This is a genomic window from Deltaproteobacteria bacterium, assembly GCA_020848905.1.
GTDB lineage: Bacteria > Myxococcota_A > Polyangia.
Genome location: JADLHG010000083.1, coordinates 115,066 through 171,913 on the forward strand (window position 1 = coordinate 115,066; position 56,848 = coordinate 171,913).

47 protein-coding genes (2 of these 47 running past the window's edge) are annotated in these 56,848 nt (G+C 71.0%); 16 read left to right on the forward strand and 31 right to left on the reverse strand.

Annotated elements, in window-relative coordinates; all coding sequences use genetic code 11:
• On the forward strand, window positions 1–3,456 hold the 3' portion of the coding sequence (locus tag IT371_31305; GenBank protein MCC6752180.1) for a translocation/assembly module TamB domain-containing protein. 768 nt of this gene lie to the left of the window's left edge; the window shows 3,456 of its 4,224 coding nt (coding positions 769–4,224); its start codon lies beyond the left edge, outside the window; its stop codon occupies window positions 3,454–3,456.
• A 25-nt stretch (window positions 3,457–3,481) separates the two neighbouring features.
• Here IT371_31305 and IT371_31310 read toward each other — a convergent pair whose 3' ends face one another.
• Window positions 3,482–5,092, reverse strand: coding sequence for a DNRLRE domain-containing protein (locus IT371_31310; protein ID MCC6752181.1), 1,611 nt, complete (start codon window positions 5,090–5,092; stop codon window positions 3,482–3,484).
• A 90-nt stretch (window positions 5,093–5,182) separates the two neighbouring features.
• On the opposite strand from IT371_31310, the gene IT371_31315 reads away from it, so the two are divergent.
• Window positions 5,183–6,316 (forward strand): NAD(P)/FAD-dependent oxidoreductase, encoded by a 1,134-nt coding sequence (locus IT371_31315; protein MCC6752182.1) that lies wholly within the window; start codon window positions 5,183–5,185, stop codon window positions 6,314–6,316.
• A 45-nt stretch (window positions 6,317–6,361) separates the two neighbouring features.
• Here the strand turns inward: IT371_31315 and IT371_31320 are convergent, their stop codons facing one another.
• Genes IT371_31320 through IT371_31330 form a run of 3 tightly spaced genes read right to left on the reverse strand, consistent with a single transcriptional unit; the run spans window position 6,362 to window position 11,812 of the window.
• A complete protein-coding gene (locus tag IT371_31320) occupies window positions 6,362–10,006 on the reverse strand; it encodes a HEAT repeat domain-containing protein (protein MCC6752183.1) in 3,645 nt (1,214 codons plus the stop codon).
• Complete coding sequence (locus tag IT371_31325) at window positions 10,006–10,371, reverse strand: response regulator (GenBank protein MCC6752184.1); 366 nt, start codon at window positions 10,369–10,371, stop codon at window positions 10,006–10,008. Before IT371_31325 ends, IT371_31320 begins: the two co-directional genes overlap by 1 nt.
• Before the next feature lie 19 nt (window positions 10,372–10,390).
• On the reverse strand, window positions 10,391–11,812 hold the full coding sequence (locus tag IT371_31330; protein ID MCC6752185.1) for a HAMP domain-containing histidine kinase: 1,422 nt from the start codon (window positions 11,810–11,812) through the stop codon (window positions 10,391–10,393).
• A gap of 151 nt (window positions 11,813–11,963) precedes the next feature.
• Here IT371_31330 and IT371_31335 point away from each other — a divergent pair, with 151 nt between their 5' ends.
• A complete protein-coding gene (locus IT371_31335; GenBank protein MCC6752186.1) occupies window positions 11,964–12,368 on the forward strand; it encodes a response regulator in 405 nt (134 codons plus the stop codon).
• Window positions 12,369–12,400: 32 nt separating this feature from the next.
• On the opposite strand, the gene IT371_31340 is transcribed toward IT371_31335, so the two are convergent.
• Complete coding sequence (locus IT371_31340; GenBank protein MCC6752187.1) at window positions 12,401–13,927, reverse strand: glycosyltransferase family 2 protein; 1,527 nt, start codon at window positions 13,925–13,927, stop codon at window positions 12,401–12,403.
• A gap of 96 nt (window positions 13,928–14,023) precedes the next feature.
• Between IT371_31340 and IT371_31345 the strand changes: the two genes are divergently transcribed.
• The gene (locus tag IT371_31345; GenBank protein MCC6752188.1) at window positions 14,024–14,422 is read left to right on the forward strand and encodes a hypothetical protein; all 399 of its coding nucleotides are present in this window, start codon (window positions 14,024–14,026) and stop codon (window positions 14,420–14,422) included.
• A gap of 12 nt (window positions 14,423–14,434) precedes the next feature.
• Here IT371_31345 and smpB read toward each other — a convergent pair whose 3' ends face one another.
• Both smpB and IT371_31355 read right to left on the reverse strand, forming a co-directional pair.
• Window positions 14,435–14,911 carry an SsrA-binding protein SmpB gene (smpB, locus tag IT371_31350; protein MCC6752189.1) on the reverse strand — a complete coding sequence of 159 codons (477 nt, stop codon included), beginning with the start codon at window positions 14,909–14,911 and terminating at the stop codon, window positions 14,435–14,437.
• Between the two features lie 8 nt (window positions 14,912–14,919).
• On the reverse strand, window positions 14,920–15,651 hold the full coding sequence (locus tag IT371_31355) for a ComF family protein (GenBank protein MCC6752190.1): 732 nt from the start codon (window positions 15,649–15,651) through the stop codon (window positions 14,920–14,922).
• 150 nt (window positions 15,652–15,801) lie between these two features.
• On the opposite strand from IT371_31355, the gene IT371_31360 reads away from it, so the two are divergent.
• The 6 genes from IT371_31360 to IT371_31385 all read left to right on the forward strand — a co-directional run bounded on the left by IT371_31360 (window position 15,802) and on the right by IT371_31385 (window position 21,709).
• A complete protein-coding gene (locus tag IT371_31360) occupies window positions 15,802–16,056 on the forward strand; it encodes a hypothetical protein (GenBank protein ID MCC6752191.1) in 255 nt (84 codons plus the stop codon).
• Entirely contained in the window at window positions 16,053–17,729 is a 1,677-nt protein-coding gene (locus IT371_31365) for a DUF4912 domain-containing protein (protein ID MCC6752192.1), read from the forward strand. Before IT371_31360 ends, IT371_31365 begins: the two co-directional genes overlap by 4 nt.
• Before the next feature lie 35 nt (window positions 17,730–17,764).
• Window positions 17,765–19,441, forward strand: coding sequence for a DUF1957 domain-containing protein (locus IT371_31370; protein ID MCC6752193.1), 1,677 nt, complete (start codon window positions 17,765–17,767; stop codon window positions 19,439–19,441).
• Between the two features lie 20 nt (window positions 19,442–19,461).
• A complete protein-coding gene (locus IT371_31375) occupies window positions 19,462–19,605 on the forward strand; it encodes a hypothetical protein (GenBank protein MCC6752194.1) in 144 nt (47 codons plus the stop codon).
• Between the two features lie 98 nt (window positions 19,606–19,703).
• On the forward strand, window positions 19,704–20,270 hold the full coding sequence (locus tag IT371_31380; protein MCC6752195.1) for a hypothetical protein: 567 nt from the start codon (window positions 19,704–19,706) through the stop codon (window positions 20,268–20,270).
• Between the two features lie 215 nt (window positions 20,271–20,485).
• A complete protein-coding gene (locus IT371_31385; protein ID MCC6752196.1) occupies window positions 20,486–21,709 on the forward strand; it encodes a hypothetical protein in 1,224 nt (407 codons plus the stop codon).
• A gap of 23 nt (window positions 21,710–21,732) precedes the next feature.
• Here IT371_31385 and IT371_31390 read toward each other — a convergent pair whose 3' ends face one another.
• Window positions 21,733–22,740 (reverse strand): hypothetical protein, encoded by a 1,008-nt coding sequence (locus tag IT371_31390; GenBank protein ID MCC6752197.1) that lies wholly within the window; start codon window positions 22,738–22,740, stop codon window positions 21,733–21,735.
• A gap of 89 nt (window positions 22,741–22,829) precedes the next feature.
• Here IT371_31390 and IT371_31395 point away from each other — a divergent pair, with 89 nt between their 5' ends.
• A complete protein-coding gene (locus IT371_31395) occupies window positions 22,830–24,071 on the forward strand; it encodes a hypothetical protein (protein ID MCC6752198.1) in 1,242 nt (413 codons plus the stop codon).
• A 7-nt stretch (window positions 24,072–24,078) separates the two neighbouring features.
• Here IT371_31395 and IT371_31400 read toward each other — a convergent pair whose 3' ends face one another.
• The 6 genes from IT371_31400 to IT371_31425 all read right to left on the reverse strand — a co-directional run bounded on the left by IT371_31400 (window position 24,079) and on the right by IT371_31425 (window position 28,280).
• The gene (locus IT371_31400; protein ID MCC6752199.1) at window positions 24,079–24,834 is read right to left on the reverse strand and encodes a hypothetical protein; all 756 of its coding nucleotides are present in this window, start codon (window positions 24,832–24,834) and stop codon (window positions 24,079–24,081) included.
• A 248-nt stretch (window positions 24,835–25,082) separates the two neighbouring features.
• Window positions 25,083–25,493 carry a biopolymer transporter ExbD gene (locus IT371_31405; protein ID MCC6752200.1) on the reverse strand — a complete coding sequence of 137 codons (411 nt, stop codon included), beginning with the start codon at window positions 25,491–25,493 and terminating at the stop codon, window positions 25,083–25,085.
• 3 nt (window positions 25,494–25,496) lie between these two features.
• Window positions 25,497–25,979, reverse strand: a complete 483-nt coding sequence (locus tag IT371_31410; protein MCC6752201.1) for a biopolymer transporter ExbD — start codon at window positions 25,977–25,979, stop codon at window positions 25,497–25,499.
• Window positions 25,980–26,002: 23 nt separating this feature from the next.
• Window positions 26,003–26,686, reverse strand: coding sequence for a MotA/TolQ/ExbB proton channel family protein (locus IT371_31415; protein MCC6752202.1), 684 nt, complete (start codon window positions 26,684–26,686; stop codon window positions 26,003–26,005).
• Between the two features lie 29 nt (window positions 26,687–26,715).
• Window positions 26,716–27,447, reverse strand: coding sequence for a TonB family protein (locus IT371_31420; GenBank protein MCC6752203.1), 732 nt, complete (start codon window positions 27,445–27,447; stop codon window positions 26,716–26,718).
• Window positions 27,448–27,452: 5 nt separating this feature from the next.
• Complete coding sequence (locus tag IT371_31425) at window positions 27,453–28,280, reverse strand: tetratricopeptide repeat protein (protein MCC6752204.1); 828 nt, start codon at window positions 28,278–28,280, stop codon at window positions 27,453–27,455.
• 117 nt (window positions 28,281–28,397) lie between these two features.
• Here IT371_31425 and IT371_31430 point away from each other — a divergent pair, with 117 nt between their 5' ends.
• Window positions 28,398–31,481, forward strand: a complete 3,084-nt coding sequence (locus tag IT371_31430; GenBank protein MCC6752205.1) for a hypothetical protein — start codon at window positions 28,398–28,400, stop codon at window positions 31,479–31,481.
• Window positions 31,482–31,492: 11 nt separating this feature from the next.
• Here IT371_31430 and IT371_31435 read toward each other — a convergent pair whose 3' ends face one another.
• The 4 genes from IT371_31435 to IT371_31450 form a co-directional block, all read right to left on the reverse strand.
• Complete coding sequence (locus IT371_31435; GenBank protein ID MCC6752206.1) at window positions 31,493–33,022, reverse strand: DUF4080 domain-containing protein; 1,530 nt, start codon at window positions 33,020–33,022, stop codon at window positions 31,493–31,495.
• 21 nt (window positions 33,023–33,043) lie between these two features.
• Window positions 33,044–34,120, reverse strand: a complete 1,077-nt coding sequence (locus tag IT371_31440) for a LamG domain-containing protein (protein ID MCC6752207.1) — start codon at window positions 34,118–34,120, stop codon at window positions 33,044–33,046.
• 22 nt (window positions 34,121–34,142) lie between these two features.
• Window positions 34,143–35,087 (reverse strand): hypothetical protein, encoded by a 945-nt coding sequence (locus tag IT371_31445; protein ID MCC6752208.1) that lies wholly within the window; start codon window positions 35,085–35,087, stop codon window positions 34,143–34,145.
• 68 nt (window positions 35,088–35,155) lie between these two features.
• Window positions 35,156–37,240 carry a thrombospondin type 3 repeat-containing protein gene (locus IT371_31450; GenBank protein MCC6752209.1) on the reverse strand — a complete coding sequence of 695 codons (2,085 nt, stop codon included), beginning with the start codon at window positions 37,238–37,240 and terminating at the stop codon, window positions 35,156–35,158.
• 572 nt (window positions 37,241–37,812) lie between these two features.
• Between IT371_31450 and IT371_31455 the strand changes: the two genes are divergently transcribed.
• The 3 genes from IT371_31455 to IT371_31465 are packed head-to-tail and all read left to right on the forward strand — an operon-like array spanning window position 37,813 to window position 40,903.
• Entirely contained in the window at window positions 37,813–38,592 is a 780-nt protein-coding gene (locus IT371_31455; GenBank protein ID MCC6752210.1) for a hypothetical protein, read from the forward strand.
• 43 nt (window positions 38,593–38,635) lie between these two features.
• Window positions 38,636–39,367, forward strand: a complete 732-nt coding sequence (locus IT371_31460) for an MBL fold metallo-hydrolase (protein MCC6752211.1) — start codon at window positions 38,636–38,638, stop codon at window positions 39,365–39,367.
• Between the two features lie 9 nt (window positions 39,368–39,376).
• The gene (locus tag IT371_31465; GenBank protein MCC6752212.1) at window positions 39,377–40,903 is read left to right on the forward strand and encodes a response regulator; all 1,527 of its coding nucleotides are present in this window, start codon (window positions 39,377–39,379) and stop codon (window positions 40,901–40,903) included.
• Between the two features lie 28 nt (window positions 40,904–40,931).
• Here the strand turns inward: IT371_31465 and IT371_31470 are convergent, their stop codons facing one another.
• The 3 genes from IT371_31470 to IT371_31480 all read right to left on the reverse strand — a co-directional run bounded on the left by IT371_31470 (window position 40,932) and on the right by IT371_31480 (window position 44,762).
• A complete protein-coding gene (locus IT371_31470; GenBank protein ID MCC6752213.1) occupies window positions 40,932–41,921 on the reverse strand; it encodes a hypothetical protein in 990 nt (329 codons plus the stop codon).
• A gap of 155 nt (window positions 41,922–42,076) precedes the next feature.
• A complete protein-coding gene (locus IT371_31475; GenBank protein ID MCC6752214.1) occupies window positions 42,077–42,982 on the reverse strand; it encodes a M23 family metallopeptidase in 906 nt (301 codons plus the stop codon).
• Window positions 42,983–43,016: 34 nt separating this feature from the next.
• Window positions 43,017–44,762 carry a DUF885 domain-containing protein gene (locus IT371_31480; protein MCC6752215.1) on the reverse strand — a complete coding sequence of 582 codons (1,746 nt, stop codon included), beginning with the start codon at window positions 44,760–44,762 and terminating at the stop codon, window positions 43,017–43,019.
• A gap of 204 nt (window positions 44,763–44,966) precedes the next feature.
• Here IT371_31480 and IT371_31485 point away from each other — a divergent pair, with 204 nt between their 5' ends.
• A complete protein-coding gene (locus IT371_31485; GenBank protein MCC6752216.1) occupies window positions 44,967–45,650 on the forward strand; it encodes an FHA domain-containing protein in 684 nt (227 codons plus the stop codon).
• A gap of 46 nt (window positions 45,651–45,696) precedes the next feature.
• On the opposite strand, the gene IT371_31490 is transcribed toward IT371_31485, so the two are convergent.
• From IT371_31490 to IT371_31535, 10 genes are all read right to left on the reverse strand, one after another.
• On the reverse strand, window positions 45,697–46,287 hold the full coding sequence (locus IT371_31490; GenBank protein MCC6752217.1) for a hypothetical protein: 591 nt from the start codon (window positions 46,285–46,287) through the stop codon (window positions 45,697–45,699).
• A 75-nt stretch (window positions 46,288–46,362) separates the two neighbouring features.
• Window positions 46,363–47,619, reverse strand: coding sequence for an ABC transporter permease (locus IT371_31495; GenBank protein MCC6752218.1), 1,257 nt, complete (start codon window positions 47,617–47,619; stop codon window positions 46,363–46,365).
• A 3-nt stretch (window positions 47,620–47,622) separates the two neighbouring features.
• On the reverse strand, window positions 47,623–48,852 hold the full coding sequence (locus IT371_31500; protein MCC6752219.1) for an ABC transporter permease: 1,230 nt from the start codon (window positions 48,850–48,852) through the stop codon (window positions 47,623–47,625).
• A gap of 9 nt (window positions 48,853–48,861) precedes the next feature.
• Complete coding sequence (locus IT371_31505) at window positions 48,862–49,986, reverse strand: efflux RND transporter periplasmic adaptor subunit (GenBank protein MCC6752220.1); 1,125 nt, start codon at window positions 49,984–49,986, stop codon at window positions 48,862–48,864.
• The gene (locus tag IT371_31510) at window positions 49,983–51,419 is read right to left on the reverse strand and encodes a TolC family protein (GenBank protein MCC6752221.1); all 1,437 of its coding nucleotides are present in this window, start codon (window positions 51,417–51,419) and stop codon (window positions 49,983–49,985) included. Before IT371_31510 ends, IT371_31505 begins: the two co-directional genes overlap by 4 nt.
• On the reverse strand, window positions 51,328–52,128 hold the full coding sequence (locus IT371_31515; protein ID MCC6752222.1) for an ABC transporter ATP-binding protein: 801 nt from the start codon (window positions 52,126–52,128) through the stop codon (window positions 51,328–51,330). Before IT371_31515 ends, IT371_31510 begins: the two co-directional genes overlap by 92 nt.
• 490 nt (window positions 52,129–52,618) lie before the next feature.
• Entirely contained in the window at window positions 52,619–53,326 is a 708-nt protein-coding gene (locus IT371_31520; GenBank protein MCC6752223.1) for a hypothetical protein, read from the reverse strand.
• Between the two features lie 417 nt (window positions 53,327–53,743).
• The gene (locus IT371_31525; protein ID MCC6752224.1) at window positions 53,744–54,646 is read right to left on the reverse strand and encodes a hypothetical protein; all 903 of its coding nucleotides are present in this window, start codon (window positions 54,644–54,646) and stop codon (window positions 53,744–53,746) included.
• 120 nt (window positions 54,647–54,766) lie between these two features.
• On the reverse strand, window positions 54,767–56,554 hold the full coding sequence (locus IT371_31530) for a right-handed parallel beta-helix repeat-containing protein (GenBank protein MCC6752225.1): 1,788 nt from the start codon (window positions 56,552–56,554) through the stop codon (window positions 54,767–54,769).
• Window positions 56,555–56,560: 6 nt separating this feature from the next.
• Window positions 56,561–56,848, reverse strand: partial view of a 2-hydroxychromene-2-carboxylate isomerase gene (locus IT371_31535; protein ID MCC6752226.1) — the final stretch only. 372 nt of this gene lie beyond the right edge of the window; the window shows 288 of its 660 coding nt (coding positions 373–660); its start codon lies beyond the right edge, outside the window — the gene reads right to left on this strand; the stop codon is at window positions 56,561–56,563.

Consider the following 56,848-nt stretch of genomic DNA (forward strand, 5'->3'; position numbering starts at 1 on the left):
GGCCTGCTGCGCCTGCCGAAGGGGCGTCCTTGGTCGTACGCCGTGACGACGCGCCTCGAGCGCCTTCATCCCGGGGTGCTGGTGCCGGCCCTGCGGTCGAGCGAGCTGACGGCTGTCCTCACGGCGAAAGGGGAGGGGACGCCGCTCGACCCGAGGGCTCGGGCCTCCGCCGTCCTCGAGGTGGTGCGCGCGAAGCTCGCGGAGTGGGAGGTCTCGACGGGGCGGGTGGACGCGACCCTCGTCGGGGATCGCTGGACCGTGCGCGACGGTGCCCTGACCGTGGCGGGCGTGAAGGTAGGGCTTCGCGGCACCGGCCAGGGTCCGCAGGTGGAGGGGAGCCTGAAGGCGGCGATCGCGCCGGGGAGCGCGCGTCCCGGCCCGCTGGCAGCGCTGCGAGGCCGCTGGCGGCTCGAGGCGGGAGTCAGCGGCCGGCTGCCGGACGGGCTGAAGGGACAGGCGGAGCTCTCGGCGCACGAAGCGTCAGTGGCGGGGCACCGCGTGGGCAGCCTCAGGCTGCGCGCGGAGGTGCGCGGCTCGCGCGACTCCCCGTCCGGCACGCTCCGGGCGGAGGTGCGCGGCCTGCGACCCGCGGGGAGCGAGCTGCGCCTGGATCGCGTGCGGGTAGGCGCCGCAGGAGGATTGACGGGAGGGCGCGTGACGGTCGATGCGGAGGGCCACGACGCCCGAGTGACCGTGAAAGGGAACCTTCAGCGTCGGGGGAGCGCGTGGCACCTCGGGCTGGTGGAGCTGCGCGGGCGGCGCGAGCGGCTGGAGCTGGCGCTCACGCGCCCGGTGGCCCTCGAATGGCGCAAGGGGACCTTGAGCATCCTCAGGCCGTTCGTTCTGCGCGGGCGAGGCGGAGAGCTCGAGCTCGAGGGGCGCTTCACGCCGGGGACCCAGGAGCGCGTGGCCGGGCTGCTCGCCATTGCCCGAGGTCTGCGGCTGCCCAGGCTGGGCGCGGTGACCGGGCAGCTGAAGCTCGAGCTCCTGCGGAGGGCGACCGAGCTGAACCTGAACGTCGCGCTCGGTCGAGGAGCAGGGGGCACCTCGGCCTCCGTGACGGGGCGGCTGCCCTTCGGCTGGCGCAGTGGCTTGCGGCGCGACGTGCCGCTCGCGCTGGACGGTCAGCTCCGGCGGGTGTCGCTCGCGTGGCTGAGCTACCTCGGCGGCCGGCCCGGTTGGATGACGGGCGCCCTCGACGCGCGCGTGCAGCTCTCCGGCACGCTCGAGGCGCCGGCGGCACTGGTGCGCCTGGAGACGGAGCGCGTGGTCGCGGGGCCGTGGGAGCTCGCACGAAGCGGGCTGGAGGTAGAGGGAGATGCGCGAGGCGTGCGCGTGCGGCTCGAGTCTCGCTTGCCGACGGGTGCCGGCGTGCACCTGCGCGGCGCGGCGGGCCTGCCTCTCGCGGCGCTGCTCCGACAGTCGGGGCTCGCGCTGGCGCCTCGGGGACGCGAGCGGCTCCCACCCCTCGAGGCGACGCCGGTCGAGCTCGCGCTGGAGGTGAAGGAGGTCCCCGCGGCGCTGCTCCGGCAGCTCGTTCCCTCCCTCGCGCCTCTCGAGGGGCGCCTCGGTGCGAGCGTGAGCCTTCGGGGGCCCATCTCGGCCTGCGCGCTGGCGCTCCGCGCGCGGCTGGAGGGTGGTCGATGGGACGGCGTCTCTCTCGGGGACTTCGGGCTGCGCGCCGACGGGCAGCTCGGCCCGGCGCGCACGCGGCTCACGGGAGCTGCGTCGTGGAACGGGCGCGAGACGCTCGCCTTCGGCGGGAGCACCGCCACGGGCCTTCTGGGTCTGCGGGCTGCGCTCGCGTCCCGCCGCGCCGCGCTGAACGGGCAGGTCACGGTCACTGACCTCGATCTGGCGCGCCTCGCGGCTGCGCGCCTGCTCCCCGCCGGGGTCCAGGGACGACTCGCGGCGCAGGCCTGGTTCAATGGATCGTGGAGCGCGCCCAGGCTCCAGGCGGCGCTCCGGCTCCGCGATCCGGGCGTGACGCAGGCGCGCCTACGTGAAGTCGAGGCGCACGTGAGGCTCGACGACCGAGGGCTCGCGGTGAAGGCGCGCGCCCTCCAGGGCGCAGGGGGACAGCTCTACCTCGTGGGCCGCCACGCGCTCCGCGCCGGAGCCGCGGTCGATGGCGAGTTGCAGGTGAACCGGATGCAGCTCGCCCCGCTGAAGGCCCTGGTGCCGGAGGTCCAGAGACTTCAGGGAGAGCTCTCGGGCGCGTTGCGCCTGAAGGGTTCGTTCGACCGTCCTCTGCTCTCCGGGGGGCTGACGCTCACCCGGGGAGCCGCCGGGGTTCTGGGTCGCCCCGTCCTCGACGGCATCCAAGCGCAGCTCTCGCTCGTGCCCGGGGAGCTGCGGCTGCTTCGGCTCCGCATCCCGGAGGGGGATCGCAGTCTCGAGGTCACCGCGCGCCTGAAGCTCGCCGGGCTACGGCCCGAACACCTGACGCTGAAGCTCCTGTCGAAGCGCTTCCCTCTGGTCTACGTGGGCGTGCCGAACGCGTCGTTCGAGGGAGCGCTCGAGGGAGCGCTGGCCTTCGGCGAACGCGGGCTCGAGGGGACCGTGCGCTCCCGCGGCGGGCTCATTCGCATGCCCACGCTGCCGGGCGCGCGCCGCGCCCTCCATCGGCTGGGGGACCTGCCCGAGGTGCGCTTCACCGAGGGGCGGCTCCTCGACCGCGGCGGGGTGCTGCTCCCCGTTGCGCGCAGGTCGTCGAGTCCAGCGCTGAGTCTGGCCATCGATGTTCGGGGGCTCGCCATCACGGGGAAGGAGCTCACCGGCCAGCTGGAGACCCGGCTGCGGCTCCGGCACGGCGGCGGCAACCCGTTGCTTCTCGAGGGGGACGCGGCGCTGGTCGATGGCCGCATCACGCTCCTCAAGCGCGCCTACGAGGTGCGCCGGGCTCGCGTGAACTTCGATGGCAGCCCCGAGCTCGACCCGGGTCTGGACGTCCGACTGACGCGGCAGTTCCCCGAGGCTCTGCTGATCCTCGACCTCGGGGGGACGCTCGCCGAGCCGCGGCTCGAGCTCTCGAGCGACCCGGCGGTCTACGATCGAGGACAGCTGATCAGCCTCGTGCTCAGCGGTCAGGCGGGCGGTGCGTCGGGAGCCGCGGGTTCGGGCTCGACCCTGGCCCTGGCGGGGATCCTCATGCAGCTCGCCGTGGGGAATCTCGCCGACCGCATCGTGCCCGGCGTGGCGCCCGACGTGGTGCGCATCGACACGGTCCAGGGGGCGGCCGGGGGCGCGACGGGAGAGCGCACCAAGCTCGAGGTGGGCAAGTACCTCGGAGACCGCGTCTACGTGGGCTACCGGCGGATCATCGGCGCCGTGGAGGGCGAGAACCGCAACGAGGGGCGCCTCGAGCTCCGCTTCCTCAGCCGCTGGGCCTTCGAGGCGGCCTTCGGCGACGCGGCGGTGGGCGGACTCGACCTGTTCTGGACCTACTGGTATTAGAGAGATGGTTCCAGAACCGCCGCTCCTAATTCCCCATCTGCACCGTCAGCGTCGGCCGCCCCTGCGCGTTCCAGTCCCCGGTGTCGGAGGAGACGAAGTACTTGCCGCTGTGGTAGGCGTCGTCGGCGCTGTAGAGCACGAGGCGCAGCGGCTCGCCTCGCTCGTACGCGCGGGCCGCGGCCCAGCTCACGTCCAGGTCCCGCGCCACTCCGGGCCAGCCCGGGAAGGCCGCCAGGACGCCCACCGTGGCTCCGCCGGTGTTGGTCAGGGCGAGGGGGGCGTTGTTCCAGCTCACGCTCCCCTCGATGAAGTCGGCGCTCGAGACGAGCACCTGGATCCAGGAGGGCTTCGCGTCGGCGGGTTGCGCGTTCCCCATCTGGTAGAGCGTGAGCTTGGCCGACGCGACCTTCTTTCCGACGGGCAGGCTGGCCAGCGGGAAGGTGAGATAGACCTTCGAGAAGCAGGGCCAGTCGGCGATGTCCGACTGGTTCTGCACGTTGAGCTCCGTGCTCGCGGCGTAGTTCTTGTCTCCCCACTGGGTGAAGAAGTTCAGGCCCGCCCCGCAGGTGGTGCCGCCGCCCACGGCCGCGTCGACCACGGTCTGGCCGTTGAGCTTGTGCCGCACGGTGATCGGCGCCCCCGACGGCGTGCCGCCGCTGTGCGCGGGCAGGCCGAAGGCCAGCTCTCCCCAGCTCGACGGCGTGGTGTCGGTCGCCGAGGCGTTCGGCCACTTCTGCATGGGGAGCACAGGGCCCGCGGCGGTGTCGCGGTCGTGAAGCGTGACCGCTGCTCGCCAGACCGTGCCCGCCGCCGGCGCAGCGCCGAGACCGAGGCTCGAGAACGGGATGCGCAGGGTGCAGGCCCAGCCGCGGTCGTCGGTGTCGTTGTTCGGCGCGTCGCCGCGCCAGGCGCTGGTCGTGGTGAAGACGACGCTCGCCGCCTTCCACGCCCCGGCGTCTCCGCGGTAGGCCGCTTGATAGCCGGTGCGCGCCTGCCAGTGGTTGAGCTGGCAGACGAAGCGATAGCTCTGCGGGTCGAGGGCGGAGGCGTCACCGGCCTGCGTGCGCAGCAGCACGGTGACGGCGTCCCACTCGGCGAGGTCGGCCGCACCCGGTGTCTCGTCGTACCAGAGGCGCCGGTCGAAGGCCGCGACGTAGAGGTAGAGCTCGGTCGCGTTGTACCCAACGCGGAGGTCGGCATAGTTGGCCTGGCTGTCCACCTTGCCAAACCAGGCGATGGCCGTCTGGTTGAAGACCACCGCCCCGCTGAACTGCGGCAGATGGATGCGCGCCCGGGTGACGGGGGGCACGACGGTGCCCGAGTCGCTTCGCCGCGCGTCTGGAGGGCGCCCGTCTCGTGGAAGGCCGGTGTCGCGCCGTCCGCCGTCCCTTGGCGTCGCGCCGTCTCGACGAGCGCCATCGGTGCGGGGGCCATCCGTGACCGGTGGAGCGCCGTCGCCGCCGGGGAGCGCGCCGTCCCCCGACGCAGGCGCGCCGTCCCCCGGTGCCGAGCCATCCCCGGCTACCGCGCCCCCGTCGGCGCTGAGGGCAGCGTCGGCGCCCGAGCCGGACTCCTTGCAGCCGAGAGAGAGCTGGGCCCCCGCGTAGATCGCGAAGCAGAGCAGGTAGCGTTTCACTCCGCACCTCCAGTCACCCATGGTACATGGGCCGTTGTCAGAGGGCACCCCGCCGAATAGGATGGCCGCGGCGCACGGAGGAGACCTCGCATGAGCTACGGGTCACAGAGCACCACGGTGGAAGCCGACGTGGCGATCGTTGGCGCCGGGCCGAGCGGTACGGCGACGGCGATCCAGCTCGGACAGCTCGGCGTGCAGAACGTCGTGCTGGTGGACCGACACGACTTTCCGCGCGACAAGACCTGCGGTAGCGGCATCTCTCCGAAGGGGATCAAGGCGCTGAAGGCGCTCGGCGTGTGGGAGGCCATCGAGCCCGAGGCCTATCGGGTGAGCGGGCTGCGCCTCGTCACGCCGGGCGACCGCGAGGCGTACCTCTCGGGGGGCGACGCGGCGGCTGCGGTGATCTGCCTGCGGCGCCACTTCGACCATACCCTGCTGAAGCGCGCGCAGGCGCTCGGCACCACCTTCGTGCCCCACGTCTTCGCGACAGAGCTGCTCACCGAGCGGGGGCGCGTGGTCGGCTTTCGTTGCCGCGACGACCGCGTCTTTCGCGCCAGGCACGTGGTGGTCGCCGGCGGCTCGCACTGTACCTTCGGCGTGACCCGGCAGCCCCGGCGCATCATCCAGGCCATCATGGGGTGGTGGGAGAACGTGCCCTTTCGTCCGCATCACGTCGAGATGGTCTTCGACAGGTCGATCGCGCCCTACTACGGGTGGCTCTTCCCCGAGGGGGAGGAGCGCGTGAACATCGGCATCACCTACGAGGACGCCCCCGACCGGCGCCAGCGGGCCCGCGAGCTCTTCCAGCGCTTTCTCGACAAGCACTACGCGGCCCGGCTCCGCCACGCGCGGCAGCTCGGCCCGTGGAAGGGGCACCCCATCATCTACAGCTACGCGATCGAGGAGCTCACCTCCCCGGGGCGCATCGTCGTCGGAGAGGCGGGGCGCATGACTCATCCGGCCACCGCCGAGGGGATCTACCAGGGGATGCGCTCGGGGATGCTCGCCGCCGAGGCGCTGGCCTCGATGCGGCTCGGCGGGGTGACGGAGCCTGCGGCGATGGCGCGCTACGAGCGGGCCTGCCGTCGCGCCTTTCTGGCCTCGTTCTGGGGCGGGGGACTCTTCCGCCGCTTCGTGAAGACGCCGGCCATGGACTGGATCCTGGCCACGGGTCAGCGTCCGGCCGTGCAGGGGATGGCTGCCCGGCTGATGGCCCGCATGTAGACGGCCGCGCGGCGGGACCCGGCCGAACTAGAACCAACGCTCCTTTTACTTCCCGACCACCGAGAAGCGCAGCTTGCGTACCGCGTCCCGCACGCGCTGTTCGGGGTCGCGCAGGAGCCGCTCGAGCGCGGTCTGGATGGCCGGCTGATCCATGTAGCCCGCCACCTCGATCGCAGCCACGCGCACCGCGGGCTCGGGATCGGCGAGGGCCTCCAGGATCGTCTCCATGGGGCGGTGCGGGATGTGACAGAGCGCCTTCAGGGCGGCCACGCGCACGGCGGGGCGGCGGTCGGTGGCGAGCATCTCCTGCGCCAGGAGGAGCGCCGGGTGGTCCGCCGGGAGCCGCGAGAGCTGGGTCTTCACCGCATCCGGCTGCTTGTCGAGGAGCGCAACAAAGCGCGTCGCGGCGTCCACGTCCCGCAGGCGGAGGAGGCTGAGCAGGGCCTCGACGCGGATCTCCTCGTCCGGGTCCTCGACGAGCACCTCGGCGAGCTGCGCCGCGAGCGCGCTCTGGCTGCGGCCGGCGAGCCGCGCCACGCCCATGCGGACGGCGAGGGAGGGGTCGCGCGCCAGGCGGCCCAGGGCCTCCATCACGTCGTGGCCCGGAATCGTGGAGAGCGCGTCCATCACGGCGAGGCGCACAGACTCCGCCGGGTCTCCAATCGAGGCGATGAGGGCCTCCTTGGCGTCGATGGTGCCGAGGCGACCGAGACCGCGGGCGGCGGCGGCCCGCAGCTTGGGCCCGCGCGAGGTGAGCCAGGCCTGCAGGACCCCGCGGGTGCGTGGCTCGCCGAGAGCCCCGAGGACCGTCGCTCCGCCGCAGAGCAGGTCCTCCTCGCGGTAGCCCATCAGCTCGTCGACGAAGGCCATCGCCCGGCCCATGTTGGCGGCGATGAGGGCGTCCACGGCGGCGCGGGAGAGCTCCTCGTTTCCGCCGAGGAGGCAACGCAGGAGCGGCCGATTGTAGGCCGGTTGCCGCGCGCCGAGGAGGCCTCGCGCCGCCTCGATCTGCACCCCGAGAGTGGGGTCCCGCAGCGCGTCCACGAAGATGTCGGTCACGGCGGTGACGTGCGCGTGTCCGACCAGCGCCTGGAGCGCGAGGCGGCGGACCTCGGCGGCGGGGTCCGTGCGCACCGCGTCCATCAGGAGCTCGCGGCGCCCTTCGAGTCCGAGCGACTGGAGGGCCTTCACGGCCATCGCGCGGTCCTCGGCGCTCTGGCTGGTGCGAAGGACCGTCGCGTAGCGATCGGACAGGTCGGTCGGCTGCAACACCTCGCTCTGCCCCTCGGTCGGGGCCTGCAGGTGGAGGTTCTGGCGAAAGCGCTGCTGGACTTCGGGCGGCTCCTTCTGGAGCAGGCGCGTGATCTCCGCCTGCAGGGAGGTGTCGGAGAGGGCCGAGATGGCCATGCGGAAGCCGAGCTCACCTCCGGCGAGGGCGTAGCCCACCACCGCGTAGGCCCGCTCGACGGGGGTCGCGGCCCGCTGGAGCGCATATTCTAGAACGGACAGCGCTTGGGTCGTGCCGATGCGGCCCAGGGCGAGCGAGACGCGGTGCCGCACGAAGGGGTCGGGGTCCTCGAGCGCCACCATGAGCTGCACGGTGCAGGCGTCGCTTCCGACCGTGCCGAGGCCGTTCACGGCGGCGGCGCGCACGCGCTCGTTGCGGTCCTCGAGGAGCTTGCCGAGGGCGGCCTCGGAGTCGGGCCCCTCGAGCTTGCCGAGCGCTCCTGCTACTGCCGCGCGCACCTCCGGCTCCTCGCGCTGCGCGAGCTCGGCGAGCCGCGGCACGGCCTTCGGGTCGGCCGTCTTGCCGAGGGTCCAGACGAGCGCGAGGCGCGTCTCGAGGGTCTGGGGCTGGCCGGCCAGCGCGGCGACGGTCTCCACCCCGTGGGCCGCGAGGACGGTCGTCAGGGCCTCGCGGAACTCGCGGTCGGGAGTGCTCAGGCAGCGCACGACCCCCTCGAGCGCGGCGGGGGTCCCGACTCGGCCGAGCCCCTCGGCTGCCGCGGCGCGTACCTTGGTGTCGGGGTCCGCCAGTCGGCCGACGAGCGCCTCGACCCAGCGCTCCGTGCCGCGCGTGGCGATGGCCTTCATCGCGCACAGCCGCACCTCGGCATTCAGGTCCACCACGGCGCGTTCGAGCATCTGCTCGACGGAAGGGCGCGTGAAGTGGGCCACGGCCTCCAGCACGCTGTGGCGCACCTCTGCGTTGGCCGTGTCGAAGAGGCGCACGACCGCCTCGACGTTCGCGTCGTCCTCGGGGGTGCCGAGTCCGCGAACGGCCGCCGCCGCTGCTGCGCGCACCGTCTCTTCGCCGTCGGAGAGGGCGGGGAGGAGGAGCCCCACGCCGTTCGGGGGTCGGATCTTGCCCAGCGCCTCGGCCGCGCGAGCGCGCACCGGCCACATCGCATCCCGCAGGAGCGGAGAGAGCGCGGCCACCGCCGCCTGCGAGCCCACGTCGCCGAGGACGTCGGCCATGCGCGCGCGGATGCGGAAGTCGGGGTGCTCGAGGAAAGCGAGCAGAGATTCCATTAGCCCCGCGCGCCCCATCTCGACCAGCGTGTTGTGCGCGCGCTCCACCACGGAGCGGTCCGGGCTGACCAGCTCCTCGATGCGCTTGTCGAGCAGACCGATGCGCTGGAGCGCCACCGCGGCGCGGCCGCGCACCTCGGGGGACGCGTCGCGGAGCGCCAGGTCGAGGCACCAGGGGTCGGCCGGGCGGATCTGCTCGATGGCCTCGATGGCGCGCAGGCGGGCCCAGTAGTCGGGGTCGGAGAGGAGCGTCACGAGGCTCGGCACGACGCTCGCGTCGCCGACCATCCCGAGCGCGCGGGCGGCCTCGGCGCGGACCGGGGGGACGGGGTCGCGTAAGGCCACCTGCATCAGGTCGTTCACGGCGCGCTGGTCCTTGAGGCGCCCGAGGGCCTCGCAGGCCGACATGCGCACCGTCTCGGTGCGGTCGCGGAGGCGGCTGATGAGCGGCTGCACCACCGAGGGGTCGCCGATGCGTCCCAGGATCTGCGCCGCCCAGACGCGCGAGTTGGTCTGCGTCTCGTCGGCGAGGGCCTCGAGCAGCGGTCCGAGCGCCGCCGGGCCGAAGGAGACGAGCACCTCGGCGAGGCGCGGGGAGGCCCACTCGTCCACCAGGCGGAGCTCGGCGAGGAGGAGCGGAATCGCCTCGGCGGCCTGCATCTGGCCCAGGGCCTGCGCGGCGGCGAGCTTGACGCTGCGCGCATCCTCGTGGGGGTCGCGCATGGCGGCCACGAGCTTCGGGATGGCGTCGATGGCGCCGAGCTGGCCGAGGGCCCGCGCTGCCGCGGCGCGATCGGTCCAGCGTGGCGCGTCGGCGAGCTGCTTCAGGTAGCGGTCGGTGAGGCCGAGCGACTGATAGAGCTTGCGGATCTGCGGCCGCAGCTCCTGGGCCGACGAATCCAGGGCAGAGTTGAGCGCCGACTCGACGGCGCCTACGTCGTGGACCTCGCCGAGCTGGAAGAGCAGGCGGTCGAGCTGCTGGAAGCGCTGCTGTTCGTGATGGGTGAGGATCGACTGGACGCGCTTGACCCGCTGGTCGAGGCGCCGGAGGAGCAGCGCCTCCGCCACGCGCTTGGCCGCCAGATAGAGGAGCAGCGCGCCGACGGCCGAGCCGAGCGCGACTGCTCCCCAGATGGCGATCTTGAGCAGTAAGCTCATTACCCTCGCAGAAGCTGTTGCACGTGCGTCACGACCTGCGCCGGATCGATGGGCTTGGTCAGGTAGAGGTTGGCCCCCACCTCACTGCCCCAGAACTTGTCGGCATCCGTGTCCTTCGCGGTGAGCAGGACGATGGGGACCGAGGCCAGCGCGGGGTCCTCCTTCAGCCGGCGACAGACCTGAAAGCCGTTGAGCTCGGGCATCATCACGTCGAGCAGGACCACGTCGGGGCGCTGCTTCTTGGCGGCGGCGAGCGCGTCGGCGCCGTTCAGCACGTCGACGACTTCGAAGCCCAGGGCCCGGAAGCGCCCGGCGAGGATGGCCAGGAGGTCTTGGTTGTCTTCGGCGATCAGGATGCGTGGCATGCAGACCTCGTGGCCTCGGCTAGGCGTCGTCGGTTTGATCGAGGAGCGCCACGACCCGTCGGAGGGGTTGTTCCCCGAGACAGGTCAGGGCGAGCGTGCCGCCGGCGTACACCATGCGGCTCGCCACCTCCTCGATGGACTGCGGTCGCGACACCGGGAGCGGACCGCCGTTACGGTGCTGCAGCTCGAGCAGGAGCTGCCCGGCGAGCGTCTCGTCGTCGACGAGCAGGAGCGAGAGCGTCGCGCCCCGGCTTCGCGCGTCCCCCGGCAGGACGAGGTTGAAGGCCGTGCCGCTCCCCGGCTCGCTCTCGGCCCAGAGCTTGGCCCCGTGCTCGGCGGCCACCTCGCGGCAGACGGCGAGCCCGAGGCCCGCGCGCCCGAGGTGGGACTGCGAGCTGTAGCCGGGCTCGAAGATGCGGCCGAGCTCGTCGGGCGCGATCCCCGGCCCGGTGTCGCTCACGGTCAGCCGGTAGTGCGTGCGCGCCGTCCCCTCACCGTTGCCGCCGTCGGCCCGGAGGCGCAGCTCGACGCGTCCGCCGGCGGGAGTGAAGCGCAGGGCGTTCGTGAGCAGGTTGATGAGGAGCTGCGCGAGTCGCGTGCGGCTCCCCCAGACGGGGGGCACGTCGGGCTCGGTCTCGAGCCGTAGCTCGACCTGCTTCTCCTCGGCCCGACGGCGCACCAGGTCCAGGACCTCGGTGCACAGCTCCTGCAGGCGGACCTGGCGGCGTGCTTCGGCTCGGCCGGGGAGGCGCTGCGTCCTCCGCTCGACCGGCTGGGGCATGCGGTCGCGGGCGCCCCCGAGAAGCTCGGTCATGAGCGCGGCGGCGGCGCGCATGCGCTCGAGGCGTTGCCGCTGCAAGTCGCTCACCGGCCCCTCCAGCCCCTCGAGCAGGTTCGCGCAGTAGCCGAGCACCACACCGACGGGAGTCCTCAGCTCGTGAAGGAGCTCGTCGACGCGGCGCGTGGCCGTCTGCATCCAGAGCTCCTGCGCGCGAATGCGGCTCGAGAGGGCCTTGCCGAGGGATTCCGCGGCGCGGAGCCGCGAGCCGCGCTGGATGGCCCGGTCGAGCCACGGTTCGAGGCTCCGGATCGGCGTGCGCCAGTCGGCCACGATCGCGGCGCCGGCGGCCAGGACCTGCCCCTGACGGTCGGGAGAGAGGGCCTCGCCCGCGACGACCACGATCAGGTCCGGAGCCGCCTCGTGCAGGAGCGCCATGAGGCGTGCGACGTCGATGCCGTGGCCGCCGTCGCTGAGAAAGAGCACCTCGACCTCGGCCTCGTGCAAGAGCCGCAAGAGATCGTCGGCGTCCGGACAGCGGTGCAGGCGCAGCGCACCGTGCGAGAGACCTTCGACCCAGCGTGCAAATTCGGGATCCGACCCGAGGGCGGCAAGGAGCGGCCCTACGGGGAGCTGTACCGGCCCGCTCTTGGAGGCGACCATGATGGATCTAATGGTAGCTCCACGGCCCGATTCCGGCGAATTTCGCCGGGCTTGTCCGTGGTCGGCTTTGATGTAATTTATATTACAGAATAACATCGGGCTGAAAACTGGCTGCCCTCCGCGGATCCGGGTATGGTGAGAAAGGGCGCGCATGACCGACCAGACCACCACTCGACCGACCATCCTCGTCGTCGACGACGATCCCAAAATCTGCGGGGCGCTTTCGCGACTCCTGAAGAAGGACGGCTACGAGGTGCTCGTCGCGAACAGCGGGGAGGACGCGCTCAAGCTCCTGGCCCAGCGCGCGGCGGACGTGGTGCTCCTCGATCACACGATGGGCGGCATCAGCGGCCTCGAGCTGGCCGCGCGGCTCAAGGTGCTGCACCCGAAGAGCGTGCGCGTCCTGCTGACCGGCGAGAACAGCTTCAACATCGCGATGGACGCGATCAACCGGGGCGGCATCTACCGCTATATCCTGAAGCCCTGGGACGACACCGAGCTGCGCATCAGCGTGTCGCTGGCTGTCGCGGAATCGAAGCGCCTGAAGAGCGTCTGAACGCCGCTTCCTCGACGGCGCCGGGCTCCGCTTCACTTGGCCGGTTGCGGCCCGAACCCCTGACGCGCGAACTTGTCCCAGCTCTTGCGCCCGGCCAGGAAGTCCCGCAGCCCCTTGATCTGCCAGTAGAGGAGGTACTGGCGGTAGCCGAGGTTCGAGATGAGCCCGGCGAAGACCATGATCAGCACCGACTTCGCCCCGCGATAGCCGAAGAGCGCCACTTCCTGGGTGCTGGTCTTGCGCAGGCGCACCCGCATGATCGACACCATCACCGAGCCGGCCGACAGAAAGAGGTTGAAGGCCAGCGCGAGCCCCATGAACGCGAGCAGGGCCTGCGCGCTCAGGAGCCCGGTGAGCCAGGAGAGCGGGAGCATGAAGTAGCCCAGCATCTCGATCACCGGCGCCGCGGCCTCGAAGAAGAGCTGGTAGGGGAGCGCGAAGAGCCCGATGCGGCCGTAGCGGGGCCGGAGCATCATCTTGCGGTGGTACCAGAGCACCTCGAGCAGGCCGCGGTACCAGCGGTTACGCTGCTTGCCGAGGCTCTGCCAGATCTCGGGGGCCTCGGTCCAGGAGGTCGGAAAGGGGAGGAAGACCACGCGCCCCGAGGAGCCATGGTCCATCAGGTACCGATGCAGGCGGACGACGATCTCCATGTCCTCGCAGACCGTCTCCGCGCCGACGCCGCAGTACTCCTGTCCGATGCGCGAACGCATGTGCTTGGTGAGAAACCCCCCCGAGGCGATGACCGAGGCGCGCTGAAAGATGGCGAAGACGCCCGACAGGATGAGGAGCGAATTGAGCTCCCCGAGGGCCGTGCGGCTCTGGGTGAAGGAGCGCATGTACTCCACCACCTGAAAGCGCGCGATCCACTTCTTCGGCAGGTGGACTTCCGTGACGCGCCCACCCTCCACCTTGCAGCCGTTGCTGAGCGCGATCTGGCCGCCCGAGGCCACCACGCCGTTCGGGTCGTCCAGGATCGGCTGCACGGTCTCGATCAGCGCCTGGTCGATCATCAGCGAGTCGGCGTCCATCGTGGCGACGTAGGTCCCCTGAGAGCAGTTGATCCCGGCGTTGATGGCGTCGGCCTTGCCGCCGTTCTCCTTGTCCACCAGGACGAGCCGCGTCACCGACGGCGGGAGCTCGATACCGGCGCGGTAGAAGCCGCGGATGGGCATGGCGCCGAGCTGCGGGTTGTAGTCCACGTCGCTGCGCACCATCTCGAAGGCCTTCTTCAGCACCTCGACGGTGGTGTCCTTCGAGCCGTCGTTGACCATCACGATCTCGTAATGCGGGTAGCGCAGGCGCAGGAGCGAGCGCACGCTCTCGACGATGGTCACCTCCTCGTTGTAGGCCGGGACGAGCAGCGAGATCAGCGGGGCGAAGCTGGCGTCGCCTTCGACCGTCTTGGCGCGGTCGTGGAAGATCTGGGAGAGCAGGAGGTCGCGCCGGACCTTGAAGGCGCTGATCACGAGCAGGAGCAGGTTCGTCCCCGCGTACATGAGGAAGTACGCCACGACGATGCAGTCGAGGACCCAGAGCAGCCCTTTCAGGATCGACACCCGTTCATCTTAGCACGCGCGTCGCGCGGCCCGGCGAAGCGGTCGCGGCGGAGCGGAAATTTTGCCCGCCCGGAGCGGCGCCCGTACGCTGGACGCATGCCGAACATCCAAGGACACGAACGACGCCGACGACGAAGTGTGTGGGCCAGCCAGGCGCTGCGTTTCCAGCTGGAGGAGGTCGCCCAGCGTCACGGGCTGGACCGGCTGGTGCTCGCCGACGAGGGAGGCAACCTGTGGGCCGCCTCGTCCGTGGACGAGAGCGCGACCGCGCTGGCGGCCGCCCTGCCCGCGCTCTACGGACGCCCCGACGGGCAGGGGGTGTGCGGCCTCGAGCGCCGCGCGGGGCGGTTCGCTCTGCTCAAGTTGAAGGTGGGGCGGGCGACGCTCTTTCTCGGTGCGCAGTACAGCCGAGCCCGGCGCGCGCTCGCGTTGAAGGAAGCCGCGCGCGGGGTGCAGCGCATCCTGGACGGGCTGGCGACCGCCACCGCGAACTGACGCCCCGCCGGTCTACCGACGACGGGCCATCTCGACGGCGAGGTCGCGACGCTCGTCGCGCTCCCGCACCGCCTCGCGCTTGTCGTGGTGCTTCTTCCCCTTCGCGAGGCCGAGCTCGACCTTCGCCTTGCCCTTGAGGAAGTAGAGCGACAGCGGAATCAGCGTGAAGCCGCGCTCGAGCACGCGCGTGGCGAGGCGCCGGATCTCCTGCTTGTGCATGAGGAGCTTTCGCGCGCGCAGCGGCTCGTGGTTGAAGTGCGTCGCGTGGCTGTACGGGCTGATGTGGCAGTTCACGAGGAAGAGCTCCTCGTCGCGAACCTCGGCGTGTGCGTCGCCGAGGTTCGCCTTGCCGGCGCGCAAGGACTTCACCTCGCTGCCCGTGAGCACGAGTCCGGCCTCGAAGCGATCGGTCACGAAGTACTCGTGCAGCGCGCGCCGGTTCTGGCAGATGATCTTGCGCGCGTCCTTGGTGGCCGGGCCCTGACTCATGGCCGGCACTATGGCACGGCGCGGGCCACGGTCAAGACGCGCACCTCGAGGGCGCCAGCGTCGTAGAGCGCGACCGCGCAGGCCTGCGCCGTGGCGCCGGTGGTGAGCACGTCGTCGACGAGCAGGAGCTTGCGGCCGCGCACGAGCGAGGGGCGCGGCACGACGAAGGCGCCGGTCCGGTTGGTCAGGCGATCGGCGCGCGAGAGGCCCGCTTGTTCGGCGGTGGGGCGGGTTCGTCGGAGCGCGTCGTGGAGGATCGGGTGCGGGAGACCGGAGCGCGCGTGGCGGGCGAGGAGCGCGGCCTGGTTGAAGCCGCGGCGTGCGAGCTGCCGGTGGTGGAGCGGCACGGGCACGAGCGCGTGGTGGGCGAGGTCGGCGGCGCGGAGCGTGGCGGCGAGGAAGCGCCCGAGGGGGCGGGCGAGCTCCGGATGGTCGCCGTACTTCATGCGCGTGATGACCGTCGAGAGCGAACCGCCGTAGAGCCACGGGGCGTGGGCCGAGGCGAAGGCGGGGGGGCTCCGGACGCAAGCGGGACAGAGGGGAGCGGCGTCGGGAAGGCCGCAGCGCGCGCAGGGCTCTGCGACCGGCGTGAGCGCCACGTCGCAGACGGGGCAGAAGGCGCCGTGCCGGTCTACCGGCTCCTCGCAGGCCAGGCAGCGCGGCGGCATCAGGAGGTCGAGACTCGCCGAGCCGAGGGCGGAGAGGATGCGGCGCGCTTCGAACGTGAAGGTGCTGGGCATGGGCTGCGTATCGGGCGCGGCGCGGCGCGCGTTTCGCGGGGGGCGGTCCATGCGCTCGCCCGCGCGACGGCCTGGCCGCGCCGAAAGCCCCGGTGACAAAAAAAAGAGGTCATGTTATCCGGGGATGTGCCGCTCGATGAGGGAGGAAGGGTGAGCGAGAGGCCCCGCTGGTTGCGTGCCGGTGCCCGCATCGCGTTCGCGATCTGGATGGTGATCGCGGCGGGCAGCGCCGCCTGCCGGAGCACCGCGCCGAAGGGGACGAGCGTCGAATCCCCACCGCGCGCGAAGAGCTGCGGCGAGGCCAAACCGGCGCGTCCTGCGGCCGGGACGCCCGCGGAGGCCTTTCTCGAGGTTCCCACCTGCTCGTCGGGGCACGCGCCCGGGCGAGGGGGGAGGAAGCCATGAGCGAGCGCGAGAAGACCTACCGGGAGATGACCGAGGCCGAGCTGGCCGAGGCGGCGGAGCGCCTCGGGCTCACGCACCTCCGGGGACTCTCCCACGGTGAGCTCGTAGATCTGCTCGAGCAGGCGGCGGCGCGGGCTCGACGGTCGCGCCCACCGTCGGCGCCCGCTCGGGCCGTGACTCCGCGATCCACGCCCCGGTCCAGGCCGGCCGCAACACCCCCACTCGAGCGCGTGGAGAAGGCGTCTGCTCCGGTACCGCCGGCCCGTGTGGAGAAGGCGACGACGCCTCCGCCGGCCCGTGTGGAGAAGGCGACCACGCCTCCGCCGGCCGCGGCCAAGGCCAAAGATCCCGCGCCCCGTCCGGCGGCTCGAGCCGACGACGCGGCAGCGCGCGCCGAGCTCGAGCCTCGCACGCCCGTCGAGCGGACGCCGAAGGTCGCGCGCGAAGAGCCGGTGGCCACCGCGCCCGAGCGTCGACGACGCGCAGAGCGGGCAGCGCCGGCTGCAGCGCCCCAGTCAGCGCCCCCGTCGGCGCCCCCGTCGGCGCCCCGCGTGCGGCGCGCCGGGGATGGGCACGGCGCCGCGCCCCGGCCCGCACCGGCCACGGGGCCCGTCCTCGAGGAGGCGCTGCGCACGCTGGACGACGGGCTCGCCGAGCTCCCCGAGGACTATCAAGACAACCGCATCGTGCTCCTGCCGCGGGACCCGGCTCACCTCTTCTGTTACTGGAGCCTCACGGCGGAGTACCGCGCCGCGGCCCGGGACGCCGGGGGCACGATCCTCGCGCTCCGGGTGTGCGACGTGACGGGGATCGACCCCCTCGGGGGCCAGGTCCACGCCGTCTACGAGCACGACTGCGTGGAGTGGGCGCGGAGCTGGTACCTGCCGGTGCCCATGCCGGGACGGACCTACGTGGTGGAGATCGGCTATCGCGGCAGCGGCCAGTGGCTCCCGCTCGCGCGCTCGAACGCCGTCGTCGCCCCCCGCGATCAGGTGGAACAGCAGGCCGAGGAGGTGTTCGTCACCATCCCCTTCGAGATGGACCTGCGGCGCGTGGCCATGACCTGGTCCGAGGACGAGGAGACCCCTGCCGCAAGGGGCCCGGGTGCGGCGTCGCGCAGCCCGTCCCGCGCGGGGCCGCCGGTAGCGATCTCGGGCCTGACCGGGGCCACCGCGACCTCGCCGGGCGGGGTAGGCGAGGCGACTTCGTTCGCGGGTGCATCCGAGCGCGAGGTCGTGGGCGGCGCGCTCCCCGCTGCGGGCGCGCCTATACCCGAGGCTGCGTCGGGCGGTGCAGGTGCCGCCACGGCCGCAGCATTCCCCACGGCCTTCGCGGGGGCTGCCTCCGTGTCGTGGTACGGCCCGTCGTCTGTCTCCATCGGCGTCCCATCGGTGCCCGAGCCCGGCGCCGCGCCGGGAGAGGCCGCGCCCGGGGTCGGGATCACGCGTCCGCTTCTGCAGGCCGAGGTCGAGCTGCTCGTGTTCGGCCGGACGGTGCCCGGTGCGACGGTCTACCTCGACGGGCACGCCGTCCCCGTGGGTCCCGACGGGTGCTTCAGCCTGCGGGTCTCTGTCCCCGAGGCCGTGCGCGAGGTGCCGATCGAGGCGCAGCTTCCGCACGGCGGCGCGGTGCAGCGCCTGCGGATCTGCCTCAACCAGATCTACGACGGCTGACCATGGACAACGTCTATCGCGGCGCGACCGCTCCGGTGGTGCACGGCTCGATGGCCATCGTGCTCCACGCCCACCTGCCGTGGGTGCGACACCCCGAGCACGAGCACTTCCTCGAGGAGGAATGGCTCTACGAGGCGGTCACCGAGGCGTACCTGCCGCTCGTGACGCTGATGCGGCGCTGGGCCGACGAGGGGGTGCCCTTCAAGCTCAGCCTCTCGCTCAGCCCGACGCTCGTCGCGATGCTGCAGGACGAGCTCCTCCGAAAGCGCTGCGACCGCTACCTCGAGGACCTCTCGCACCTCGTGGACGCCGAGCTCAAGCGCACCGCCGGCGACGGCCACCTGCAGTACCTGGCGGGGCACTATCGCGAGCGTCTCGACGACGTGAGGCGGCAGTGGCAAGCCCTCGGCGGCGAGCTCGTGCCGGCCTTCGCGCGGCTGCAGGAGCAGGGGCACCTGGATCTGATGACCTGCGCCGCGACGCACGCCTACCTGCCGCTGCACCAGACACACCCGCAGGCGGTGTGGGCGCAGCTCAAGGTGGCGGTGGACGATCACCGACGCGCCTTCGGGCGCGACCCGGTGGGGATCTGGCTCCCCGAGTGTGCCTACTACCCGGGACTCGACGCCCTGCTCGCCGACGCCGGGCTGCGCTACTTCGTCGGCAACGCGCATGCGCTGACGCTGGCCCTGCCGCCGCCTCGGTTCGGCACCTTCGCCCCGGTCTTCTGCGACCCGAGCGGCGTGGCGGTCTTCGGCCGCGACCTCGAGGCCTCGAGACAGGTCTGGAGCCGCGACGACGGCTATCCGAGCGACCCGACCTATCGCGAGTTCTACCGCGACATCGGCTTCGATCTGGACCTGGCCACCGTGGGGCCCTTCCTCAAGCCCGACGGGGTGCGCAAGTACACGGGCATCAAGTACCACCGCATCACCGGAGCGACGGAGCACAAGGAGCTTTACGACCCGTACTGGGCCCGCGAGAAGGCGGCCGAGCACGCGGCGGACTTCGCGCTCCGGCGGCGGGCGCAGCTCCAGGCCGCGCGCGGGCAGATGGATCGAGCGCCCTTGCTCGTGGCTCCGTACGACGCGGAGCTCTTCGGGCACTGGTGGTACGAAGGCCCGTGGTGGCTCGACGGTGTGGTCCGGCGCTGGGCCCGCGAAGAGGTCGACTACCCGCTCACGCACCTCGCGGACTACCTGCGCGGGCACCCGAACCAGCAGCTCTGCCGGCCGGCGCAGTCGAGCTGGGGCGAGGAGGGCTACCACCAGTTCTGGCTCAACGCGGCCAACGAGTGGCTCTATCCCCACCTGCACAAGGCGGCCGAGCGGATGGTGACCCTCGCCCAGCGCTTCCCGCGCGCCGACGGCCTGCCGCGCCGCGCGCTCAATCAGGCCGCGCGAGAGCTGCTCCTCGCCCAGTCCAGCGATTGGGCCTTCATCCTGCGCACGGGCACCATGGTCGACTACGCCGCGCGCCGCGTGCGCAGCCACCTCCGCCGCTTCACGCAGCTCTATCAGCAGCTCCTGGGCAGCGTCGCGCCCCGCCCCGAAGATCGCCTCGCCCTCTCCTCCGAGTTTCCCTTCGCCGACGCCACCGACGCCGCGCCCGCCGTCCTCGACGAGGCGTGGCTCTCGCGCCTCGAATCGGCGGACACCCTCTTCCCCACGCTCGACTACCGCGTCTTCCGAGGTCCGCGAAGCACGCCGTAAGGCTAGCGCGCTGATTCGCGTTGCCCATCTGCTCGAGCTGGCAGATCTGCTGTCGCGAGACCTCCGGCTTCATGGCCAGGCACCTGGCCATGGCTGGCCGGACGGAAGACGGGCTGCAGCTCGGCGTGGGAACGTCGCTGCAGCCGGCCGTGCGGGCCCTATGATTTTGCGCCCTTCGCGAGGCTTGGCCTGCCGCATCGGTGCCGCTCCGGCCCCCCACTCTGGATCGCGGCTTGCACAACGGGGCTCCGGGAGGATGCCCATGACGAATACGATGACCTCGCGCTACGGGCGGCTCGCTCTCACGGGCGGCCTCGCGGTGGCTCTCTTGATCGGTGGCAGCACCGCGCGCGCCGAGGCGCCGACGGCCTGGCAGACCCGGGCCGCGAACCGCATGGAGAAGGCCGCGAGCTTCCCCATCGTCGGCGGGCTGGTGGTGCGGCCCATCGCCGCGCGACTCGCGCTCTCGGGCCTGCGCGCGCAGTCGGTGAGCGTCGACAAGGCGTACCGGCGTGCCTACAAGCAGAACCTCCAGAGCTTCGGCGTGAGCGCGGTTCGAGGCCTGTGCCACTTCATCAACGCGATCTGGCTCGCGCCTGCGGCAATCTTCGAGGCGGTGAAGTTCTCATCGACGCTGCCGGGCCTGAGCGCGGCGCTCGTCGCGGTCCCGGTCGCCGGCGCGGTGATCACGGAAGCGGTCTTCCGTGGTGACGCGGCCAAGGTCGGCAACGTGGTCCTGCTCCGGGAGGCCCAGCGCCAGAACCTGCCGGGAACGCGCCTGGCCAGCGACCTCGCCTACGGGGCCAAGCTCGTCGAGCTCGAGGACTAGTCCGCAGCCAGAGTCACGACGCTGGCGCGCCCTGCGAAGGCCCGATCGTCTGCTACGGAGCGGGTTAGGGCCACGTGACCCCGCCCGCGATCTCCTCGCGCGCAACACTCCGGCCGCGGCAAAGGCCCACCGACGCACAACATCCTGGGATCTCACGGCGCGCGCCGACCGGCAGACGCGCACCGATGGCACGTCCGTTGCTCAAGGACAGGGGCATGTCCCAAACGCCCCTGAGCCGATCGCCTCTGCGCCTCGCCGTGGCGCTCGCGCTCGGCGTCGTCGGCCTCTCCTGCGAGGGCACGATGGGAGGGGCCCGCGGCGCCGCCGAGGACGTGACGGGCCGAGGAGCCCAGTACAACGTCTGCGGTGACGGTTACGGGATCAAGGACCACGCGCCCTACGATCTCTTCACGAGCGTTCAGAGCTGCGGCCCGAATCATGGGAAGTGCCAGCCCTTCGCCTGCGCGATGCCGGCCAACGCCGCGTTGACCTATTCCCTCTGCTGCTACGCGACCGAATGCACGATGGGCGGAGGTGGCACGAACTGGGGCTCGTGCCCCGACGCGCTCAAGAAGGCCGAGCGCGACTTCCAGGACTTCATGAACCGCCCCGAGCAGATGCTCACCGAGGCCGAGCGCAAGTGGCGAAACCTCTGTAGCGGGTGCGCCAACGTCGGTTGCTGCGCGAGCCGGATCTACCGCGAGAAGTCGGAAGAGCTGAAGCAGCGCTTCGAGCCGCCCTTCGTCTCGGCGGCGTGTTCGAACGAAGGGGGCCAGTGCGGGAGCTACTACACCTGGCGCTCGAAGCCGGACTGGGTGGAGTGCTCCGGCATGCCCCACTGCAGCTTCCGGCGCTGGTTCAGCCAGAAGTGCCAGAAGCGCGGCGTCGGTTTTACGAACCCGAAGACCTGGTTCGAGACGGTCTGCAAGGGCGACGAGTTCGACACGACGCCCAAGTTCCGTCGGTTCCAGGTGATGGTCGCCGGCTCGGATCCGGTCCTGTACGACGAGCACTACCTCGGCTATGCGGACAGCGACATCTGCCGCATGGGCTGGTGTCCGGCCACGCCGGCCGACGCGAGTACGCCGAGCGGCGGGGCGACCCCCACACCATCTGGCACGGGGACGGGCACAGGCACAGGGACGGGGACAGGGACGGGGACAGGAAGTGGATCGAACACCAGCCCGGGGACGCCGGCGAAGCCCACGCTTCCCTCGGGCTGCGTGGCGAGCCCCGAGGGGTACATCGAGAATACCTGTTCGAACTCCTCGCCCTACCCCTGCACCACCACGGAGGGCTCGAACTGCTGCGGCAACGGCTCGTACAAGCTCGTGAACAACGCGTGGGTCTGGAAGCCGGACCCGGGATACTGCAAGTGCGGTGTCGGCTCGGTCCCACCGGGGTCGAAGTGCACCCAGGCCGTCTACGATGGAAGCTGAAGGCCTGGTGCGCCTCGTGCCCCCTACGGCTGCACGGTCGTGTACGTGAGCGTGACCTCCACCTCGTCGTGGCGGCTCGGCACGCTCTTGCGCAAGCGGACGGGCAGGAGGTAGCGGCCGACCTTCGCGTACTGCACTTCGAAGCGGCTCTGGTCGGCGAAGCGGAGCATGGCCTTGCCGCGCTTGGGGAGCGTGCTCGAGGGGTCGATCATGACGCCCATGACGGCGCCGGTCACGAGGCTGCGCCCGCCCTCGAGCCGGGTGGTGTAGCTCATGGTGCGGGTCACGCCCTGGCTCGCGACGTGGGTCACCTTCTCGACCTGCCACGCCGGACCGACGAGGATCTCGGTCTTGCCGCTCGGCTCCTGGATCGTCAGGCGCAGGTGCCCGTCTGAGAGCGCGCTCTCGCCGGCCACGCCCTTCCACTGCGCGAGGCGCTCGGCGAGAAACCCCGACCCGAGCCCCTCGAGCAGGCGCCGGAGCTGAAAGCGCATCCCCTTCCAGATGAGCTGGCCGACCTCGCTCGTCGCGTCGGTGGGCTTGCCCTGACGGAGGATGCGATGCACGCGCACGTCGGGCGCGCTTCCCACCCGAACGTAGCCCTCGGCCGTGGCCTCGGTCTGGTCCTTCACCGAGCGCAGCGCGAGGCGGAAGCGCAGCGTCTTCAGCCCGAGGCGGGCGGGGTCGTAGTGTGTCTCCGTCAGCCGCTCCACGGCGCGCGCAAAGGGCAGCTTCTCGAGGCGCAGAGACGGGACCGCGGGCGGAGCGTCGCCGCGACCAATCCCCGACTCGGGCGGCGGGTCGAAAGCGGGCTCGCCGGCTTTCGCCCCCGCGTCCGTTTTCGACCCCGCATCGGCACGCGCCGCTTCCGCGGAGGCCGGGACCGCGGGCTTCGCCGCACCGTCGGAGGTGGCCCGTCGCGTGGGGCTGCAACCCGTCGGCGCGAAGGTCTGCGCGAGCATCCCAATGATCACGAGCAGAAAGGGCGTTTCTCGACGGTGTGGCGGCTGACGAGGAGGCGTTTTGCGCATCGCGGATTTATTCGTTCCCATGTGGACAAGTGGACCGACTCATTCCTAGAATTCTTACCGCACCTTGGCCTAGGGTTGCCACGCCTCAGATGGAGCTCGACCTGACCGAACAACTGCGACGCGCGAAGGACGCCCCGGACCGAAAGGACCGGCGCGAGGCCTTCCTCGGGCTCCTCGCCTCCGAGGGCTGGCGCGAGGCGCTGTCCCCCGAGCTGATCGCGCGGCAGAGCTTCCGCGTGCGCGACACCGACTACCCGGACCTGCGCACGATCGCCGACGCCGCGGCCCTTCTTGCGAGCAGCGAGGAGAAGGTGCAGGCCGCGCTCGAGCTCCCCGGGACCGATCGGTACAGCAACGAGCTGCTGGGGGCGCTGGCGCGGCAGACCCCCGAGCTCATCGTCGAGCTGTGCCTGGCGCACGTGCGCACGGCGGAGCGGCAGCGGGTGCTGGTGCTGCAGCGCCTCCTGCACGAGGCCGACGCCCGGTGGGTGGAGCGGCCCGAGGCGAAGCGCGTGATCCGCAAGCTCCTGCGCGTGGCCGACGACGGCCGCGTGGAGCTCATGCAGTGGCTGGCGGAGGCCGGCGCGCTCTCCCGGTTCGTGGACGAGCTCAAGGTGCATCCGCCGCTCCTGCTCGACGAGTGGAGCGCGATGGGGCGGGCGCAGGTGCGCGACGCCGAGCTGGAGCTGCGGGCGCTCGCGCTCTTGCCGCACACGCACGGTCCGCTGCTCTATCTGATGCGCCTGGACCCGCTGCCCGAAGGGCTCGAGGAGCGCGTGCTCGCGGCGGCGCGGCCCGACTGGCTTCCGGGGGCTCTCGAGGCGGCGGTGGTGGACGGGCTCGCCCATCCGTTGCTCGTTCCGCTGGCCGAGCTGGCCGTGCGGCAGGGGGGACGCAGCATGGCCGTGGCCGTGGCGTGGATCGGCTCGAGCAAGATGGCCAAGGAGGTGCTCGGCCAGCTGGGCGGCGAGCTCGAGCGCGACGGGCAGCGGGTGCGGCTGAGCGATACCTTCTGGATCCGTCGCAGCGGGGTCTCGGGGGACCGCGCGCTGGAACGCGGGCGCCGGGGGCAGGTCCCGGACCCGCTCGACGTGGCGGCGCTGGTGCGGCAGATGCGCGGCGAACGGATCAGCGAGCTCGTGCACGAGATCCTGGGCACCCCGCGGCTCAACATGTTCGAGACCGTGCTGCGCCCGCTCTGCGCGGTGCACCCCGAGGCGGCCGAGCTCGTGGCGGCGATGTGCGCGAGCCCCGAGTCCGACGTGGCGCGCCTGGCTCACGAGGCCGTGCAGTGGCCCGACGTGGTCTGGCCCGAGGTGGAGCTGGAGTAGCGCGGGGCTACTTGGCAGCCTCGGCGTGCTCGGCCGGGGGCGCCGAGCGGGCAGCCAGGGGCTCGCCGCGTCGCGCACGAATCTGTTCCAGCAGCTTGCGGAAGTCGAGACGCTGGATGCGTGCCTCGGCGGGCACGACCAGATTGAAGATGCCGAGCCCCCCCACCGCGGAATAGATCGTCAGTTTGGGCTGTGCCCCATCGTACGCCCTCGCGCCGCTACCGAGGCGCAGCGCCTCGAGCAGCTTCTCGGACAGCCGCAGCCGCGGGCCGCGCTTGGGCAGGTTGCGCTGGTTGAGGTGATTCCCGGCGTTCACGATCAGCACCGAGTCGCCCTTGGCGGAGTGCTGCACCGTCATCTCGGCCCGGGAGTTGTCGCTGTGCTGGGCGTGCGCGAGCAGGTGACGCGCCGCCACGAGCAGCGGGTCGCCGTGCGCCCCCCCCGTCTTCGGGGCCCTATCCGATCCTCCCGTGCGGTTCACGAGCTCGCCGGTCGCGCTGAAGGTGATGACGGTCCGGCTTCCGTCGGGAAGGACGGCAGACACTTTTCCGGCCTTGGCGTCGGCCTTCATCTTCAGCCCGTTCACCGACACGACGTTGGTGGCGAGCCACTGACCCATGAAGCGCTGGCCGGCCCGGGCCGTGGCCGTGACGCGACGCCCGTGGTCGTTCTTCTTGCCTTCTAAGGCGCTGGACGCCGCGGGGACGAGGAGCCCGAGCGCGATGAGAGAAGCGGCTGACAGAACGGCGCGACCCGAGGACATGGCTCTACCTCCGTGCCTGGAAGCGTGGCGCCCCTCAGGTGGGGCACCGTGTGACATTGTGTGACCCGATTAGGAGCAAACACCGTGCCGTCGCGCCGCTTGCATAGGCGCCGAAGATCGCGAGGGATCGGTGGGTCGAGGGCCCGGGGAGGGTGGGGACAGATGACCCCGGATGGCGGCGGCTCGAGCCGGGGCCGCCCACGGACCATGGTCGGCTTCCCCCCGAGGACCCGCTCACGCGCAAAGAGCTACCGCGAGGTCGTCATGCCGATGGTCTGGACGCCCGCTCCGCGGCAGAGGTCCATCGCCTGGACCGCCACGCCGTAGTTCGCGCGGTCGTCGATGCGCACGAAGAGGAGCTTGTCGCGGCGCTCGGCGTAGAGGCCGCGCACGCGGTTCTTGAGCTCGGCGAGCGCGACGGGACGGCCGGCGAGCTCGAGCTGTCCATCCTGTTTCAGCTCCAGCACGACCTGCTGGGCCGCCACGTCGGGGGTGACCTGCTCGTCGGCCTTCTTGGGGATCACCACCGCGATCTCGCGCAGCAGCAGCGGCGTCAGCACCATGAAGATGATGAGCAGCACGAGCACCACGTCCACGAAGGGCGTGACGTTGATTTCGCTCTTCGGCCCGCCGCCCGAGGCCCCGACGTCCATCCCCATGGGCTACTCCTTCTTGCCCTGCGTGGCGAGCGAGACGCCCGGCGCTCCCGCGCGGTGACAGGCCTCGAGCACCTTGCGCATCGGCGCGAACTCGAGCCGCGCGTCGCCCTTCACGAACACGGGGGGCGCCGGCTGCCGCGCGAGGAGCGGCTGAAGCTGCTGCTCGAGCGTCTCGACCGAGAGCTGCTGCTGCCCGAGGAAGATCGCGCCGTCCTTCCGCACCGAGATCATGATCTGCTGCCCGTTGTCCTTCTGCGTCGCGTGGTGCTGCGTGAGCGGCAGGATCACGTCCACGCCGCGCTGGAGCATGGGGGTCACGACCATGAAGATGATGAGCAGCACGAGCACCACGTCCACGAAGGGCGTGACGTTGATCTCGCTCTTCATGCGCCCTTTGGCCAGCCCCGGGTCCTTGGCCAGGCGCTTGCGACGCAGGCGGCGACGGTTCGCGCCCTTGCGGCTGTGGGGCTGTTCGAGGTCGTTCACGGCGCGCGGTCCCCTCGGTGGGCTCAGGAGTTCTCGTGGCCGGTGCGCAGCACGTAGGCCACCACCTCGCCCGAGACGTCGTTCATGTCCACCACGAGCTCGTCCACCTTCGTGGTGAGGTAGTTGAAGAGCGCCACCGCCGGGATGGCCACGAAGAGGCCGAGGCCTGTGGCCACGAGCGCCTCGGCGATGTCCGCGGAGACGGCGGAGAGGCCCCCCGAGCCGGTGGAGGACATGGAGGTGAAGGCCTTGATGATGCCGACCACCGTGCCGAAGAGCCCCACGAAGGGAGCCGTCGAGCCGATCGTGGCCAGCCCCGAGAGGCCGCGCTTGAGCCGCGAGACCTGACGGTCGCGCACGCGTTCCAGGTTGCGGTCGAGGGCCTCGACCAGGTCGACCCCCTTCTTGCCCTTGGCCAGGTCGCGCACGCCCAGCACATAGGCCTCGACGCCTGCCGCCACCACCTGCGCCACGGGGCTTTCGGGGTGCTGGGTCGCGCTCTTCGCCGCGTCCTCGAGCTTACCCTCCTCGAGGGCCTTCTTCAGCCCCTCGACGTAGGCCAGCGACTGCCGCCGTGCCGCCCCGAACTTCATCAGTCGCTCGGCCACGAGCCCGAGCGAGTAGATCGACATCACGGCGAGCAGGACGAACACGCCCTTGCCCACCAGCCCCGCCGCGTTCCAGACCTCGATCAAGCTGAAAGACATCGCTTGGCTCCTCTTCTCTCCTCGACCAGCTACTGCAGGCGAAATACGAAGCGCACCGGAAAGCAGGCCGGTGTCGCCACTCCGTTGACTTGATGCGGGCGATAGCGCCACGTGCGCACCTTGGAGAGGACCTCCTCGTCCATCCCCTGCAGCGCCTTGAGCACCTTGGTCTGCGCCGCGTCCACGCTGCCGTCGGCGCGCAGGCACAGCTTCACGATCACCACCCCTTGCACCTTGGCCATCTTGGCCGCCGGCGTGTAGTCCGGCATCTCTCCCGCGAGCTTCAGCTTCTCGCCCACCTGCGGGGGGATGAAGACCGGCTTCTTCGGCTCTTCCTTCACCACGGCCTTGGGCTGCACCACCCCGCCGACGGTGCCCCCTTTCTGGCCGCCCTTCTGGCCGCCTTCCTCGCCCCCCTCCTCGCCGTCGTCGCCGTCGTCGTCCTCGGCCGGCTTGTCGGGCTTGGCCTCGGGGGGCTTGTCGGGCGGCTGCACCTCCTCCGGCTTCACGGCGACCTTGGGCTGGGTCGGGCGCGGCCGGTCGGGGCGACGCGCTGCCGGCGGGGGGGGCGGCGGCGGGGGTGGTGGCGGCGCCGAGAAGAAGGTCACCGTGACCTGCGGCTCGGGCAGCTCGTCCACGTAGAGCAGCGAGAGCCAGAGCACGGCCGCGATCGCGCCTCCGTGCAGGAGCAGCGAGAGCGCCGTGGAGGCCACGCGGGCCCGCAGGGGACGCTGCTTCTGTCCGAGGTAGCTCTCGAACACGGCGCCTACCTCTGCCCCGCGGCGCGCTTCAACGCCGCTTCCGCGCGGCGGTAGACCTCCCGCGCGCGCTCGAGGTCTCGCTCCTTCGCGGCGGCGTCGGGCTGACCGAGGGCCCGCTCCCGGTAGAGCAGGTTGATGAAGACTAGCGCCTCCCCGTAGTCCGGACGCAGCGCCACCGCGCGCTCGAGCGCCGCGATCCCGCGGTTCGCCACCTTCAGTCGCGCTTCTCCGGTCACCGCGGCGTTCTTGTGCAGCCGTTGCCAGCAGAGGCTGCCGATCAGGTGGTGAGCCTGCGGGTCCTTGGGTTGCAGGGCAGCCCGCTTCTCGTACCAGCCGAGGGCTTCGTCGAAGCGGCCGGCCTTCGAGGCCACCATCCCGAGGCTAGAGACGACGCTCACGTCTTTCGGGTGGCGGCGGTGCTGCTCGAGCAGAAACGCGAGCGCCGCCTCGTGCTGCCCGGCGTCGAGCAGGGTCTGCAGGTAGAACTTCGCGCCGCGCTCGTCGCTCGGGCGGAGCTTCATGTAGCGCGCGAAGGCGTGCGTGGCCGCGTCGGCGTACTTCTTCGCGGCCGGCCCGGGGCGCGAGGTGGCGAGGCTCATGCCGGCGTAGCCCAGGTGCAAGAAGGCCACCGCCAGCTTGGGGTCGAGGCGCGCCGCTTCATCGAACTTGGTCAGCGCCTCGTCCAGCTTGCCCGCGCGATAGAGCTCGTTCCCCTCGCGGGCGAGGCTCCGCGCCTGCACGCGCTGGCAACCCGCGGTGCTCAGGGCGGCGAGCACAGCCAGGGGCAGGAGAGCGAGCGACGACGCAGCGCGGTAGCCGGGAGCCGACGTCATGGCCGGCGTGTATAGCATCCACGCCGTTCTTCGGTCTACGGGCCGGCGCCCCGGTGTAAGCTCGCGCCCCGGTGTAAGCTCCTGCGCGTTCCGCCGTCACGTACCTCCAGGTGTCTCATGAAGCCTCGCGCTCTCTCCGTCTGCGTCCTCGTCCTCGGCGCCTGCGCCGGACCTCGCCCCGAGGGGCTTGGCTTCACCGAGCCGGGTCCCGGGCCGACGGTGATCTTCGATCTGGACGCGCTGCCGCTCCCCGAGCTGCCGCTGCCGAACGACGTGGCGACGCGCCCCGACCCCTCGGCCGGCACCGGCCGGCGGGTGAATCTCAGCCTGGAGGCCGAGACCGCGATCGAGCGCCGCATCCGTCGCGTGGCGAGCAACCTCGAGGGCTTCTCGAGCTTCGGCGCCGTGACGGTCAGCTTCGACGCGCCCCTCGACCTCGACAACCTCGTCCGGCGACACAAGGAGAACCGCGACTTCGGGGACGACGCGGTCTACCTCATCAACCTGGACCGTGCCTCGCCGCGCTACGGCGAGGCGGTGCTGCTCGACTTCGACCAGGGCAACTTCCCGGCCGCCTTGCCGTCGATGGACGCCTACTGGGAGAACGACCCGCGCGCCCACGTGGCGAACCTGCTCTTCGACACCACGGCCGAGGATCGTAACGGCAACGGGCGGCTCGACCCGGGGGAGGACACCGACGGGGACGGGCTGCTCGACGTACCGAACGTGCACCCCGTGGGCGCCGACCCGCGGGACCACCTGCTCACCTTCTACGAGAAGGTCACGAACACGCTGATCGCCAAGCCCGTCGTGCCGCTCGACCAGGAGACGCGCTACGCGGTGGTGCTGACCAAGCGACTCGTCGGCGCCGACGGACACGCCGTGCGCTCGCCCTTCTCGCACGTCAACCATCTGAAGCAGACCGAGGCGCTGAAGGAGCTGCCGGAGCTCTTGCCGCGCCACGGACTCACGATCGAGGACGTGGCCTTCGCCTGGAGCTTCACCACGCAGCCGAGCACGCGCGACCTCGAGGCGCTGCGCCGCGGGCTCTACGGGGTGGGTCCCTTCTCGTATCTCGCGCGCGAGTTCGAGCCGAAGGTGCGGCTGGTCAAGGCCTACGACGGTCGCGGAGGGCCCTACCGGCTGCCGGGGAGTGTGCTCCAGACCTTCGTCCGCATTGTCGGTCCCGTCGTGCTGAGCATGGGTATGGTTCAGTCCGCGACCGCCATTGACTCTGCTGGGGTGTTGGCGACCGGCGACTCGTACGACAACGTGGACTACGTGGTGCTCGGCGACTTCGAGGGGCCGAACCTGCTCGCGGATCAGCGGGGGCTCGCGCGCCCCGGCTACCCCGCCGACGAGGAGGTGATCTGGGAGCTCGACCGCACGACCGGCCACGCGCGCTACGGGCGGCACACGGTACCCTTCTGGTGCGTCGTGCCGCGCAAGGACCGCGGCTCCGGCGCCCCCTTTCCAGTGGTGGTCTACACCCACGGCTACGGGACGAGCCGCGTCGAGCTCTTCGCCTTTGCGGGCTACCTTGCGCGCTACGGTCTGGCGAGCTGCGCCATCGACGGCTACGGCCACGGCCTCGTGCTTCCGGCGGACTACATGCCGCTGGCCAGGCTCCTCACGAACCAGCTCAAGATGACGCCCACGCTCGAGGCCATCTCCCCGGGGCGGGCCCGCGACCTGAACAACGATGGCCGCCCCGACAACGGGGGCGACGCCTTCACGCTCGATCTCTTCCACACGCGAGACCTGCTCCGCCAGAGCATCCTCGACAACCTGACCTTCACGCGGGTGCTCCGGAGCTTCGATGGTGTGCGCATGGGGACGCAGGACCTCAACGGCGACGGCAAACCCGAGCTGGCGGGAGACTTCGACGGCGACGGCAAGGTGGACCTGGGCGGACCGGCGGTGGACTACTTCAGCATGGGGAGCAGCATGGGGGGCGTGCTCTCGGCGATGTATTCGGCGGTGGAGCCGGTGATCGTGGCCTCGGTCCCCTCCTCGGGCGGTGGGGGGCTGGACCAGATCCCCGGCCGCACGGTGCTCGGGGCGATCAGCGAGAAGGTGGTGCTGCGGACCATGGGTCCGATCTACGTCGGCATGCCCACGCGGGAGGCGGGGCACGTCGACCTCGTCGCGCTGCTGCCCGGGGCGGTGGGTGCGGAGCGGCGGGTGCTCGTGCGTGGTCTCGAGGTGCAGGTCGGCGACCGGGTCGAGGTGCGCAACCTGGCGAGTGGCAAGCGCGCCGAGGCCCTGGCAGGGGAGCGGGGGCGCTTCCGCGTTCACCTGGCCTCGAACGCGATAGACGCCCTCGCGCGGCGACGACGCTACGGGATCGACCTCGTGGCGGGCCCGAAGACCGTCCGCCTGGCGCAGACCGAGGAGGCGGGGGACCGCATCGAGGTGCGCGTCTTCGCTCCCGGTTCGAACGCGCCGCGTCGGGTGGTCGATCGCTTCGCCGAGGACGTGACCTTCGAGGGGCTGGTCTATCCGGCGGGGGCGCCGCTCGTGGCCCTGGCCGAGGGGCTCGGCTACCAGCGGAACACCCCCGACCTGCGTCGCCTCTTCGGGCTAGGGCAGCTGGCGATGGACCCGGCCGATCCGATCAACTACGCGCGGCACATCGCGCTCGAGCCGCTCCACACGGAGGACTACGAGCGGGCCCAGCCGGGGGCCAGCGTCTGCATCCTGGCCACCGCGGGGGACACCATCCTGCCCGTTTCGACGACGGCGGCGATGGCGCGTGCGGCAGGGGCGCTCGAGTACCTGAGCCCCGACCCCCGCTTCGGGCGACCGGCGAACAACGTGCTCATCGACGGTCACGTGCTCGAGGGGATCGCCGCGCTCCGGCGCTTCAACGGGCTCGAGCTCGTCGCGGACCCCGAGGACTACTCTAACGGGAAGCACGTGCCCGAAGCACCGCGACTAGCGCATCCGATGCGCCTCACGCGGGAAACCGGACGCGGACTCATCGCGCTGCGCATTCCGCTCATCAACCCGAAGGGGCAGCACACGATCAACCTGCCCGAGCCCAACAGCGCCTTCGACACCACCACCCTGCTGCTCCATATGATCGGCCACTTCTTTCGCAGCCGTGGTCGCGAGCTCCGCGAGGAGGCCTGCATGGCCACGCAGAGCTGTCCCTGGATCCCTCCCTCGTCGCCCCGGGCCCCAGAGAACGTGAAGTAACTGCGGTCGTCTCAGCGTCGGTGGCGACGCTGCCGCGGCAATGCGGAGCGGCCGGGGTCGCTCTCGCGGACCACCGGCATCGACGCGCCCTCCGCGTAGCGCGCGAGGCACTCGGGCACTCTCCGCCCGGCGCGCAGGTAGTCACGCAGCAGCGTCGGGCCCACCTTCTCCTCGGGGAGGCCGCGCAGCTCGGTCAGGTAGCGCCGCACGAGCTCGACCAGCCGCTGGAGCTCGATGCCGGCCCGCGTCCCCGTCTCGTCGTAGAGCCAGTCGGAAAAGCCGAGGAAGGCGGCGAAGGCCGACTCCGCGCCGAGGAGCAGCGGCAGCGTCTCGCGGAAGTTGCCGCTGTTCGCGACCAGGTCCCAGTAGCGCGCGAAGCGCTTGAGCCGCTGGAGCGTGGCGAAGTCGAGCGCGAGGCTCTGCAGGAGCTCGTAGGGGGGCTCCGGGTCGAAGACCAGGCGCCAGGGCTCCTCGTGCCGCGCGATGGGAGCGCCGCGCAGGCGCTTCAGGATGCCCACCTGAATCTCGTGCGGCCCGAGCGCGTGGAGCGCGTCGAAGCTCCGGCCGATGCCGTCGAGGGTCTCGCCGGGAAGGCCCAGAATCAGGTCCGCGTGCAGGTGCGTCCCCGTCTGCTGACGCAGGAAGCGCAGGTTGTCGGCGAGGAGCGCGAGGTCCTGCTCGCGCCGGATGCGCGCGGTCACCTCCGGGTCCATGGACTGCACGCCGAGCTCGAGCTGGACGGCTCCGGCGGGGAAGCGGGCGAGTCGCGCCCGGAGCCCGTCGGGGAGGCGGTCCGGCACCACCTCGAAGTGCAGCGAGAGCTCCTCGTGCTCCTTTTCGAGGAAGTAGTCGAGGAGCGCCTCGCTCGTGCGCGGATGCAGGTTGAAGGTGCGGTCCACGAACTTGAAGGCGCGTGCCCCGCGGGCGAGGAGCGCGTCGAAGGCGGGGAGGAGACGTTCGAGCGAAAAGCGTCGCACCCCGGCGTCGAGCGAGGAAAGGCAGAACTCGCAGCGGAAGGGGCAGCCGCGCGAGGCCTCGACGTAGAGCACGCGCCGCGAGAGGTCCTCGTCGGTGTAGAGCGCGTAGGGGAGGGCCAGCGCGTCCAGGTCGGGGGTCCCGCCCGGCCAGACCTTCGGCAGGTCGCGTCCCCCCGCGAGGAGCTGCGTGCAGAGCTCGCGAAAGGCGACCTCGCCCTCGCCGGTGACCACGTGGTCGGCGAGGGCCACGATGGGCTGCCCGTCGAGCTCGTGGCTCACCTCGGGGCCTCCGAGCACGACGACCACCTCCGGGGCCACGGCCTTCACGATCGCCACCACCTCGCGCGTCACCGCGGCGTTCCAGACGTAGACCCCGAGGCCGAGGAGGCGCGGGCGCCGTGCGAGGAGCTTCTCCGCCAGCTCCGCCGGCCGCTCCCCGAGGACGAACTCGAGGAGCTCGGCCCGCGGCGCGAGCGGACCCAGGTTCGCGAGGAGGTAGCGCAGCCCGAGGCTGGCGTGGGCGTAGCGCGCGTTGACCGTGGCGAGGAGGAGCTCGGAGGGCATGGACACGTCGGGGAGCCGGCCTCAGGGAAAGGGGATCGCGGTCATCAGCGGGCAGCTCTCGGTCGCCAGCGTCTTGAGCTCGGCGTCGGTGAGGACGCGCGAGAAGCTCAGCACGGCATCGATGGCCCCCTGAAACGAGAGGCTCGCGATCTGGGTCTGGCCTCGTCCGCCGACGCGCAGAAGGTTGCTCACCGGGGTCCCCGTCGGAAGGGTCGCGGAACCAGCGGAGCCCTGCAGCCGTCCGTTCACGTACAGCATCACGGTGGCTTTAGGCGTGTTCCAGACAGCCGCGAAGTGGGTCCAGCTTCCACGCACGAGCGCGGTGTGAGGCACGCCGGCCGCGACAAGGAGTTGGCCCTTCGACAGGTCGTGTAGCTCGGCTCGGACCTGAGCCAGATCCGGACGGTGGCGAAGGGCGAGCAGATAGGTCGAGCCACCAATGGTGAGGCTGCCCGACAGTAGCTCGAGGAACTCGCCCGAGCTGTACGTCGAACCCGGGTTCTGCGGGTCGTAGTCCGGGCGAACCCAGAGAGCGGCGGTTCCCTCGCGTGGTCCCAGGTTACTTCCGCCGTAGGTCCAGCCGTCGTGGGTCGTGGTGACGCGGACGCTCGGCGCCGGCTTGCCGTCCTTGTCGGTGGTAATAGTGGCGATGGGGGCGATGGGAAGGTCGCCGTCGTGCTTGTCACGAAGCACCTGGGTCACGGTCCCGCCCCAGGGCGGAAAGAAATCCAGGTGCAGGAGCAGCGACGGATCGCTGCAGAGGCTGGCGACGCCGCCCCCATCCGGGGCGCGCTGATCCGGCGGGCGCATCGCGTCGGGCGCGCGACCATCGGTCGGGGGACGCCCATCCGAAGGACGGGCTGCGTCGGTCGCCGCGCCGTCGCCGCCCAGGACTCCGCGCTCCGTGCCCAGGCCATCGCCTCCGGCGCGCGCTTCGGCGGTCTGACCGTCTCTCGCGCCCGTCTCGCCCGCGGCGCTTCCATCGGTCGGGCCGTCGGTCGGCGCGTAACGAGCGAGCAAGCGGCAACTCGTCAGCAGCAGCACCCCGACGAGAAGGGCGCCGGCCACCGGCCAGCGGCGCTTCGGCGGGGCGCCCATTGCCGACTCCTCCCGGTCCCCGCTACTCACGTCCCACGGCAAAGACCTCGAAGCGCGCCGGTCGCCGGATCTCGAAGGTCCCGGACGTGACGGAGAAGCCGCTCTCGGCGCCCGGGGCGAGGTCCGAGCGGCTCACGTAGTTCGAGGCGTACGAGGCCAGCTTGCCGTCCCCATCGCGGCCGACGGCGATCACCTGGACGAAGCGCGCGGGCTTGCTCCCCACGTTCCGCACCGTGCCGACGATCTGCTGCATCGTGGTCAGGTAGGGCTGGACGGTCTGCTCGGTGACCTTGATCGTGGCGAGCTGCGGAGGGGAGTAGCTCGTCGTGCGGAGCTCGCCCGGCGCAGCGTCGAAGCGGGAGTAGACGGGGGCGCGCATGATCATCACCAGCACGGGAGTCGTCTGCCCCGGCGCGAGGAGCTCGATCGGGGCCCAGCCGTGGTGCTCGCCGACGCGCTTGCCCTGCGCGTCGAAGAGGCTGACCAGCGCCGAGGGGCGCTCGATCGGCACCTGGCCCGTGTTGGCGAGGGTGCCGATCCAGATGTCGGTTCCGCGCGGCAGGCGGGCGTGCTGCACGTCGCGGAGCTCGGCCTTCGGCGGAGGGCTGGCCTCCGCGCTGGTGCGCTGGATCGAGGGGACCCGGACGCGGGGCACCCCGCTGGTCCCCGAGAGACGCGTGCGGAGCTCGGCCTCGGTCGGGCCGCGCCCGAACTGCTTGATCACGGCGATGAGCCCGACGGCGGCCACGAAGATGGCGATCGCGACGACGACCACCACCCCCTTCGCCAGCGAGGCCCGCAGGGGAGCGCTCCGCGGCGTGGGCTGTACGACCACGGGCGCGGTGGGCCGCTTCCGCTCGACGAGGAAGACCGCGGAGCAGTAGGTGCACCGGAACTGGTCGTGTCCGAGGGAGTCCGCCTCGTGCGACGAGCATTGCGGACAGGTGAGCTCGATGATGCGGGCCATGGAGCCCCTTCAGTATACGACCCGGCCGCGCCCGGGACGAGCGCGGAGACAGGCGGCGCTCAGGTCCCTTAGCGCGCGCGGCGGAAGGCGAGGGCGAGGAGGGCGAGGACGAGCAGCATCCAGCCCCCCGCGGCACCGGCACCCCCGAGGCTGCACCCGCTCGTGTAGTCCGGGTCGCAGGCGTTGCCCAGGCCGTCCTTGTCCTCGTCCTGCTGGAGCGAGTTCACCACCGACGGGCAGTTGTCGCGGGCGTTCACCACGCCGTCGGAGTCGAAGTCCCCGCAGGCATCCCCTTCGCCGTCGATGTTCGAGTCGGTCTGCAGCGGGTTCGCCTGCTTCGGGCAGTTGTCGAAGGCGTTGACCAGCCCGTCTCCGTCGTAGTCCTTCTCGCCGTCCTTCTTCTTCTTCTCGTCGGTGACCTCGTCGGCCACGCGGAAGAAATCGACGCGATCCACCCGCACCGGGCCGCCGAGCGAGGCCGCGGCCGGGTCGTCCACGGGAACGAGGGTGAGCTTCGTGTAGACCTTGTCGAGCTCCGTCGCGCACGAATCGCGCCACCCTTCGCTCGCGGTGCCCTGGCCGGCGCAGTACGGCCCGCACGCGGTGAGCCCCTCCTTGGTCTTGCACGCGCCCGCCTTGACCAGCGCGCCCGAGCAGCTGTCGTACCAGCCCTCGCCGGGCTTCCCCTCGTTCTTGCACAGGGCCACGCAGTCCGTGCAGGCGCCGGCCTTGATCGTCTTCGCGGGGACGGGGACCGTCACGTTGTGCTTCAGCCCGTCGGCGGCGATGGGGAAGCGCACCTCCTGCTTGCCCGCGGCGTGCTCGAGGACCCACTTCCCGTGGAGCAGTCGCGGCCCGCCGGTCTTGTCGTCCTTGAGAGACGGGACCGTCATCACGACCTGGAGCGCGTCGAAGTGCTTTCCGTTCAGGCGCACGTTCTCCGCGCTCATCCCCGAGGCGGCTCCCTTGAGCGGCAAGACCAGCTCGCCGTTCTCGAGAGCGAGAGGCTGCTTGAGCTCTGCGCCCCGCCAGCCCTCGAGCTCGATGTCGTCCTTCCACTGCGGCGCGCCGCCCCACTCCCAGAGCGCGTGGTCCACGGTCGAGTCCCACGTGTTCTTGTTGCGCAGGCGATGCCCGGTGGCCTTGTAGAGGTGCCGGGAGAAGGCGCGACGGTAGGTGTTCAGCCGGTCGAGGCTCTCCTGCTTCAGCCCCTCCTTGCCGACCAGCAGCACGAAGAGCTGGGTGTTGGTCTTGTACGACTCGGTCCAGTCGGGGAAGCGGTCTCCGTTGCCGTTGATGATGTTCTGGATCGTGACGGGCTTCTTCTTCCCCTTGGCCGTGATGTACGCCGGCGACTGGACCTCCGATCCGGTGTACGGGGCGCACCCTCCGGCGAGGGTGCGGTAGTACGGCGGGTCGAGGCAGACGTCGAACTTCTTCAGACAGGCCTCCAGGTCGTCCTTGCACTTCAGGCCGCCCCCGATCTCCAGCTCGGCGCAGTCCTTCGTCAGCCCCTCGAGCGTGCTGGGCTTGAGCGTGCAGTTGCGGTCCGAGGTGTCCACGCGAAAGATGGGCGGCACCTGCTCGGGGGGGATGAGCCCCCACAGGTAGAGGTCGAGCGGGCGTGTGCCCCGCACCGGCGGCACGGCGTAGAAGGTGCCGTTACCCTCTTCGCGCCAGTTGCAGCCGTACATCAGCTCGCCGAAGGTGTTGAGGTACAGGCTCCAGTGCGCGCCCTGCTGGCCGATCAGGTCGTCGTAGACCTTCCCGTCGGAGATGTAGTTGATGTAGCAGCAGACGTCGTGCTCCGTCTCGTGGGTCAGGATGTTGAGGGGCTGCACCTCCGTCGGATCGGTCATCTCCTTGTCCGTCCAGTCCCAGAGCCCCCACATATTGATGATCGCGTGGAGCTGATTCCCCTCGGGGAGCGGGTTGTACGGCCGCCCGATGCCCTTGATATTCATGATCTGGCGACTTTGATAGGAAAGCTCGAAGTGATAGGCGAGGGGGCAGTCCTGGGTCTGGTCGGGAGGAACCGTGGCCCCCGAGGTGTGCTTGAAGTTCATGAAGAAGACGTAGGTCTGAAAGCGATCGACGTAGTCCGAGAGGCCTTGCACGCGCTGGAGGGCGGTGTTGAAGCTCACCGGCGACATGGCGTAGGCCTCCGTCTCCTTGGGGTCGCGCTCGCAGCGGCCGGCGCGCACCAGGTACGGGGCGACGTCCACCACCACGATGTCCCCGAGACGGCAGACCCCCTTCTGCGCGAGGGCCTCCTTGCAGGCGGCGAGGGTGCCGCTGTCGGAGCTCGGGCCCGCGTCGATGTGCATCATCCCCTTCGGGCGGCGGAAGGCCGGCAGCTTGGCCACGTCGATGTCGAGGCCCGGAGGGGGGGTGCAGGTCTGGGCGCCCCGCGGGGGGCCGGCCCAGGCCAGCGTCGGAACGAGGAGGAGCCCGATCGTCGCGAGGAAACGCCGCACCATCTATATACCTCTCGAAGCGCGCGGCCACCTATGGCCGCGGGGGTAAGACTGCGCCAACTGGCGGCGGGATGCTAGCGCGGGCGGGCTCTCCGGTCAGCAGCCAAAAGAGAGAGAGGCGGCTCCGGATTCCGAGGAGAACCCGCGCCGGCGCCGGGCGCACTCGCGTCGTGCGCCTCGTGATCACGAAGGAAATATGGAGTCGGCGAAGGCCCGTCCAGGGTACGGACCTTGCTTGACGGGCACCTGTGACCTGCGCGCGCGCCCTGGCCTTCGTGGCCGCAATCCTCTGGCTGGGCCTGCTTCCGTCCGGGAGGGCCTTCGCCGAGCCGGGGCGGCTCGCGGCCGAGGCTCGGGCCTATGCCGCGCGCCATGGCTTTCCGGTCCGCGTGGTCTCGGCCGGGCCCGCCTGGCGCCGGGTAGAGCGAGTGTGCGTGCCCGTGCTGCGCGACGCGTGGGAGGACTTCCAGCGCTGCTTCACGGCAGCGAACGGCAGCGTGCTGCTCCGCTACGCGCTGGTTTACCCGGACGCTCCGTTCAGCCGGAAGTACGACCTCGTCGGGCGCGAGAACAAGCACCTCGGCCTGGTGGTGCAGCCGGGCGACATCTACTACTGGGCGCGCAACGTGAACGGGACCCACCCGCGCTGGGAGGACCACTCGAGCGCGCACCTGAACCCGGACGCGCTCGGCTACTCGATGGCTGTCGAGCTCTCCGACCGGCTGCCTCACCTTCGGGACTGGCTCGCGGCCCGCGCGCAGCCGAGCGACACCGAGTGGCTGCAGGGGAACTGCATGGACTGGCTGCCGAACGCCGAGGTCGCGCCGGGGCGCGGGCTCTTTCACGAGCTCGGGATCAGCCGCTCGCGGGACGGCGCGAACATGAGGGCCAAGCTCCTGCACGGCGCGAACGCGCGCCTCTCCGTGGTGGGGATCCACGTCCGGGACCTGGCCGAGTTCCAAGCCCTCCCCGAGGCGCAGCTTCTCGGCCCGCCTCCCGCGGGTGGAATCGACGACGCCGTGCGCTAGACTGGGGCGGCGGTCGCGGCCGGCGGCCGGAGGGGGAGAAACCATGGCCAAGGATCGCTACGACGACGCGGTGGCGGTGACGCACGAGATCTCGTGGGTCGGCTTCTACGAAGAGGAGACCAAGCTCCACTGCAATCCGTACGTGCTCCTCGACGAGGAAGAGGCGGTGTTCATCGACCCGGGGTCGATCCCCGACTTCCCGGTGATCATGCGCAAGGTGATCGAGGTCGTGCGCCCCGCCGAGATCAGCCTGATCGTCGCCTCGCACCAGGACCCGGACGTCTGCGGCAACCTGCCCGTGGTCGAGGACGTGATCGACCGCCCCGACCTGCGCATCGCCGCGCACATGAACACCGTCCGGCTCATCCGGCACTACGGGCTGCGCTCGGAGCTCTATCCCGTGGACCGGAACAACTACACGCTGACGCTGAAGAGCGGTCGGCGCCTGGACTTCTTCTGGACGCCGTTTCTGCACTCCCCGGGGGCGATCATGACCTTCGACGGCACCTCGGGGACGCTCTTCACGAGCGACCTCTTCGGCGGGCTCTCCGAGGAGTGGGCGCTCTTCGCCAAGGGGGACTTCCTGACCCCCATGGCGGCCTTTCACCGGCTCTACATGCCGACGCGGGAGCTGCTCGCCCGCTGCATGGACCAGGTGGCCGAGCTGCCGGTGCAGCGCATCTGTCCCCAGCACGGCTCGATCTTGCAGGGCTCGCAGGTGAAGGAGGCGATCGCCTTCCTGAAAGCCCTGCCCTGCGCCATGGATGCGACCTAGGGGGCCCGCATGCGCGACGACATCCGCAAGGCTGGCATCCGGCACGTGGACGACGTGCAGGCCACGAACCGGGAGCTCCTCGAGCGGGCGCTCCACATGCGCTGCGTGAGCTACCTCGCGCAGGAGAAGGCCAAGCTTCTGACGCTGACGATCGGCGAGCTGGACCGGAGCCGCCGGGCCGCGACGGGCAGGGCCTCCGCGTTGCGGGTGGAGCGAGACGACCTCACGCGCGAGAAGGACGCGGCCGAGGTGCGCAACCTGATGCTCGAGGAGCTGCACCGGACGCTCGAGGACCGCGTTCGAGAGCGCACCGCGGCGCTCGAGGCATCCAACCGCGAGCTCGTGCGCGAGATCCAGGAGCGCAAGCGGGCCGAGGAGGAGCGGGAGCGGCTCTGGGCGCAGCTGCTGCACGCGCAGAAGATGGAGGTCCTCGGGCAGCTCGCGGCAGGGGTGGCGCACGACTTCAATAACCTCCTCGGCGTGATCGGCGGCTTTGCCGAGCTGGCGCTCGGACGCCTCGACCCCGAGAGCTTCGTGGCGGAGGACCTGGGGGCGATCCGCGAGGCGACCCAGCGCGCGGTGCTGCTCTCGCGGCAGCTCTTGGCCTTCTCGCGCAAGCAGCCGGCCGAGCTGTGCGCGGTGAGCCTCGTGCGAGTCGTCGAGGGCCTGGGCAAGCTCCTCCGGCGCACCCTCGGGGACGAGATCACGCTCGAGCTCGCGCTCGAGGGAGCGGAGGGGCTCAACGTGCGCGGCGACAGCGCGCAGCTCGAGCTGCTGCTGCTGAACCTGGCCGTGAACGCCAGGGACGCCATGCCGCGCGGGGGACGGCTCACGATCCGGGTGCGGCGCGGCCCCGAGGAGGGGGCGCCGGGTCCCGAGGGGGAGGGTGGCGACGTCGCCATCGTCGAGGTGACCGACACTGGAGAGGGGATCGACCCCGAGCTGCACGAGAGGATCTTCGAGCCCTTCTTCACGACGAAGGGGCCGGCGCATGGCACGGGGCTGGGGCTCGCGACCGTGCGCGAGGTGGCGGTGCAGCACGGCGGCAGCGTGACCGTGCGGAGCGCGCCGGGGAAGGGCACGACGTTCCTGGTGCGGCTTCCGCTCACCGCGGAGGTCGCGGAGGAGCGGCAGGTCGTGCGGCCGGCGGTCCTTCCGCGCGGCCGGGAGTGCGTGCTGGTGGTGGACGACGAGCACGCGATCCGAAGGCTGATCCGGGAAACGCTCGCGCCTCTCGGGTACGACGTGCTGGAGGCCGGTCGCGCCGACGAGGCGCTGGCGCTCCTCCGGGGCGGAGAGCGCACCGTGGACCTCCTGCTGACGGACTTCTTCATGCCGGAGGTGAACGGCCTCGAGCTGGCCCAGATCGCCTCGCAGCTCAAGCCCCGGCTGCGCGTGGTGCTGATGACGGCGCGGGGGAGCGAGGCGATCTCGGCGGCTCTCGAGCGGGGCGGAGGCCTCGGTTACGTGTCGAAGCCCTTCTCGCCGGCGCACCTCGCGATCTACGTGCGACGGATCCTCGATCGCGCCGCGTGAGGCGTGCGGATTCTTGGGGTTGGGGCCTCTACTTGCCGAACGACGCGGCGGCCAGCTTGAGCATGCCGCCCACCCCCCAGGAGCGCGCGAGCTCGTGATTCTCGACGGCGAGCAGGGCGCGACCGAACGCCCCCAGCTTCCCGGCGGCGATCCAGGTGGGGCCTTCGTTCTGTCGGTAGCTGTAGACCCCCACGCTGAAGGGGAAGCGTCGCATGTCGTGCCCCGAGCTCAGGTGGAGTCCCTCCTTGACCACGTGCGGCCGGATCCCCTCGAAGAACACCTGATGCAGCCACTGGCCCGTGGCGCCCTCGGGATGGTGCGGGTTTCCGTCGCTGCTGTTCCAGAGCTGCTCCAGAGTGAGCGGCCAGACCTTGGAGTCACCCGAGATCTTCACGACCACGGTCCTCTTCGCATCGATGGGGCGTTCGAGCGGGGTCCCGTTCGCCTGATGCGTGGCCTTCACCGAGTAGTTCACGACGAAGAACCCGGGCTTGACCTGCACCACGCGGGCGGATTCGGTGAACCTCACCGGCGCGCCGAGGTAATCGCCGGCCCACCAGAGGCTGGTGGAGGTCTGCTCGTTGCGTAGCTCCGCCACGCCGTGCTTGCTGAGGGCCATCGAGAGCGGGCCCGCGTGGACGCCCGTCGTGAGGCTGCGCTGCCAGCCCTTGCCGGTGCCGGGTACCGAGGCCCGCCAGGCTCCGCGCGTCACCTCGCCCGGCTTCCACTCGTAGCGATACCAGCTCGCCTGCTCGCCCCTGGCGCCGGCGAGGGCGTACTCCGAGACGGGCAGGTCTCCGATGTCACGCACCTTGGCGCCCTCACCGGTCGTGGGCAGCAACCGCACGCCCAGCCGGATGGCGGCCCCAGAGTAGCCTCGCTCGCGCATGGTCTGCCGGTAGGCGGTACGCGCCGAGCCGGCGGCGTCGGTGACGGGGGCCGGCTTCTGCTCCTTGGCCGCGGCGGGCCAGGCGAGCGCGAGCATCGGCAAGAGAATCCATCGGTGGTGACGACGCATGGGAGCTTCTCCTGGAGGCGACCGGGCCCACGAGGCGCCGGGCGGGCGCTCGAGGGCTAGCGGGGTCGACAACTGCATGCCTCGGGCCAACGCGCGTCCTGGCAAGTGTTGGAAATTCGGCAGGCGCGAGGCCTGGCCCCTTCGGCGCTGAGTGGCTACACGCGCCGGCGCCGGCGAGACACGGTCGACCAGAGGAGTGCCAGCAGGAGCAGAGGAATCGAGAGCGGGAGCGTCCCCTCGGCCCCCGCCGAGCAGCCGCCGTAGAGCCGGGTCGTGAGCGGATCGAGCTGCGTTCGATCGTCGCCGTCCCCCGCGGGAGCCTTCCCGCCGAGGTCCGCGAGCGGTCGGGCGTCGCGCGCCAGGGGCATCGCGTCGGCCGGAGGTGGAGAGACTCCCCGATCGCGAGGCAGCGTGACGCCGGCATCGGGCGGCGGCGGGGCGACGCAGCCCACCGTCAGGCGCTGGCCCGCTTTCAGCCCGGTCGCGCCGCTCAGGGGCTCGGGCTGGAGCGCCGTGCCCGAGAAGGTGTCCCCCCCTTTGCGCAGGACGAAGTGGAGGTGGGCGATGCTCTGCCCGCCGGACTGGCCGAGCGCGCCGATCGTATCTCCTGTCTTCACGCGCGCCCCCTGGCTCACCGCCGTGCTCTGCAGGTGCGCATAGAGCGTGGTGTAGACCCTGTCGCTGGTCTCGTGGCGCAGCAGGACGGCATAGCCGTAGCCGCCGTTCGTCAGACCCGCGAAGGCCACGACTCCGTCGGCGGCCGCGGTCACCGGCTTGCCGAGGCCCTTCGGCGCCTGGTTGTAGTCGCCGCCCACGTCGGCGACGAAGGAGTAGTTGAGGTCTATGGCGTAGACGTCGGGGCCCGAGTGGAAGCCCGAGCAGCTCGACCCGCTCGGGCCTATGCCGCTATAGCCGCAGTAGAGGCGATAGACCGTCCCGCAGGGGAAGGGGGCGCGAAGCTCGAAGCCGGCCGGGAGCGCGCGGGCCGGTCGGGCCGACAGCGCGACGACGCCGACGGCGAGCCCGAAGCACGCGACGATCCCAAGGGGGCGCAGGCCCAAGATCGGTTCCTCCGACGGCGATGGTCCGACCCGTCTAGCACGGGGGCCGGCCGTTCGGCAACGGACGGCACCGGCGGCGTTCGGCCCACTCGAGCATCGCCTCGCGTGCCTCGGCGAGCGGCACCGAACCGAGGCTGAGCAGCTTGGCGTGGAACGCGCGTTCGTCGTAGTGCCGACCGAGCGTCTTTCGCACGGCTTCGCGGAGCGCGAGCAGCTGGGTCTTGCCCACGTAGTAGGCGAGGGCCTGGGCGGGCTCGGCGACGTAGCGCTCGATCTCGGCCTTGGCGGCGGTGCGCGAGGTGAAGGCGTTGCGCTGGAAATAGGCCGTGGCGGCCGTTGGTGAAAGGGTGCCCGTGTGCAGGCCCGTATCCACCACGAGCCGCGCCGCGCGCCAGAGCTGTCCGACGAGAAACCCCACGCGCTCCTCGGGGCTGAAGGCTCCCTGCTCGTCGCGCCACTGCTCGGCGTAGAGGGCCCAACCTTCGTCGAAGGCGGTGAACGAGGCCTCGCGCCGGTACTTGGGTAGCCCTTTCTGCCGCATCGCCACGACCGCCGCGAGATGGTGGCCGCCCCAGACCTCGTGCGTGGCGAGCGTGGCGAGCTCGTGCCGGAGCTGCTGTCCGAGCAGCGGACCGACGTTGATCTGCATCTCGCCCACCAGCTTGCTCGGCGGGCCGGGTTTGAGCCAGTAGAGCGCGGCGGTGGTGGTCTCCATGTAGCTCGGCACCGGCGCCACCTCCACGCGGCTCTTCGGCAGCGGGGCCATCTTGCGGGCCACGCGCCGGGCGTGCGCGATCTCTCCCTTCACGGCGCCGAGGAGCGCGTCAGCCGTGCCGAAGTGGTTGGCGCGGCGCGCCCGGAGCTTGGCCAGCGCCTCCTCCACCGAGCGGGCGCTGGGTTCGACGGTGCGCGCCACCTTCCAGAGCTCGCCGCGGAGCCGCTCGACCTCGGTGCGACCCCAGGCGTGAAGCTCCTCGGGCGAGGCGTGGTCGGGCCCGAGGTGCGCGGCCATGTGGCGCAGGTAGACCTCGCGGTCGGCACCGACCTTCCCGCCGCGGGGGAGGACGCGCTTCGCCAGGTGGGTCGCGAGGCGCCGGTGGGCCGGCAGAACGTTCTCGCGCAGCAGGTCGCGGAGCTCGGCCTGGAGCGCCGGGAGCTCGGGACGACCGGCGAGGCTCTCCGCGAGCTCCCGCTCGAGGGCCAGAAATGGGTTGCGATCGGCGCGACGGCTCACGAGCGGCGCCAGGGTGGCGAGCGCGGAGCGGATGGCGAGCTTGGGACCCACGGTGCCGGCGGCCAGCGCCTGGTTTTGCAGCTCGAGGAAGCCGTCGACGTAGCGGCTCGTGCGTGCGAGGACGGTCAGCGTGCGCCGCCAACCGGCCACCGAGCTGCGGTCGAGCTCGTCGAGCGCGTCCACGATGCCCGTCACGCCGACGAAGCCGTGGAGGTCGCGCACCGTCCAGCCTTGCGTGAGCGCCTCGCGCTGGCTCGCGAAGTCGGCCTTGAGCATGCGGTACGTGATGCGCCCCTGCGCGTCGAGCCGGGCCGGGTCGACTCGGGCCAGGCGCTCCTCGTAGTGGGAGAGGGCGCGCAGCCAGGCCGAGAAGGACTGCGCGCTCAGGGTGGGCCGGAGGGTCTGTCGCCGGAGCGCGCGGGTGTACGCGTCGGCGACGGCGTTCACCGCCTGGACCGCGCCAGGCCGCGCCCACGCGGGGGCTTGCCCGCAGCAGAGGAGCAGCGCAGCGAGCAGGCAGACGGTGGGTCGGGACGCGCGTCGCATGGGGCATGTGGAGTAGAGCATTCGTCGTGCCAGGGCTAGGTCCCTGGATTCCCACGGGTCGGTGGCGCGGCCCTGGCTCCGGGAGTGGCCGGTGGTGCGGGGCAGGGGCGTGCTGGTTTGCGCTCGTTAGGACCGCTAAAATACACGGAGAGGGTCGAGAACCGTGCGCGTGGCGTTCCGCCTGCAAGAAAGCTCGTCCAGCCCATGAACCTCCGCGCGACCGTCGACGAGTTGGTGGTCGAGTACCGGCGGTTGTCCAAGGACGAGCGTCGGGCCAAGAGCTATCTGCCGGCGCTCGTGGGGATCGGGAAGGTCGCCAACCTCGTCGAGGAGGAGGACTTCGAGGGGCGCACGCGCAGCGTGGATCTCTTCGGTGGTGAGGTGACGCCCGAGGGGGTCGATCAGGCGGCGGCGGACGCGCACACCACGGGCACCACGTCGGAGGACTTCCGCGCCGAGCCCTGCAATATCACCGACGGGGTCTGGTTCATCCCGCGGAGCGACCAGCCGGTGCACCTCGGTCGCACACGCGACAACGCCATCGTCATCCCCGAGTACTCCGTCTCGCGGCATCACTGCTGCTTTCGCTGGCTGACCGCCACGCAGCTCGCCATCGAGGAGAGCGAGGCCTACAACGAGCTCTGGGTCGACCGCCGGATGCTCGAGGACGGCAAGCGCCACGTGCTGCGTGGCGGCGAGTCGGTCGCGCTCGGGAAGTACCTCTTTCGCTTCCTCTACGGCTCGGGCATCGAGCGGCTGATCCAGACCCGCTTCCTCGTGGTGGGCGCCGACGGCACGCTGGATGTCGCCGAGACGGTGACTCGCGCCAGCGAGCCCGCCGAGCCGCCCAAGAAGGGCGGCTTCTTCAGCAAGCTCTTCGGCAAGTAGCGCGCTGAAGGTACCGCGGCGCTTCGACCGGGTCCCTGCGTGCCGGTCAGGACAGCGTCACCACCGGGACGCCGATCCGGGTAGCCAGCGCCGCCGCGGCGCGCGTCGTCCAGCCCTCGTAGATCCCCCAGGGGTCGTCGGCCCAGGGCGCGAGCAGGTCGATCGCCGAGAGCACCCCCACGAGCCGGTTGTCGTCGAGCACCAGCCGGACCCGACTGGCCGAGCGGTAGGCGTAGCCCTCGGCCTGCACCGCGCGCACCGAGCCGACGGGGATGCGGCGTGCTGCGCCGACCCGCGGATGGAGCGAGAGGTCTTTGTGCGTGGCCACGCAGCGTAGCCCTCCCCGGTCGAAGAGCTCGATCACCTCCGTTCCCTCGGTCCAGGCGACTTTCCACGGCGTCTGGAACATGAAGTCGAGGCCTCCCGGCAACACCCTGCCCCGCTGCTCCAGAGCGGCCCGCAACGGGGCGACGTCCTCGTCTCCCACGTACCCGTGCCACAGCAGGTGCGGCCGCTTGTTCCCCTCGAGCTGCAGCAACCCGAGGCGAGTCATTCCTTCCACGACCCAGGTGCCGCTCCCGAGGAGCGCGCGTCCCCCCTGCCACACAGCTCCGATGGCCGCCAAGGCCTCGGCCACGGAATATCGATGTACGGGTGCGGTCACGGCAAGTGCTCTGCCTCTCTCGGCGAGGTGTGGATCGCCTCGCGCCGCCTATTCGTACCGCAGCGCCTCGACCGGATCCATGCGCGCCGCCCGCCACGCGGGGTAGAGCCCGAAGAGCATGCCGACGAAGAGACTGCTGCCGAGGCCCAGCGCGAAGGCCCAGAGTTCGTAGTGCGCGTTCCAGGCGCCGAGCCAGGCGGCGAGCCCCTTCGTCACGAGGAAGACCAGCGCCGCCCCGCCGACGACCCCGATCGTGCCGCCGACCGCCGAGACGATCGCGGCCTCGACGAGGAACTGGCGCAGGATGTTGCCCGGCGTCGCACCGAGGGAGCGGCGGATCCCGATCTCGCGCGTCCGCTCGGTCACCGTGACCAGCATGATGTTCATGATGTTGATGCCGCCCACGAAGAGCGAGAGCGCCGCAGTGCAGAGCATGAGCACGTTGATCACGAGGAAGATGAGCCGCTCCTGCTCCTTCTGGCCCTTGTCGTTGCCCGAGAGGCGGAAGTTCTCCACGCCGTGGTGGCGCCGCGTGAGCACGCTCGTCACGAGCCGCTCGGTTTGCACGAGCCGTTCCATCAGCGGCTCCTGGGCGGGGAGGAGTCGCACGTAGAGCTCGTCGATGCGCCGCGTGTGCCGGATCGAGGCGGCGAAGGTCGTCGCCGGCACGACGACGCGGCGGTCCCACATCCAGATCCCCGGGCCTGCTACCAGCGGCGGCTTGCGCTTGAGCACCCCCACCACCTCCCAGCGCAGGCCCGAGACCTGGAGCGAGATGCCCGAGAGGCTCGCGGGTGCGCCGAGGAGCTCGCGCCAGACCTCGTCGCCCACCACGCAGACGCGTGCGCGACGCTCGAGGTCGTGCGCGTCGATGAAACGACCCCGGGCGAGCTCCACCCGGTAGAGCGAGAGCGCGCGGTCCGAAGCGCCGAGCACGAGGACGCGCTTTTTGCGGGTGCCGGCCCGTGCCCAGCGGCCCCAGTCGAAGAGCTCGGCCTCGGTTCGCGCCCGACCGATGGACTCGCTCCCGTCGAGCGCGTCGGCGTCGGCGAACTCGAGCCGCCGCGCGGTACGGCCTCGCTGCCGGGGTGGCGCTTCGCTGCTTCGCACCTCGATCACGTCGGCGTCGGCGATGAACTGATTGGTCGAGAGCAGGGCCTCCTTGCCCCCCGCGAGCAGCCCCGAGAGGAGCACCATCGAGCCGGCACCGATGATCATGCCGAGCAGAGTGAGGAGGCTGCGCCCCTTGTTGTGGCGGAAGGTGTGCAGCACCGTGGCGAGCTGGTCGGCGAGGGCGGTCCACATGCGCTAGCCCCGCATCGCCTGGACGGGGTCTAGGCGTCCCGCGCGTCGAGCCGGGAAGTAGCCGAAGAGCAGACCGATCACCGTGGCCACGAGGAGCGAGGCCAGCACGGCTGGCTGCGAGACGCTCGTGACCCAGCTCGGCTTGAAGTGGCGGATCAGCGCCGACGCGCCGAGGGCCGAGGCGACGCCGCACGCCGCGCCGAGCAGCCCCCCTGCCCCGGAGAGCAGGGCCGCCTCGACCAGGAACTGGCGCCCTATGTCGGTGGGAGTGGCGCCGAGCGCTTTGCGGATGCCGATCTCGCGGACGCGCTCGGCGACGGAGACGAGCATGATGTTCATGATCCCGACGCCGCCGACGAGCAGCGTGATCGCGGCGAGCAGTCCGACGATCACCTTCATGATCAGGAAGACCTTCACGAAGCCGGCCAGCCGCTTCTCGAGGTCGAAGATAGCGAAGTCGTCCACGTCGTGGTGCCGCACCAGGAGGCGCGCGTTCATCACGCGCTTGACTACGTCGTTGTAGGCGGGGCCCTCGGTCTGCAGGAAGAGCTGGCGAGCGGCGTCGAGCTCGCCGAGGCTCACGTCGGAGAGCGCCTCGAGCGGGAGGACCAGCACGTTGTCCCAGTCCCAACCGAAGCGGATCCCCCAGCGATCCACCTTCTCCAGGCGACCGACGATCCGGCAGCGCAGCTTGGCCACCTGGAGCGAGCGACCGACGACGTCCGTGCCGCGGTCGAAGAGCTTTTCGGCGAGCGTGTCGCCGATCACGCAGACGCGCGCGTGGAGCGCGGCGTCGCGGGCGTCGAAGAGCCGGCCCTGCGCGGCGCGGTACCGGAAGAAGGAGAAGAAGCGGGGGTCGGAGGCCACGAGGTCCACCGGACGCTGGCGGCCCGCGTCGGTCTGGGCCGATTTGCCGCCGAGGACCGCGAGCTGGGTCACGCTGCGCAGGTGCGGGATGTCCTCGACGGCCGCGGCGTCGGCGCGGGTCAGGCCGCGCGTGTAGGAGAGCTGGCGCGCTTCCTTCGCGTCAGGCGGCTTGCGCCAGACGGAGAGGAGCTGCGAGCCGCCGAGCTCCTCGACGCCGACGAGGAGCGTCTTCAGCCCCGAGTCGGCCAGCGAGGTCATGAGGACGATCGAGAAGGCGCCGATGGTGATCGAGAGGACCGTGAGCAGCGACCGCACCTTGTGCGCGCGAAGGACCGCCGCGGCGATGCCCAGGTATTCGAGCCACACGGCGGCGTCTCACTTCCACTCGTTGGCGTCGGCCGAAGGGGGCTTGATGAGCACGCGCTCCCCCTCGCGCAGGCCGGAAAGGATCTCCAGGTCCCGGTCGTTTCGCGCCCCCACCGTGACGGGGACGCGTTCGGTGCGCACCAGCCCCTTGGCGTCGGGCTGGCCGCTGACCCGCGTGGCGAAGTAGCGCTCCTTTTCCTTGGTGGCGGCCTCGATGGGCAGGCGCAGCACGTTCTTGCGCGTCTCGATCTGGATGCGCACGTCGGCGGTCATGCCGGGCTTGATCACCTCGGTCCCGGCCGGCTCGAGCGTGGCCTCGATCGGAAAGACCTCGACGTCCTTCCCTTTGGGGAGGAGCGCCGCGGGGGCGATCTTGGTCACGTGTGCGCGGAAGGTGCGCCCGGGGAGGGCGTCGAGCGTCAGGGTCACGCGCTGGCCGAGCTTCACCCGGGCGACGTCGATCTGGTTGAGCTCCGCCTTGGCGATGAGGGTCGAGAGGTCCGAGACGACGAGGAGCGACCGGTCGTCGAAGGTGGAGGCCACGCCGGGGACCACGGTCTCGCCGGGCTGGATGTTGCGCTGGGTCACGGTGCCGTCGAGGGGCGAGGTCAGACGCGAGAAGCGGAGCTGGTCGCGCGCCGAGGCGAGCTGCTCGGTGGCCTGCGCGAGGGTCACCCGCCGCGTCTTGAGGTCGTTCTCCGCCAGGTCGACGTCGGCCTGCGAGACGCCGCGTTCGGCGAGCCCGCGCCGCTTGCGGGAGAGGGTGAGCTCGGCGAGCTCGAGCGCCACCTTGCACTTGTCCACCTCCTGCTGGGCGCGTACGACGGTGCGCTGGAAGTCGATGGGATCGAGCACGAGGAGGAGCTGCCCCTTCTTGACCCGCGCCCCCTCCTCGACGAGCACGCGCAGGGCCTGGCCGCCGACCTTGGACTTCACGGCGACCTTCTCGCGCGGCTCGATCTTGCCCAGCTCGACCACGTCGATCTGAAGGTCCCCGCGCGTGGCCTTGACCACGAGGTGCGGGTCCACCTTCACCCCCTTGCTGCTGCGGGCGCGCGAGAGGAAGAGCGCGGAGCCGCCGCCGATGAGGACGGCTGCGAGCACGACCCAGCGCCAGACGCGACGTCGCTTCATCGGGACCTTGTCTTTCCGAGCGCGAGGCTCACGTCGGCGATGGGGAGGCGTCCCGTGGCAGCGGCTAACTCGCTCCAGCCGAGGGCGATGGAGGCGTCGACGTCCGCCAGGTCGAGCTCGGCGTTGAGCAGCTCCACCTGCGCGTCGAGGTAGTCCAGGATCGTCCCCTCGCCATTGCGGTAGCGACGGTCGATGATGGTGAGGTTGTCGCGGGCGAGGGAGCGCGTGCTCACGAGCGGGTCGCGCGTGCGATAGAGGCGCTGCAGGCGGACGTGCGCCAGACGGACCTCCTGCTCCACCAGGCGGCCGAGGCGGCGCTCGTCCTGCTCCTGCTGGGAGGCGACGTAGCGCGCGTCGCGCACCGCGGTGGCCGTATTGAAGGTGTCGAAGAGGTTGATCGAGAGCGTCGCGCCGACGAGGAGCGAGAGCGAGGTGTTGGCGAAGGGGTTTGCGCTCCCCGAGGGGGTCATGAGACCGCCGCCCACGAAGCCGAGGTACGAGCCGTTGCCGTACTGGAGCTGCATGGCGCCGCCGAGCTGGGGGAAGTACCCGGAGCGCGCCGCGCGTATGGCTTCGCGCGCGGCGAGGGTGCGGTGCTGCGCCGCGAGGAGCTCCGGTCGGACGCGGGCGGCCGAGGCGAGGAGGTGGTCGACCTCCTCGGGGCGGTGAGGCGGCGGGGGCGGAACGTCGATCGGCTCGGTGAGCCAGAGGTCGGCGCCGCCGAGCTCGAGGGCGACGGCGAGCTGGGCCCTCCCTTCGGCGGCAGATCCCTTGAGCGAGGCCAGGCGCGCTTCCTCGCGCAGGCGGCGGGCCTCGATGCGGTTGAGGTCGACGGGGGGCGCGAGACCGGCGCGGACGCGGGCGTTCACCACCTTCACGGCGTCCTGATAGCGGGAGAGGGCCTGCTCGGAGACGGCGGCCTGGAGCTCGACGCGGCGCACGCTCCAGTAGGCGCGAAGCACCTCGATGGCCACGGCGCGGGCCGTGGCGCGGTGCGTGGCTACGGCGGCGGCATCGAGGTGCCTGGCGCGGCTCACGTTCGCGGTGAGGCGGAAGCCGGTGAAGAGGGGCACGGCGAGGCTCGCGGTGAAGCTCGAGGTCCCGCTGGTCGTCGTGCCGCTCGTCGCGGCGCAGGCCCCGGTCGGGTCGCAGGCGGGGTCGGAGAAGGCCTTCCAGGCGCGCCACTGCTCGCCGAGGGAGGCATCCACCTTGGCGCTGACGCGGTCGAGCTGGGCGCGGAGGAGGGCCAGCTTGCTGCGGTCCCGCGCCAGGAGGGCGTAGGCGGTCTGCGGGTCAAGCCTGAGCGCGCGCTCGACGGCGGCGCGGAGGCTCAGGGTCTGCTTAGCGTGCGCCGGGGCTTGGCTCGAGAGGCACGCCAGGAAGATCGGCAGGAGCATCGGTAGCGTGGAACCGGTCGAGACCTGTTGGCGCATGCGGAGGCTCCTGGCTCGGTTCGTCAGAGAGAATGCGACCGTCGCGAAAGCGGATGATGCGCTTCGCATAGCGCGCGACGTGCGGCTCGTGGGTCACGAGGACGACGGTCATCCCGCTCCGGTGGAGCTCGCAGAAGAGCTCCATCACCTGGGCAGTGGTCTCGGTGTCGAGGGCGCCGGTTGGTTCGTCGGCGAGAAGCAGCACAGGACGCGTGACGAGGGCGCGTGCGATGGCCACGCGCTGCTGCTGGCCGCCCGAGAGCTGCGTGGGGAGGTGATCCACGCGGTCGGCCAGGCCCACGCGGGCGAGCGCCTCGAGCGCGCGGCGGCGGCGCTCGCGGCGCGAGATGCGACCGTAGATCAGCGGGACCTCGACGTTGGCGAGCGCGGTGTGCCTCGGCAGGAGGTTGAAGGCTTGGAAGACGAAACCGATCTTCGCGTTGCGCAGGTGGGCCTGGGCGACGGCGTCTAGCTCCTCCACGGCCACGCCGTCGAGGAGGTAGCGACCGCTCGTCGGGCGATCGAGGGTGCCGACGATGTTCATCAGCGTGGACTTGCCGGAGCCGCTCGCGCCCATCACGGCGACCATCTCGCCGCGCCGGATGACGAGCGAGATGTCGCGCAGGGCGTGGACCTCGACAGAACCCGCGCGGTACACCTTGCAGAGCTCGTCGAGGGCAATGACCGGTGGCGGTCCGTCGCTGGTCATGGTGCGGCTCTTCCCGGTGCGGCGGAAAAGGGGTCGGACCGATTGGCCCTTCGCGGGGGCACTATACCCAGGGGGGCGGTCCGTGCATGCAGAAACCCGCGGAGCCGCCGTTCCATTTCGCGCCGGCGCGAATTAACCCCGGAGCGCACCTGCCCACCTGCCCCGGCGCGCACCTGCCCCGGAGCGCACCGGGGTTGAGTTTGAGACCGCTCGGCCCCGGCGCGCACCGGGGTTGAGTTCGTTTCGGGGTTGAGTTCAGTTCGAGACCGCTCCGGGGTTGAGTTCGTTTCGGGGTTGAGTTCAGTTCGAGACCGCTCCGGGGTTGATAGCGAGAGTTCGCGCTACGAGAGCGCTCCGGGGTTAGATGTTCCCGATGTGCGGAGGGTTGGCTCCCTCTCGGGGCGCCACTTCGGGGAGAGCGCCGGGTCGAGTGCCGGATGTGACGTTCCTCACATCGAGGGTCGCGGCGTTCGTTCCGCTGTGAGCGGGACTACTTGCCGGCGCGCGTGCAGATTCCGATCGGAACGGGGTTGCCGTCCAACACCTCGGAGCCAGCCCCCTTGCCGAGGTCGAGCGTCCCATCGAAGAGCGTGGTGCTCGAGGCGGGGAGGAGGCCCTTCGCGTTCGGGTCCCATTCGAGAACGGTGCGGATGAGGGAAACGGTCACCGGGTTGGGCGCGACGTCGTCGATCTGGAAGGTGAGGTCGAAGACGCAGGTGCAGCGGCAGCGCGCGTAGTCTGAGGTTCCGGGGACCTTCTCGGGCGTGTCTGTGATGGTGATGCGGAGCTTGCCGGCCGCGCGGGGAACGGCCTCGACGGTGTGAACGCCACAGCAGTTGAGGCTCATGCGCTGGTCGACGAGGGTCAGGCGTTGCCGTGCGCGGTCGTAGCTCCACCTGAGGAGTTCCGCGTCGCAATAGCTCGTGGCGACCCCCGCGTCGTGCCGCGCCGGGCGGGCGTCTGGCGTGAGGGCCCGCGCGCGATCGAAGCCGCCGCAGGTGCTGGACTGGACGTTGCGGGCCAGGTTGGGATCGCCCCCACCGTCGCGCTTTGGAACGGCGCCATCTCCCTGCGTGGCCGAAGTGTCGACGAGGGCTTGCGCGTCGGCGGCTGCTCCGCCGCTCGAGCTGCATCCCGCGGCCAGGGCCGACACTGCCAGCAGAAGCACGGTTCGCCGTTCTTCGCGGTAGATCACCATGGGCTTCTCCTCAGCAGACCAACGAGATGTTACCCCATGTGCGACCTCGCGGACCGCACCCGCTTTGGACGGCACCGGGGCAGGTAGACCTTTCTCCGGGCTCCAGGCCCCACCGGGCTCCGGGCCCCACCGGGGTAGATTGCGTCCCGTCCGGCTCCGGGCCCCACCGGGGTAGATTGCGTCCCGTCTGGACCTCGCCAGGGTGGGCTGCGTGGACGCCCACAGGGCTGCCGTGATCTTGCGCGCCGGTGGCCACGGCGGGGGAGGACCGACCCTGTGCGGCGCGAGCAGCCAGACTAGAACAGAAAGAGGTCGCGCGCGTGCCGCCCGACTGGCAGGCGGAGGAGGACTGCTCCCCCGACCGGGCTCCAGGGTGCCGGGTGCGGCAGTGAAGAATCGCAGGCGGCCGTTGTCGCTCTACGCGGTGTCGGCGATGAGGACAGCGTGCCGTCGGCGCATCGCGTACGTGCCGAGCGGGAAGATCACGTCATAGAGGCCGCTTCGGAAGAGGTCGTAGGCGCTGCGGTATGCATCCAGAAAGCTACGTAGACGTCTGAAGGCCTCCAGGCGGTACCACTTGTTCTTGGCGGCGACGCGCGGCGCAATGCCGCGGTGAGGGGCGGGGATCCGCGGGCTGTCGCTGGGCCTTTGCGTCAGCACGCCCTGGACGCCCAGCATTGAGCGTCCGGCCTGCGTATGGTCGCGCCGCGCGTCCCTCTCTCGCGCGTGAACGGCCCGTTGCGCTCGTTCGGCCAGCTGCGCATCGCTGAGCTCGGCATAAATGCCGGGTCGCACAAATCGTAGCCGCACCCGGTCGGGCACTGTGTCGCCGGCGCGAAAGAAGACCGCCGGACGCCGTACGACCCGCGAGGTGCCAGCGAGGTCTCGCGGCGAGCTTCGCAGGCCGGGCCACTCCCGCCCATGACGTACCAGGCCCGCCAACACTGGGTTGGCCAGGCAGTAGCTGACCTTGTCGAGCACATCATGGTCGTCTTCGAGCCGTACCGCGCTCGGCGCCTCCGAGGCCCAGAGATTTTCCCAGCGCCCATAGGAAGCATTGATGCACTTGGCGATGTAAACATGCGCGATGCGCATGAACTCTGGCAGCTGGCCGTCGGGATCGGTCACGACGGCGTGTAGATGATTGGACATCACGCAGATCGCGTGAAGCTGGACGCCGGTGAGCTCGGCTGCCCAGGCCATGCAGAACGCGACCACCTCGTTCGTTTGCCTACACGGTCGTAGCCAGAACTGCCGCTGCGTGCACCGTCGCGTGATGAGATATCTGCTTCCCGGGAGCACCTGTCGTGGTACGGACATGCTCCGTTCTCGGTACATCCACGCTACGGTTGCTCCCTCCAGAGTTTCCCCCGGTGGGGGTCGAGGGATGGAGAATCAACCCCGGTGCGGGGCGCACGGTGCGGGGCGCAGGATGGAGAATCAACCCCGGTGCGGGGCGCAGGATGGAGAATCAACCCCGGTGCGGGGGGCAGGTGCGGGGGGGAAGGGAGCAGGACGCCGAAGCCGATGCGACCGGGCCGCGCGCCGCCGGAAGAGCAGCACGAGGAGCACGAGGCCAGCCGTCGAAGGCAGCGCGGCCGCCGGAAAGATCGCGGCGCGTCCGACGCCGCACCCGCAGCCGCCGTCCCCGCTTCCACCGCCAGGCACGATGGCGCTGCCCGCGGCGCTATCGCGGTCGCCGGGCCCGCCATCGTTCGCCTGCGGGCGCGCGTCGGTCCGCGCGCTGTCCCCGTCGCCCCCTCCGTCTAGCAACAGGCCGGCCTCGGTGAGACGCCCGTCGGTGATGCCGCGGTCGCGCGCTGCCCCGCCGTCCACGAGCCGTGGCGGGCCGTACTCGAAGGCGCCGACGTCCCAGGAACTCCCGCCGACCGTCCCGCGATCGACGAGCGCGTAGCCCGCGCGCCAGGCCGCGGCCGAGGAAGGGCAAGCCGCCATCGACAGTCCCATCGTGAGCTCGCTCGCGAGCGCGAGGGCCTTGCCAACCGAGGGGTCCGAGGCGCTGTCCGGCCGATAGCAGGCATCGAGCGACGGATCCGTGTTGGCCCCGTGCAGGTCGAGTTTTTGGGCTTGCCACTCGGTCCAGGTCAGCGCCGCGCTGTTCAGGTAGTGGATCTTGGCGCCCGTCGAGGACTGGTTGAAGGCCAGGTTGCCGTCGATGTTCTCGGGCTTGCCGGCCCAGTTCCTTAGCTCGATGGCGTAGAGCCCGGCCGCGGTGCGGTGCTGCCAGACGAGGTTGTTCTTGACGATCGGGTCCGTCTCCTCGGTCACACGGATGCAGCGATAGCTGCCGCACTTGACGGTGTTGTTCACGAACACGCTCTTCGCCGTGCCGACCGTCAGGTTCGAGCTGGCAATGCCCACGGCGCCTTGCTTGAGATAGACCACGTTGCCGTAGACCTTGCTCGTGCCGCGCATCTCCGTGAGGTAGATGCCCTGAGCGTCGGCGTAACCCTCCGCGTCCTTCTGGTTCTCGCAGTAGTTGTAGCGGACCGTGAGGTTCGAGCAGCGGTTCGACTGCACGCAGTCGTTGTGGCTGCCCCCCTGGTTGGTGAGGACCAGGTGGTTCCCCTCGACGACCACGCCGTCGGAGTCGCCGTAGACGACCACGCCGTCGGTTTGCGCGGGGTCGTTGGCCAGGGTGGTCACGTAGTTCTGGCGGGCGGTGCAGCCGTTGCATTTGTAGAAGTGGATCGCCTGGCCGCGGATCCCCTCGAGCGTGTTGCCCTCGACGAGGACGTCGCTGCCGCTGGCCTTGATACCGCTCTCGGCGGCGTTGACGAGCTTCAGGCCGCGGACGGTGACGTATTGCCGATAGCTCACCGAGACGCAGAAGGGGCGGCTCCCTTGCCCGTCGAGGACCACCGTTCCGCCGTGGCCTGCCGGCGCCGGGGAGCTCGCGCCGGGGGCGATCGTGATCGGCTGGCCGGGTACCCCGCTCGCGCCGACGGTGAGCTGCTCGTCGTACGTCTTCTGGGTGACGCCGCCCGAGAGATAGATCGTGTCCCCCCCGCGGACCGCGGCCCAGTTGATCGCGGCGAGGCTCTTCCAGGCGTTGGCCCAGGAGGTGCCATCGTTCGCACCGGTCGCCACGTGGTCCACGTAGTGCGCCGCCGCGCGCACCTCGACGGGGGCGAGCACGAGCGCGACAAATAGGGCAGAGAACGCGCGCGTTCGAGTGCCGGGGCGCAGGAGCGCATCCTTGACCATGCCGGGTTAAGCGCCAGCCCTTGTGGCCGAGGGCCGAAGCCCCTCCCAGCGCGCGGCGGCCGCCTGCGTCACCGGGTCTTCCCCGCGCAGGTAGCGCTCGAGGTGAGGCAGCGAGTCCACGCCCCAGAAGAGCTCTGCCTCTACGAGCATGGTCGGGACGCCGAAGGTACCGGCGGCGAGGGCCTCGTCCGTGGAGGTGCGCAGCCGGGCCTTCACCTCGGGCTGGCTCGCGGCGGCAACGAGCCCCGCGCCGTCGAGCCCCGCCGCGGTGGCGATGCGGGCCACGACCTCCGG

What these genes read in the sequence shown, in the direction of transcription:
- IT371_31530 (MCC6752225.1), bottom strand. Translation starts at nt 56,554, where the DNA reads ATGGTCAAGGATGCGCTCCTGCGCCCCGGCACTCGAACGCGCGCGTTC.
- IT371_31450 (MCC6752209.1), bottom strand. Translation starts at nt 37,240, where the DNA reads ATGTCGCCGGTGAGCTTCAACACCGCCCTCCAGCGCGTGCAAGGCCTC.
- IT371_31390 (MCC6752197.1), bottom strand. Translation starts at nt 22,740, where the DNA reads ATGCGCAAAACGCCTCCTCGTCAGCCGCCACACCGTCGAGAAACGCCC.
- IT371_31320 (MCC6752183.1), bottom strand. Translation starts at nt 10,006, where the DNA reads ATGAGCTTACTGCTCAAGATCGCCATCTGGGGAGCAGTCGCGCTCGGC.
- smpB (MCC6752189.1), bottom strand. Translation starts at nt 14,911, where the DNA reads ATGAGTCAGGGCCCGGCCACCAAGGACGCGCGCAAGATCATCTGCCAG.
- IT371_31525 (MCC6752224.1), bottom strand. Translation starts at nt 54,646, where the DNA reads ATGTCCGTACCACGACAGGTGCTCCCGGGAAGCAGATATCTCATCACG.
- IT371_31325 (MCC6752184.1), bottom strand. Translation starts at nt 10,371, where the DNA reads ATGCCACGCATCCTGATCGCCGAAGACAACCAAGACCTCCTGGCCATC.
- IT371_31495 (MCC6752218.1), bottom strand. Translation starts at nt 47,619, where the DNA reads ATGTGGACCGCCCTCGCCGACCAGCTCGCCACGGTGCTGCACACCTTC.
- IT371_31415 (MCC6752202.1), bottom strand. Translation starts at nt 26,686, where the DNA reads ATGTCTTTCAGCTTGATCGAGGTCTGGAACGCGGCGGGGCTGGTGGGC.
- IT371_31505 (MCC6752220.1), bottom strand. Translation starts at nt 49,986, where the DNA reads ATGAAGCGACGTCGCGTCTGGCGCTGGGTCGTGCTCGCAGCCGTCCTC.
- IT371_31480 (MCC6752215.1), bottom strand. Translation starts at nt 44,762, where the DNA reads ATGCGACGCGCGTCCCGACCCACCGTCTGCCTGCTCGCTGCGCTGCTC.
- IT371_31485 (MCC6752216.1), top strand. Translation starts at nt 44,967, where the DNA reads ATGAACCTCCGCGCGACCGTCGACGAGTTGGTGGTCGAGTACCGGCGG.
- IT371_31330 (MCC6752185.1), bottom strand. Translation starts at nt 11,812, where the DNA reads ATGGTCGCCTCCAAGAGCGGGCCGGTACAGCTCCCCGTAGGGCCGCTC.
- IT371_31395 (MCC6752198.1), top strand. Translation starts at nt 22,830, where the DNA reads ATGGAGCTCGACCTGACCGAACAACTGCGACGCGCGAAGGACGCCCCG.
- IT371_31470 (MCC6752213.1), bottom strand. Translation starts at nt 41,921, where the DNA reads ATGCGTCGTCACCACCGATGGATTCTCTTGCCGATGCTCGCGCTCGCC.
- IT371_31465 (MCC6752212.1), top strand. Translation starts at nt 39,377, where the DNA reads ATGCGCGACGACATCCGCAAGGCTGGCATCCGGCACGTGGACGACGTG.
- IT371_31400 (MCC6752199.1), bottom strand. Translation starts at nt 24,834, where the DNA reads ATGTCCTCGGGTCGCGCCGTTCTGTCAGCCGCTTCTCTCATCGCGCTC.
- IT371_31380 (MCC6752195.1), top strand. Translation starts at nt 19,704, where the DNA reads ATGACGAATACGATGACCTCGCGCTACGGGCGGCTCGCTCTCACGGGC.
- IT371_31430 (MCC6752205.1), top strand. Translation starts at nt 28,398, where the DNA reads ATGAAGCCTCGCGCTCTCTCCGTCTGCGTCCTCGTCCTCGGCGCCTGC.
- IT371_31440 (MCC6752207.1), bottom strand. Translation starts at nt 34,120, where the DNA reads ATGGGCGCCCCGCCGAAGCGCCGCTGGCCGGTGGCCGGCGCCCTTCTC.
- IT371_31520 (MCC6752223.1), bottom strand. Translation starts at nt 53,326, where the DNA reads ATGGTGATCTACCGCGAAGAACGGCGAACCGTGCTTCTGCTGGCAGTG.
- IT371_31385 (MCC6752196.1), top strand. Translation starts at nt 20,486, where the DNA reads ATGTCCCAAACGCCCCTGAGCCGATCGCCTCTGCGCCTCGCCGTGGCG.
- IT371_31510 (MCC6752221.1), bottom strand. Translation starts at nt 51,419, where the DNA reads ATGCGCCAACAGGTCTCGACCGGTTCCACGCTACCGATGCTCCTGCCG.
- IT371_31365 (MCC6752192.1), top strand. Translation starts at nt 16,053, where the DNA reads ATGAGCGAGCGCGAGAAGACCTACCGGGAGATGACCGAGGCCGAGCTG.
- IT371_31315 (MCC6752182.1), top strand. Translation starts at nt 5,183, where the DNA reads ATGAGCTACGGGTCACAGAGCACCACGGTGGAAGCCGACGTGGCGATC.
- IT371_31445 (MCC6752208.1), bottom strand. Translation starts at nt 35,087, where the DNA reads ATGGCCCGCATCATCGAGCTCACCTGTCCGCAATGCTCGTCGCACGAG.
- IT371_31345 (MCC6752188.1), top strand. Translation starts at nt 14,024, where the DNA reads ATGCCGAACATCCAAGGACACGAACGACGCCGACGACGAAGTGTGTGG.
- IT371_31425 (MCC6752204.1), bottom strand. Translation starts at nt 28,280, where the DNA reads ATGACGTCGGCTCCCGGCTACCGCGCTGCGTCGTCGCTCGCTCTCCTG.
- IT371_31515 (MCC6752222.1), bottom strand. Translation starts at nt 52,128, where the DNA reads ATGACCAGCGACGGACCGCCACCGGTCATTGCCCTCGACGAGCTCTGC.
- IT371_31435 (MCC6752206.1), bottom strand. Translation starts at nt 33,022, where the DNA reads ATGCCCTCCGAGCTCCTCCTCGCCACGGTCAACGCGCGCTACGCCCAC.
- IT371_31405 (MCC6752200.1), bottom strand. Translation starts at nt 25,493, where the DNA reads ATGGGGATGGACGTCGGGGCCTCGGGCGGCGGGCCGAAGAGCGAAATC.
- IT371_31355 (MCC6752190.1), bottom strand. Translation starts at nt 15,651, where the DNA reads ATGCCCAGCACCTTCACGTTCGAAGCGCGCCGCATCCTCTCCGCCCTC.
- IT371_31335 (MCC6752186.1), top strand. Translation starts at nt 11,964, where the DNA reads ATGACCGACCAGACCACCACTCGACCGACCATCCTCGTCGTCGACGAC.
- IT371_31460 (MCC6752211.1), top strand. Translation starts at nt 38,636, where the DNA reads ATGGCCAAGGATCGCTACGACGACGCGGTGGCGGTGACGCACGAGATC.